The 57,671-nt window shown below is 34.4% G+C and carries 40 protein-coding genes (2 of these 40 cut by a window edge); 24 read left to right on the forward strand and 16 right to left on the reverse strand.

Annotation, left to right across the window (positions count from 1 at the left end):
* From IE051_RS15600 to IE051_RS15635, 8 genes are all read right to left on the reverse strand, one after another.
* A protein-coding gene (locus tag IE051_RS15600; RefSeq protein WP_189362339.1) for a patatin-like phospholipase family protein crosses the window boundary here: on the reverse strand, positions 1-2,013 show its 5' portion. It extends 303 nt beyond the left edge of the window; only the first 2,013 of its 2,316 coding nucleotides appear in the window; it begins with the start codon at positions 2,011-2,013; its stop codon lies beyond the left edge, outside the window.
* A 54-nt stretch (positions 2,014-2,067) separates the two neighbouring features.
* Positions 2,068-4,368, reverse strand: coding sequence for a TonB-dependent receptor (locus tag IE051_RS15605; RefSeq protein ID WP_189362340.1), 2,301 nt, complete (start codon positions 4,366-4,368; stop codon positions 2,068-2,070).
* A 395-nt stretch (positions 4,369-4,763) separates the two neighbouring features.
* Positions 4,764-5,066 carry a DUF6787 family protein gene (locus IE051_RS15610; protein ID WP_189362341.1) on the reverse strand — a complete coding sequence of 101 codons (303 nt, stop codon included), beginning with the start codon at positions 5,064-5,066 and terminating at the stop codon, positions 4,764-4,766.
* Positions 5,067-5,101: 35 nt separating this feature from the next.
* Positions 5,102-5,542 carry a DUF6146 family protein gene (locus IE051_RS15615; RefSeq protein ID WP_189362342.1) on the reverse strand — a complete coding sequence of 147 codons (441 nt, stop codon included), beginning with the start codon at positions 5,540-5,542 and terminating at the stop codon, positions 5,102-5,104.
* Positions 5,543-5,731: 189 nt separating this feature from the next.
* Positions 5,732-6,367, reverse strand: coding sequence for a DUF937 domain-containing protein (locus IE051_RS15620; protein WP_189362343.1), 636 nt, complete (start codon positions 6,365-6,367; stop codon positions 5,732-5,734).
* Positions 6,368-6,535: 168 nt separating this feature from the next.
* Entirely contained in the window at positions 6,536-7,486 is a 951-nt protein-coding gene (locus IE051_RS15625) for a D-2-hydroxyacid dehydrogenase (protein WP_189362344.1), read from the reverse strand.
* Between the two features lie 47 nt (positions 7,487-7,533).
* The gene (serC, locus tag IE051_RS15630; RefSeq protein WP_189362345.1) at positions 7,534-8,598 is read right to left on the reverse strand and encodes a 3-phosphoserine/phosphohydroxythreonine transaminase; all 1,065 of its coding nucleotides are present in this window, start codon (positions 8,596-8,598) and stop codon (positions 7,534-7,536) included.
* A 76-nt stretch (positions 8,599-8,674) separates the two neighbouring features.
* Entirely contained in the window at positions 8,675-9,733 is a 1,059-nt protein-coding gene (locus IE051_RS15635) for an acyl-CoA reductase (RefSeq protein ID WP_189362449.1), read from the reverse strand.
* A gap of 100 nt (positions 9,734-9,833) precedes the next feature.
* Between IE051_RS15635 and IE051_RS15640 the strand changes: the two genes are divergently transcribed.
* The 9 genes from IE051_RS15640 to IE051_RS15680 all read left to right on the forward strand — a co-directional run bounded on the left by IE051_RS15640 (position 9,834) and on the right by IE051_RS15680 (position 19,681).
* Positions 9,834-10,187, forward strand: coding sequence for a 4Fe-4S dicluster domain-containing protein (locus tag IE051_RS15640; RefSeq protein ID WP_189362346.1), 354 nt, complete (start codon positions 9,834-9,836; stop codon positions 10,185-10,187).
* A 147-nt stretch (positions 10,188-10,334) separates the two neighbouring features.
* A complete protein-coding gene (locus IE051_RS15645) occupies positions 10,335-10,940 on the forward strand; it encodes a thiamine diphosphokinase (RefSeq protein ID WP_189362347.1) in 606 nt (201 codons plus the stop codon).
* A 48-nt stretch (positions 10,941-10,988) separates the two neighbouring features.
* On the forward strand, positions 10,989-12,083 hold the full coding sequence (gene ychF, locus IE051_RS15650) for a redox-regulated ATPase YchF (protein WP_189362348.1): 1,095 nt from the start codon (positions 10,989-10,991) through the stop codon (positions 12,081-12,083).
* Between the two features lie 87 nt (positions 12,084-12,170).
* Positions 12,171-12,683 (forward strand): SRPBCC family protein, encoded by a 513-nt coding sequence (locus tag IE051_RS15655; RefSeq protein WP_189362349.1) that lies wholly within the window; start codon positions 12,171-12,173, stop codon positions 12,681-12,683.
* 123 nt (positions 12,684-12,806) lie between these two features.
* The gene (locus IE051_RS15660) at positions 12,807-13,712 is read left to right on the forward strand and encodes a DMT family transporter (protein ID WP_189362350.1); all 906 of its coding nucleotides are present in this window, start codon (positions 12,807-12,809) and stop codon (positions 13,710-13,712) included.
* A gap of 118 nt (positions 13,713-13,830) precedes the next feature.
* Entirely contained in the window at positions 13,831-15,681 is a 1,851-nt protein-coding gene (locus tag IE051_RS15665; RefSeq protein WP_189362351.1) for a DNA topoisomerase IV subunit B, read from the forward strand.
* 150 nt (positions 15,682-15,831) lie between these two features.
* On the forward strand, positions 15,832-15,972 hold the full coding sequence (locus IE051_RS15670; protein WP_189362352.1) for a hypothetical protein: 141 nt from the start codon (positions 15,832-15,834) through the stop codon (positions 15,970-15,972).
* A 3-nt stretch (positions 15,973-15,975) separates the two neighbouring features.
* On the forward strand, positions 15,976-18,624 hold the full coding sequence (locus tag IE051_RS15675; protein WP_189362353.1) for a DNA gyrase/topoisomerase IV subunit A: 2,649 nt from the start codon (positions 15,976-15,978) through the stop codon (positions 18,622-18,624).
* A 13-nt stretch (positions 18,625-18,637) separates the two neighbouring features.
* Complete coding sequence (locus IE051_RS15680) at positions 18,638-19,681, forward strand: endonuclease/exonuclease/phosphatase family protein (protein WP_189362354.1); 1,044 nt, start codon at positions 18,638-18,640, stop codon at positions 19,679-19,681.
* 110 nt (positions 19,682-19,791) lie between these two features.
* Here the strand turns inward: IE051_RS15680 and IE051_RS15685 are convergent, their stop codons facing one another.
* From IE051_RS15685 to IE051_RS15695, 3 genes are all read right to left on the reverse strand, one after another.
* Positions 19,792-21,054, reverse strand: a complete 1,263-nt coding sequence (locus tag IE051_RS15685) for a carboxypeptidase-like regulatory domain-containing protein (RefSeq protein ID WP_189362355.1) — start codon at positions 21,052-21,054, stop codon at positions 19,792-19,794.
* A gap of 87 nt (positions 21,055-21,141) precedes the next feature.
* A complete protein-coding gene (locus tag IE051_RS15690; protein WP_189362356.1) occupies positions 21,142-22,962 on the reverse strand; it encodes a cytochrome-c peroxidase in 1,821 nt (606 codons plus the stop codon).
* A gap of 84 nt (positions 22,963-23,046) precedes the next feature.
* Positions 23,047-24,687 (reverse strand): PhoX family protein, encoded by a 1,641-nt coding sequence (locus IE051_RS15695; RefSeq protein ID WP_189362357.1) that lies wholly within the window; start codon positions 24,685-24,687, stop codon positions 23,047-23,049.
* 269 nt (positions 24,688-24,956) lie between these two features.
* On the opposite strand from IE051_RS15695, the gene bshC reads away from it, so the two are divergent.
* From bshC to IE051_RS15720, 5 genes are all read left to right on the forward strand, one after another.
* Entirely contained in the window at positions 24,957-26,558 is a 1,602-nt protein-coding gene (gene bshC, locus IE051_RS15700; protein WP_189362358.1) for a bacillithiol biosynthesis cysteine-adding enzyme BshC, read from the forward strand.
* Between the two features lie 2 nt (positions 26,559-26,560).
* Positions 26,561-27,931, forward strand: coding sequence for a pyridoxal phosphate-dependent decarboxylase family protein (locus tag IE051_RS15705; protein WP_189362359.1), 1,371 nt, complete (start codon positions 26,561-26,563; stop codon positions 27,929-27,931).
* Between the two features lie 51 nt (positions 27,932-27,982).
* Complete coding sequence (gene guaA / locus IE051_RS15710; protein ID WP_189362360.1) at positions 27,983-29,518, forward strand: glutamine-hydrolyzing GMP synthase; 1,536 nt, start codon at positions 27,983-27,985, stop codon at positions 29,516-29,518.
* Positions 29,519-29,675: 157 nt separating this feature from the next.
* Complete coding sequence (locus tag IE051_RS15715; protein ID WP_189362361.1) at positions 29,676-31,607, forward strand: LysM peptidoglycan-binding domain-containing protein; 1,932 nt, start codon at positions 29,676-29,678, stop codon at positions 31,605-31,607.
* 230 nt (positions 31,608-31,837) lie between these two features.
* Positions 31,838-32,065: a DUF3820 family protein gene (locus IE051_RS15720; protein ID WP_189362450.1), complete on the forward strand. Its 228-nt coding sequence runs from the start codon at positions 31,838-31,840 to the stop codon at positions 32,063-32,065.
* Between the two features lie 148 nt (positions 32,066-32,213).
* On the opposite strand, the gene IE051_RS15725 is transcribed toward IE051_RS15720, so the two are convergent.
* Positions 32,214-32,450 carry a hypothetical protein gene (locus IE051_RS15725; RefSeq protein WP_189362362.1) on the reverse strand — a complete coding sequence of 79 codons (237 nt, stop codon included), beginning with the start codon at positions 32,448-32,450 and terminating at the stop codon, positions 32,214-32,216.
* Positions 32,451-32,609: 159 nt separating this feature from the next.
* Here IE051_RS15725 and IE051_RS15730 point away from each other — a divergent pair, with 159 nt between their 5' ends.
* From IE051_RS15730 to IE051_RS15770, 9 genes are all read left to right on the forward strand, one after another.
* The gene (locus tag IE051_RS15730; protein ID WP_189362363.1) at positions 32,610-34,559 is read left to right on the forward strand and encodes a peptidylprolyl isomerase; all 1,950 of its coding nucleotides are present in this window, start codon (positions 32,610-32,612) and stop codon (positions 34,557-34,559) included.
* 5 nt (positions 34,560-34,564) lie between these two features.
* Positions 34,565-35,416, forward strand: coding sequence for a peptidyl-prolyl cis-trans isomerase (locus IE051_RS15735; protein WP_189362364.1), 852 nt, complete (start codon positions 34,565-34,567; stop codon positions 35,414-35,416).
* Positions 35,379-36,836, forward strand: a complete 1,458-nt coding sequence (locus tag IE051_RS15740) for a peptidylprolyl isomerase (protein WP_189362365.1) — start codon at positions 35,379-35,381, stop codon at positions 36,834-36,836. The genes IE051_RS15735 and IE051_RS15740 overlap by 38 nt, the downstream gene beginning before the upstream one ends.
* A gap of 6 nt (positions 36,837-36,842) precedes the next feature.
* A complete protein-coding gene (locus tag IE051_RS15745; protein WP_189362366.1) occupies positions 36,843-37,796 on the forward strand; it encodes an AAA family ATPase in 954 nt (317 codons plus the stop codon).
* Positions 37,797-38,510: 714 nt separating this feature from the next.
* Complete coding sequence (locus tag IE051_RS15750; protein ID WP_189362367.1) at positions 38,511-41,288, forward strand: bifunctional aconitate hydratase 2/2-methylisocitrate dehydratase; 2,778 nt, start codon at positions 38,511-38,513, stop codon at positions 41,286-41,288.
* A 335-nt stretch (positions 41,289-41,623) separates the two neighbouring features.
* Positions 41,624-43,891 carry an aconitate hydratase gene (locus IE051_RS15755; RefSeq protein ID WP_189362368.1) on the forward strand — a complete coding sequence of 756 codons (2,268 nt, stop codon included), beginning with the start codon at positions 41,624-41,626 and terminating at the stop codon, positions 43,889-43,891.
* 315 nt (positions 43,892-44,206) lie between these two features.
* Positions 44,207-47,542, forward strand: coding sequence for a transglutaminase family protein (locus IE051_RS15760; RefSeq protein ID WP_189362369.1), 3,336 nt, complete (start codon positions 44,207-44,209; stop codon positions 47,540-47,542).
* A 10-nt stretch (positions 47,543-47,552) separates the two neighbouring features.
* Positions 47,553-50,111, forward strand: coding sequence for a circularly permuted type 2 ATP-grasp protein (locus tag IE051_RS15765; protein ID WP_189362370.1), 2,559 nt, complete (start codon positions 47,553-47,555; stop codon positions 50,109-50,111).
* Positions 50,112-50,119: 8 nt separating this feature from the next.
* A complete protein-coding gene (locus IE051_RS15770) occupies positions 50,120-51,043 on the forward strand; it encodes a transglutaminase family protein (RefSeq protein WP_189362371.1) in 924 nt (307 codons plus the stop codon).
* 174 nt (positions 51,044-51,217) lie between these two features.
* Here IE051_RS15770 and IE051_RS15775 read toward each other — a convergent pair whose 3' ends face one another.
* Both IE051_RS15775 and IE051_RS15780 read right to left on the reverse strand, forming a co-directional pair.
* On the reverse strand, positions 51,218-52,168 hold the full coding sequence (locus IE051_RS15775; protein WP_189362372.1) for an alpha-E domain-containing protein: 951 nt from the start codon (positions 52,166-52,168) through the stop codon (positions 51,218-51,220).
* A gap of 6 nt (positions 52,169-52,174) precedes the next feature.
* Positions 52,175-53,635 carry a circularly permuted type 2 ATP-grasp protein gene (locus IE051_RS15780; RefSeq protein ID WP_189362373.1) on the reverse strand — a complete coding sequence of 487 codons (1,461 nt, stop codon included), beginning with the start codon at positions 53,633-53,635 and terminating at the stop codon, positions 52,175-52,177.
* Positions 53,636-54,047: 412 nt separating this feature from the next.
* On the opposite strand from IE051_RS15780, the gene IE051_RS15785 reads away from it, so the two are divergent.
* Positions 54,048-56,480: a mechanosensitive ion channel family protein gene (locus tag IE051_RS15785; protein ID WP_189362374.1), complete on the forward strand. Its 2,433-nt coding sequence runs from the start codon at positions 54,048-54,050 to the stop codon at positions 56,478-56,480.
* A 195-nt stretch (positions 56,481-56,675) separates the two neighbouring features.
* On the opposite strand, the gene trmD is transcribed toward IE051_RS15785, so the two are convergent.
* Positions 56,676-57,353, reverse strand: coding sequence for a tRNA (guanosine(37)-N1)-methyltransferase TrmD (gene trmD, locus IE051_RS15790; RefSeq protein ID WP_189362375.1), 678 nt, complete (start codon positions 57,351-57,353; stop codon positions 56,676-56,678).
* A 169-nt stretch (positions 57,354-57,522) separates the two neighbouring features.
* A protein-coding gene (locus IE051_RS15795) for a long-chain-acyl-CoA synthetase (RefSeq protein WP_189362376.1) crosses the window boundary here: on the reverse strand, positions 57,523-57,671 show its 3' portion. 1,669 nt of this gene lie beyond the right edge of the window; the window shows 149 of its 1,818 coding nt (coding positions 1,670-1,818); its start codon lies beyond the right edge, outside the window; it ends in the stop codon at positions 57,523-57,525.

Consider the following 57,671-nt stretch of genomic DNA (forward strand, 5'->3'; position numbering starts at 1 on the left):
AACAATTAATTCAGAATCACCTAAACCACTAAAGGCATATGAATCCCGACGGTTTACTGGCAAATTACCACCCAGTGTATATTGCGCCCCTTTACCATTTTCTACAAATGAAATTTTACTGGATAGTTCTTTATCAATAAACGTTAAGCCCGTTGCGGCATTGATAATAAATGAAAACATGTTTTTAAAAGGTAGCCGTTTTTCAAATTCAAAACTAACTTTAGTAAAGCCATTGGTGGATCCAGCTTCATTATCGTTAATCGCTTCATCATATTGCACATTAATGTGGTGAATCACTGATCTTGCAATTCTGCCTTTAAAACGTGTCCCTTTTTCAGGGAAAAAGACTTTCTCCATACCATTATGTGCATAGTGAACCCCAATTTCGAGGTTGTCACTCGTATAGCGTCTTAAATCATAAATATTATTATTTACGCTCGGGTCTAGCTTGGGTTTTGTTTTATTATGTTCATAATTGATATCCACGCCAAAATATTGCAGTAAAGGATTGAAATCTCTATTAAATTGAATGTTCGATTTTAAAAAACTACTTTTTAATTCTTCCCCAATATTGCCATAAACATAATAGCTTTGCTTTGATTTCTGACCGTAAATTTGTCCGCGCCACCACCATTTTTTAGTTTCACCAATGTTCTGTTGGTATTCTATTCTAAATTTTGGCTGTTCAGCGATATCCATACCAATTAATAAACGTGAAGAATAACCTAAAATATTTCTGCCTGTATAATTAGCAATGAGACCAACACCTTGCCTGGTATCATAATGGAGTGCACCGTTAATTTGGTTTTTTGCCTTTTCAAAACATGTGAGAACAAGTTTAATTCTATCGCCTTGTACTACCGCTCCATAGGTGATTTGATTAAATATTTCTGTTCCCATGGCTCTATCAATAGATTGGGCCAGTTCTTTTGAAGTATAATAAGTATTTGGTTTTATGTTCATTCGTGCTTTAAGTAAGCTCATATTTTCTGGGCTTACATCTCTATATTCTATTTCATGAAATATAAACGCATCTTCAATTTTTGGCAATTCGTGTGGTTTCTTAGGGAATGCTTTAAGCGTTTCTGCTAAAGCGACCAGATCAGATAGTTTCTCTTGACTAGCAATTAATCCTTGCTGGTAAATTTCGGGCGATTTTACAAAGTCCTGGGTAGAATAGGTGAGGTTGGAATAATGGTCTATTAATATATTACAACGTTTTTGATTTTCAGGGTTTTTTAAATTACTGGTCATCATAGACGTTTGAAACAAAATGGTAGTAATTTCATTCAGTTTGTCAATTGGTTGCATGCCGCCGCCAACATCACTACCAATAATAATATCAGCCCCTAATTCTTTGGCAACGTCTGTTGGGAAATTATTAAGCACCCCGCCATCAACTAGAAGTGTGCCTTTGTAAGGCACAGGTTCAAAAACACTTGGTATTGACATACTTGCCCTTATGGCTAAGCTTAAAGAACCATCCTTAATGACAACCTCTTTACCGTTCACTAAATCTGTAGTAACAGACCGAAATGGAATGGGTAACTTATCAAAATCGTGAACATCATAAACCGGATATAAAAGGGAAGACAGTAATTCTCGTAGATTTTGATCCTTTAAAAGGGCTGGCTTTACCCTAGGTTTACCTTCAATAACATCTAAGTTTACGAGGTATCTATTAAATTCACTTTTTTCTTCAACCCCAACATCTCGCAATGAAATGGTTCCGCCAAGAACGTCATCCCAATTCACTTTCATGGTAAGGGCTTCTATCTCATCTCCAGAATAACCTGCCGCATAAAGTCCACCTATAACGCTACCCATACTGGTACCCACTACTAAATCGGGTACAATACCTAGACTGTCCAGTTTTTGTAAAACGGGGATATGCGCCACACCTTTAGCGCCACCACCACTTAAAACCAAGGCTACTTTAGGTTTTTTGTCTTGGGCATTAGAAAAACATGTTATTAATAACAATAGAGAAAGAAGTAGGGAGTGCCGTTTCATGAAATATTGATAAAAATGATATATTGAAATTTCAATATATCATTTTTATTTTAGTTAAAGTCTATAAGTAAGGCCAACATTAATATTTCTTCCCATATTGAAAATGTTATCAGCTCTTAACCTAGATAAATGGTTTATGTATTCTTGGTTAGCTAAGTTTGTTCCTGCAATGGTAAACGAAAGTTCTTTTTGAAATAAAGAAAAACGTCCTCCAAAACCAGCACTTAAAAGGTTATAAGCTCCTGTTGCAACCTCATAAGGACTCACATTGTTTTGCGCGAATGTAGATTGTAGTTTAATAAAGGCGTACCCTTTTTTAAACCAAGACTTCTCAAATTCAACTCTAATTGTATTGTTTAAATTATTAGCCGGAATTAATGGTAAATAATCATCATTATTTTGTTTTCCGGTCACCATTTCAAAACTACTTTCAAAATGCAACCAATCTAATGGGTGTGGGTGTAAATGGAGCCCGAATTCACCACCATAGAGATTCGCATCTTCTTGCAGATATGTAAATACAGGTTGACTATCTATAACATCACCAGTAGGAGAAATAAAGATGTAATCATTAACCATATTATAAAACCCGTTGGCGAAAACTTCAAAGTGTTCGTTTTTAAATTCTAAAGCTAAATCAGCTTGAAAACTTTGCTCGTTATTTAAATTGGGGTTACCAATTTCATAACGATTGGCACCATTATGATTCCCATCAGATAATAATTCAGAAAGGTTCGGTGCTCTAAATCCTGTTGCTAAATTTATTCTGGCAGTGATGTTTTGCGATATATTGGTTTTAACTCCTGCAGCACCGTTGAAGCTATTGAAGTCTCTATTTAACCCATCAGAAACATTGATGTTTCTATGATCAAAACGGATACCTAGTTGTACATCAGCTTTTTCAAAATGAATATGCGAGGTAGCTAAAACACCAAAATCATTGGTAATGGCATCTGGGATTAATTCTTCTTCACCATAATTAGTATTAACTTGATTCATACCTTGAACTCCAACTATGGTCTCAAATTTACCAAGATGCGGTAGGTGGTACTTAATATCATAATTTGCTGTTTTGAGCTTCATGTGCAGGGCAGCTTCTTGAAGTTCCTCATCATGATCTTCGTGCTCTTCATCATGGTCATCATGATCATCATCATGATCTTCTTCGTGCTCATCATCATCATCATCATCATGATCGTCGTCGTCATCGTGATGCTCTTCATCCTCATGATGATGGTGGTCTTCAAACTCTTTTCTGTCATTGTAAATATAACCTAAGCTTATATCTAATTTAGAGTTATTGAAAAACAAAGTTGATTTTGAACTGAACACATGATTAGTTAAATCTTGAAAAGGTAATAAGGGTGTTCTATTTGTGTTTTGTTCTCCAATTTCTTCCGGAATTCCAAGTTTAGATTGATTAACATTATACCTGAATTCTGTTTTGAATGTATTTATTTGGTAGCCTAATCCAGCTTTAAAATCTTGTTCTCTAAATCGTGTATTTGTCACTCTGTAATCAGGGGTGTCATAATCTGCATGTTCAGCCATGCTTCCTCTAAAAAGAAATTTAAAATGCTCACCTGAACTTTTAAAACCTAGGTTAGAATTATAACCTTGTGTATTGCTGTAATAATTTCCATTAATATCTCCGCTTGATGTGTTATTAGTAGCAAAGCGTTCAGGGTTTAAATATAAAACACCGCCAAGTGCATCACTACCATAGAGCAGGGAGGCAGGGCCTTTAATAACTTCAACACTTTCGATACCAGCGTCACTTATACCTAAGCCATGTTCAGCACCATATTGTTGGTTTTCTAAGCGAACTCCTTGTGTGTAAACTAAAACACGATTGGAGCTTAAACCTCTAATCACAGGCTTTCCAATACTCATTCCTGTTGTAACGCTTTCAACACCAGCTATGTTTGTTATGCCGTCAGAGAGGGTTACGGCACCACTAGCTTTTAAGTTTTCTATGGTTTCTTGCTCCACCATCATAACGTTATCCCGTTGTAATTTATGAAAAGGTGTAGAAATAATAATGCCTTCCATTTCAATAGCCGTAGGTTTTAATTTAACGGTGATTTCAGTAGAGTTAGGAATGCTGATTTTTATGGATTGTTTTTCATATCCAATCATAGAAAAAAGCATGGTGTAATTACCAGCAGGTAAATTTTCTATTTTGAAATGACCATGGTCGTCGGACGATGTTCCTTTTTCAAGATCGGATATATAAATATTTACTAATTGTAGAGGTTGGTTCGTGTTTGCATCGGTAACACTACCCTGTACTAGATTTTGAGCATTTAAGCTTGTTATTGCTAATAATAGCAATACATTTAAAATTGTTTTCATTATTATGAATTTGGATTAATAAAGAATCTAGCCGAAAAATTAATTTCAGCAATTTGTCTCATATTAAACCAATGACGGAGGACCGCGAAGCGAAAAATGTAAGCGCTGGTATTTGCTTAAGAATGAATACTGAGATAATATCTTTGAAGTTCCTTTTTTAATTTGAAACAGTTCAAATACAGCAAGGGATATATTAAAATTAGTATTGAATTGAAATTTTTGGAATTCACAATCTAAGTCTACTTTATGGATATGTGTAGAACTTTCTCCTGAACAAATTTCATGTTTATGATGTTCAAAAATATGAGCGAATTTAAAGGCTATAGGGAATGATAAAGTGAGCACCAAACCTAGGGTTAATACTTTAAATATAATATGCGTCCTATTAATTTTCACTAATCCACAAAGCGCTTTAAACCAATTCTACGAAGCATTTTCTTTTCAAAATTCCAAAAGAATTTGTATTGACCAAATACCCATCCAAAAAAGACAAGCATAAATTGATAAACAATAAACAATAACAATATTCTAATTACCCAATATCCAAAACTTCCAAAGTTTTCGGTAGTTATATTAAGGACGTTTAAAATGGGTTTCCCTATATAGGAAGCTGTTGAACCTGTAATGGCAAAAACGATGAAGATTACTACAATCTGCCAATTATGTTCAATGCCCCAACGTTGTTTTAATTTATTCAAAATACATATTTGATGCAAAAATAGATAAAACTTAATTAAATACGAGGCTTAAAAGGACCTAATCTTTGATTATAAGTTAACTGAAAATAAATAAAATAATTATAAAGTACGTAATTTACTTCATACCCATAGTCTATATTTTGTTGATAATTAATCTGCATTTCATAGAGGCTTGGGTTATATTGAGAAGGATTTAGGACGCGTTGATTCCATTCAATAACCATAATTCTATTTCTGCTTTCCATAAAAAATTGTGAATAGTATCCTCTTTGTCTTGCTCTACTGGCTAGCCAGAAATTAAATCCAGGTTCGATAATAATAATTTCATATTCTAATTTATCGTTGGCTATCACCACGGTATCATTGGCCTTTAAAGCTTCTAGTTTTTCATCTGCGGGGGGAGCTGTTTTGGCTTTTGGCGCTTTACAAGCTAAGGCAAAACAAATAATCAATAAGAGATAAAATGCGTTTTTCATAATAATACTTTTAAGTTATTATACAAATTTATAACGGCTATAGAAGCTAAAAAAAGGACATTGAGTAAACTCGCAATATCATTGAGTATAATTAAAATATGGTCTTATTTAATTATAGTTGGAATGGTATTTAGTAATACACGCCAAACCGTAGTGGTTTAGCGCGTATTCTAATAATGTATTTCTATATTATTTTCCTCCAAAAAGACCGCCTAACAAACCACCTAAACTGTCTTGTTTTTTGTCACCACCTAATAACATACCCGCAACATCATCAAGAGCACTTCCGTCGCCATCAGCATCTAAGAAGGATTCTAGAAGATTTTGCTCTTGGCCATTACTTCCTCCTAAAAGACCGCCTAAAAGATCTTCCATACCTCCAGAGGTGTTCACATTTTGATCCCTTGTTTGTTTACCCAGCATTCCCATTAAAAGCGGTGCGGCTATTTTAAGAATTTGAGCAACAGAACTAGCATCCATGCCTGTTTTTGCTCCTAAACTACTTTCTATAGTTTGTTGCTTAGTGCCCAAAACATGATCTAAAATTTTACCGCCATCATTGATAACACTGTCATCTACACCGCCGCCAAACAAATCATCAATATTGTCTAATATGCTCCCGTCATGTTGACCACTCAAGGCTGTCATTAAGCCTTCTGCACCTTGCGGTGTTGCTGCATTACGTTTCATCGCTGCCATTAAAACAGGGAGTCCCATGGCCAATACATCCTGCGTTTTGTTTTGCGGTTGATTGGTTTGCCCCGAAACACCGTTGATAATTGATTTTCCTAAATCACTGTTTAATAAATCTATAATTCCTGTCATAATTTTTTTAATACGTTAAATATTGATGGTTTAAGTTACAAAAATTATGGAGATAAATTGGGGTGCCAAGACTTATAATTAAATCAATTTTGGTCAAAAAAAAATAAAACTCCAACACATTGTGTTGGAGTTTTATTTACGTTATTATTTAAAAAATAAAGGGGCTCTTTATCCTAAAATTGCAATGATTTGTGATGCTAATTCTGTACCAATTCTATCTTGTGCTTCATTGGTAGCAGCACCTGTATGCGGTGTTAAAGATAAAGCAGGGTTCATTAACAATTGCATTTCTGGCTTAGGTTCTTTCTCAAAAACATCTAATGCAGCTCTAGCAACTTTACCGCTTTCAATAGCTTTTACTAGTGCAACTTCATTAAGTACACCTCCACGAGCAGCGTTGGCAATTATAACACCATCTTTCATCATATTAAACTCAGCTTCATCAATAACATAATCCTTTTGAGCAGGAACGTGCAATGTAATGAAATCCGCTTGTTTTAATACTTCTTCCTTAGAAACCGTTTTAATATCAAAATTTACAGTTTGACCATCAAAAAAATCTAATTCTAAATTAGCATTTTCAAGAAACGGATCAAAAGCAACTACTTTCATTCCAGCGCCTAATGCTACTTTTGCAGTGGCTTGACCTATTCGTCCAAAACCTAAAACGCCTAAAGTTTTACCTTTAAGTTCTGTTCCTTTTGCATAGGCTTTCTTTAAACCTTTAAAGTTGCTATCGCCTTCAAGAGGCATTTCTCTGTTGGCATTGTGTAAAAAACGAGCCAAACCATATAGATGTCCAAAAACTAATTCAGCAACAGAATGCGAAGATGCGGCAGGTGTATTAATAACGCTGCGTCCTTGCTCTCTGGCATAGTCTACATCAATATTATCCATACCAACACCACCACGACCAATTATTTGTAATCCCGGACAGGCATCAATTAAATCTTTGCGCACTGTTGTCGCACTGCGCACTAATAAAACTGTAATGTCTTTTTCATTAATGTAGTTTATTAATTGCTCTTGTGCTACGGTTGTTGTACTTACTTCATAACCTGCTTTTTCAAGAGCATCAATTCCGCTTTGTGAAATACCGTCGTTTGCTAATACTTTCATTTTATCGTTTTTTATTTCCGCAGTAGCGAAAATATTAATTATTTAAATTATGCTTTACTCTCTAATTCACTCATAACTTCTACCAATACTTTTACACTATCAAGAGGTAATGCATTGTACATAGAAGCTCTATAACCACCAACACTTCTATGGCCGTTTACTGCGCTAATTCCAGCTTCTTTAAGCATGGTTTCAAAGGTGTCTTTTAGATTGTCATTTTCTAAAGTGAATGTAGCATTCATTAATGAGCGATCTTCCTTTGCAGCAAACCCTTTAAATAATGGGTTTAGGTCAATCTCAGAATACATTAAAGTGGCTTTCTTTTCATTTTCTTTTTCAATAGCAGCAATACCACCAAGGCCTTTTAACCATTCTAAGGTTAACATTGAAGTGTAAATAGGGAATACCGGCGGTGTGTTAAACATACTGCCTTTATCGATATGTACTTTATAGTCCATCATTGATGGGATTTTTCTTGACACTGCTCCTAAAACATCCTCTTTAATGACTACAAGAGTAGTACCTGAAGGCCCCATGTTCTTTTGAGCACCAGCATAAATGATATCAAATTTTGTAAAATCTAGAGTACGTGAAAATATATCACTACTCATATCACATACCATAGGAATTGGAGAATTTGGAAACGCTTTCATTTGCGTACCAAAAATGGTATTGTTTGATGTACAATGGAAGTAATCATAGTCTGTAGGAATATCATAACCCTTTGGAATATAATTATAATTCGCATCTTTTGAAGAAGCTACTTCATATATATCATCATAAATTTTAGCTTCTTTAATCGCTTTAGCTGCCCAAGAACCAGAATTTAAATACCCAGCTCTTTTCTCTAAAAGGTTAAGTGCAACCATAAGAAATTGTGTGCTTGCACCACCTTGTAAAAATAAGGCTTTGTAGCCTTTACCTTCTAAACCTAGTAATTCTAAAGCCAAGGCTCTAGCGTTTTCCATGATGTCAACAAAATCTTTACTTCTATGAGAGATTTCGATTAAAGATAATCCACTATTGTTGTAATCAATTACCGCTTCAGAAGCTTTTAATAAAACTTCCTGTGGTAAAATACTAGGACCTGCACTAAAGTTATGTTTTTTCATTTTATGTGGTAAAAATTAAGATGCAAATATCCTAATAAATTACATGTTTAGCGTTAAAAAATCAATAATTTTTTTGTCAAATTGCTAATAAAAATTCAATAGAATCTACATCATCCGCATAATCCCAAAGTTGAGGTTTTTGGGTGGCTCCAAATGCAATTTCATTTTCATTAAATCCTTTGGAAACGATACATTGAATTTGTTCTTTTTTAGTCTCTAGAATAACCTTTAGTTGATCTAGGTTTTCGTAATACTCATAAAATAAGGTAGCGATAGGAGAAGCAAAGCTTTGGTCTTCTTTTATCATGAAAAAACCGTTTTCTAGCATATCAAATTCGCTCATTAAATAGACGGCTTTGTTATAGTCATAATTATTGGCATACTTCGCTTTATTAATGATAGGATTCCAATGATAAATGGACTCAAAAAAGCTGTCAAACTTATAGCCTTTTGGAACAAATATTTTGGACACGTTTCTACACCCTAAACCATAATATCTAAAGATGTCTTCAGAAAGGTTTTTTAAATCATCAGTGGTCTCATTCCCTGAAAGTATAGCTACCGAATTTCTATTGTTTCTTATTATAGAGGGTTTTCCTTTAAAATAATATTCAAAATAGCGCGCGGTATTATCACTGCCAGTGGCTATTACAGCATCAAAGCCTTCTAGCTTTTCTTCAGTAAAGACAATATGTCCTTTAAATTTAGGTGCTACGTATTCCAAATATTTCGCTAAAAAGGGTAGTAGATGTTTATCGTTTGAGGATTGTTTAACAAGTACACGATGTCCTATTATTAGTACAGATAAAAAATCATGAAATCCAACCAAAGGTATATTGCCAGCCATAATAATAGCCACTTGTTTTGGGGGTGTTTCCTCAATGTTGTACGGCTTGACCCACTTGTTAAGGTTTTCCAGGGTTAAAGCGTCACTCCAGGATTTTAAGGCAAATTGAATGTTTTCTAGAGTGAACCAGCCATTGTGTTCTTGAGCTATTTTTAGTAGGTGTTTAAACCCATCAAAGAATATATCGTTGAATTCGATATTCTCAGCTTTAGAGATATCTTGGTTAGAAAATTGCCTTAAAAAATCTCCTAATTTTACAAAAGCATTAATTCTTTCTTGTAATTGCATTCTGAATTTGGTTATGACGGGTTTTGGCTTTATTTTTGCATCTGCAAATTTAAGGAAACTCATATAGAGTTCTTGAATTTTAAAAGATAAAAAAATTACTATGGCTATTATAATAACAGACGAATGTATAAATTGTGGGGCTTGTGAACCAGAATGCCCAAATACTGCAATTTATGAAGGTGCCGATGATTGGCGCTATAAAGATGGTACAAGTTTAGAAGGTACTGTTGTTTTAACAAATGGAAATGAGGTAGATGCTGATGAAGCTCAGGAACCTGTTAGCGATGAATTGTACTATATTGTGCCTGATAAATGTACAGAGTGTAAAGGGTTTCATGACGAGCCGCAATGTGCTGCAGTATGTCCTGTGGACTGTTGTGTTCCTGATGAGGATGTGGTAGAAACGGAAGAAGAATTATTGGCGAAACAGAAGTTTATGCACCCGGATGGATAGGTGTAATGATATATTTTAAAATAAAAAATCCTGGACGTTTAGTCCGGGATTTTTTTTGCCATTTAATGCTCGAAAAACATGATTTAGTTTTTAGCTTTACATGCTAGTATTGTCAATGTCAATTTTAGGTTTTATATTTTTGTTTACATGAATAATAAAAAAGTATTGCTTCTTTTAAATGGTGAGGCACCAAATTCATTGCCGGATGTTAGTGATTATGAGGTAGTCTGTGGGACTGATGGCGCTTACGAGCTATTTAGGAATTATAATGTCACACCCCAATTTATAAGTGGCGATTTTGATTCATTAGACCAATTTCCAGAAGATGTAGAGTGTATTCCTACTCCAAATCAAGATTTTACAGATTTTGATAAAATATTAAAGATTCTGTTTGACAGAGGTTATTATCATATTCATGTTTTTGGAGCAAGTGGTAAGGAACAGGATCATTTTATGGGAAATCTGCATACCGCTTTACAATGGGAGGATAGATTGAATCTTACATTTTTTGATAATTACGGTTATTATTTTTTAGCCAAACCAAACCAAGTCATTACCGGATGTTTTCAAAAGCACGTATCTCTTGTGCCTATGCCAAAAGTTGAGGGGGTTATTACTAAAGGGTTAAAATATAGTTTAAATAATGAACCATTGGTTTTTGGAACGCGCATAGGTACTAGAAATGTAGCCCTAGTTGACAAAGTTGAGATAACTTTTTTAAAGGGAAATTTGTTTGTCTTTATTAATGATTAAAATAAAGCGGAATTAATTACATTTGCACTCGCAAAAATCTTCGTAATTATGAAAGCAGGAATTGTAGGATTACCAAATGTAGGAAAGTCAACCTTATTTAATTGTTTATCAAATGCCAAGGCGCAAAGTGCAAACTTTCCGTTTTGTACTATTGAACCTAATATTGGGGTTGTAAATGTTCCAGATCCACGATTAGAAAAATTAGAATCATTAGTTAATCCTGAGCGCGTTATACCTGCAACGGTTGAAATTGTTGATATTGCTGGATTAGTAAAAGGAGCTAGTAAGGGCGAAGGTTTAGGTAATCAGTTTTTAGCTAATATTAGAGAAACAGATGCTATTTTGCATGTATTGCGTTGTTTTGACAATGATAATATTGTTCATGTTGATGGTAACGTGAATCCAATTAGGGATAAAGAAACAATTGATATGGAGCTTCAACTTAAAGATTTGGAGACTGTAGAGAAGAAATTGGATAAAGTAAAGCGTGCTGCAAAAACTGGTAATAAAGAGGCACAAAAAGAGGAAGCAGTTTTATTAAGAATAAAAGACGCTTTGGAGTCTGGCATTTCTGTGAGAGCAATTGAATTTAGTGAAGAAGATGATATTGATTATGTGAAACCTTCACACTTTATTACAGATAAGCCTGTAATGTATGTTTGTAATGTTGATGAGGGAGCTGCTGTTTCTGGTAATAGCTATGTTGATCAAGTTAAGGAAGCTGTAAAAGATGAGGATGCCGAGGTTATTGTTTTAGCAGTGGGTACAGAAGCAGATATTAATGAATTGGATGATTATGAAGAGCGTCAAATGTTTCTTCAAGATATAGGTCTGGAAGAAGCCGGGTCGGCCAAATTAATTAGAGGCGCTTATAAATTATTAAACCAACAGACATATTTTACAGCAGGAGTGAAAGAGGTTCGTGCTTGGACTGTTAATATTGGTGCTACTGGTCCACAAGCCGCTGGTGTAATTCATACTGATTTTGAAAAGGGTTTTATTCGTGCCGAAGTAATTGCATATGATGATTATGTACAGTATGGTAGTGAATCTAAAGTAAAAGAAGCTGGAAAAATGCGTGTTGAGGGAAAAAATTACATAGTTAAAGATGGCGATGTAATGCACTTTTTATTCAATGTTTAAATGTTTTTAATAACTTTTGAAAGTTAATGCTTCTTGTTTAGTAAGAATTTAGCTATATTTGAAATGATAATAGTTTAATCTTACCTCATGCCCCAACTTGAAGTTAAAACTGTAATTCATTCCGATTTAAAAACCTGCTTCGATTTATCAAGGAATATCGATTTCCGTAAAGAGACTTTAATGCATAAAGGCGAAATGCCAATTGATGGTATAACTTCTGGCTATCTACATAAAGGTGATTGGGTGAGTTGGGAAGCAATTCATTTTGGCTTTGTACAACATATTACATCAAAAATCACAGATTATAATAGACCCTGTTATTTATTAGATGAAATGGTTTCTGGTCCATTAAAATCCTACCGCTATGAACATGTGTTTAAGGAAGAGGGGCCTGTTACCGTCATGACTTGCAAGTTCTATTTTGAGTCACCCTATGGTATTATAGGAAAATTGGCTAATGTTTTAATACTAAAAAAGTATATAAAAAGATTACTGCTAACGAGAGCTGAAGACTTAAAAAAATATGCGGAGAAGAAAACGGCAAACAAGTTAAAGGAAAAAAGAAAGTGGGCCAAAAAACCAATTTTTCAAGAACTATAGCTTACTTAAAAAAAAGATTATTGGCCTATTTTGATTCTGTATTTTGTTTTATCAGCTTACTGAACATCGTATTTTTATTTATTAAGGAGTTTGCATAAGAATTGACACCTTTATTTTCGTTGTATGCAAAATACAAAACGATTTTGGTATGGTGTGGCTATTGGCGTTTTAGGCGTAGTCCTTTTTTCTTCTAAAGCAGTCTTGGTTAAGCTTGCTTATCGTCATCATGTAGATCCCATTAGCATGCTTTTATTGCGCATGCTTTTTGCGTTTCCTTTTTATGTGGTTATTGCCTATGTATATAGGAACCAAAACAAGCATGTTAAATTGACTTCAAAAGATTATTCTTGGTTAATATTTTTTGGTTTTATTGGGTATTACTTATCAAGTTATTTTGATTTTGTTGGACTAACATATATTAAAGCAGGTTTAGAGCGAATAATTTTGTTTTTGTATCCAACTATAGTCATTTTGTTTAACAGATTGTTTTTAAAACAAAAGATTACTAAAGTACAAGCGGGAGCCATTGTAATGACTTATTTGGGAATTGTTATTGCATTTTCAAATGAAGTTGTTTTAACAGGAACAGGAGCATACTTAGGCGGTATTTATATCTTGTTGAGTGCCTTGATGTACGCCTCCTATTTGGTTGGTAGTGGATGGTTAATTCCAAAATTTGGTGTTATGAGATTTACAGCTTATGCTATGATGATCTCATGCCTGTGTGTTTTTGTTCATTATAGAATGACAAGTGACATGGATTTGTTTAGTTTTTCTTGGGAAGTATATTTGCTTGGGTTTTTAATAGCAGTTTTTGCAACGGTAATTCCATCCTTTTTAGTGTCAGCATCCATTAAAATGATCAGTTCGTCTAATTTTGCTATTGTATCCGGTACTGGTCCTATTTCTACCATAGTATTGGCTGCTTTATTCTTAAATGAAAGGTTGACATGGATTCAACTATTTGGTGCTTTGGTGGTTATCATCGGAATCTTATTGGTGTCCATGAGTAAAGGCGAAAAGGCTTAAATGATGTTCTCAACAATATTCTTTTTTTATTGTTAATTACTTTGTCTCTTGCCTGTTTTATTTTTTAATCTGTTGTGCTATATTAGCCTTCTATCTTGAAAATATTACCACAATTTTAATGGCAGAACAATCTAATTATACCGAAGATAATATACGTTCACTTGATTGGAAAGAGCATATCCGTATGCGGCCAGGAATGTATATTGGGAAGCTTGGTGATGGTAGTTCTCCAGATGATGGTATTTATATACTGTTAAAAGAGGTTCTTGACAACTCCATTGATGAGTTTGTTATGGGGGCAGGGAAAACCATTGAGATTTCCATTCAAGGAACCAAGGTAACGGTTAGAGATTATGGGCGAGGTATTCCTTTAGGTAAGGTTGTTGATGTAGTTTCCAAGATGAATACTGGTGGTAAGTATGACTCCAAAGCTTTCAAGAAATCTGTTGGTTTAAACGGTGTTGGTACAAAAGCAGTAAATGCTCTGTCGTCATATTTTAGGGTAGAATCTACACGTGACAATAAAAGCGCTTCTGCAGAATTTGAACAAGGAACCTTAACTAATCAAGAATTACTTGAGGAGACCTCGAGGCGAAAAGGAACTAAAGTGTCCTTTATTCCTGACGATACTATTTTTAAGCATTACAAGTTTAGAAGTGAGTACATTGTGAAAATGCTTAAAAACTATGTGTATTTAAACCCAGGGTTAACCATAGTTTATAATGGGGAAAAATACTTTAGTGAAAACGGACTTAAAGATTTATTGGCTGAAAAGATTAATGAATCAGATTTATTATATCCTATTATTCATTTACGGGGAGACGATATTGAGGTTGCTTTAACCCACAGTAAGACGCAATATAGTGAAGAATATAATAGTTTTGTTAATGGTCAAAATACGACACAAGGCGGGACGCATTTAAATGCTTTTAGAGAGTCTTTGGTGCGAACTATAAGAGAGTTTTATGGTAAAAATTACGATGCCTCGGATATTAGAAAATCTATTGTTAGTGCCATAGCCATAAAAGTGATGGAACCGGTTTTTGAGAGTCAAACAAAAACTAAATTGGGTTCTACTGATATGGGAGGGGATTTACCCACTGTACGTACCTATATAAATGATTTTCTTAAAAGGTATTTAGATAATTATTTACATAAAAATCCTGATACAGCTGAAAAAATTCAGCGGAAAATTTTACAGGCTGAACGCGAGCGTAAAGAACTTTCAGGTATAAGGAAACTTGCTAAGGATAGAGCTAAAAAGGCCAGTCTTCATAATAAAAAACTACGCGATTGTCGCGTGCATTTTGGAGACACAAAAAATGAGCGAAACCTTGAAACAACATTGTTTATTACAGAGGGAGACTCGGCTTCAGGAAGTATTACTAAGTCGAGAGATGTGAATACTCAAGCTGTTTTTAGTTTAAAAGGAAAGCCATTAAATTGTTATGGGTTGTCTAAGAAAATTGTTTATGAGAATGAGGAGTTCAATTTGCTTCAGGCAGCTTTGAATATAGAGGAGTCTTTAGAAGATTTGCGTTATAATAATGTTGTTATTGCTACTGATGCTGATGTAGACGGCATGCACATACGTTTGCTGCTTATTACCTTTTTTCTGCAATTTTTCCCGGAAGTGATAAAGAATGGTCATTTGTACATCCTTCAGACGCCATTATTTAGAGTGCGGAACAAAAAAGAAACCATCTACTGTTATTCTGAAGATGAGCGTAAAAATGCTATAGAAAAGTTAAAGCCAAAGCCTGAAATAACCCGATTTAAAGGTTTGGGTGAAATATCACCAGATGAATTTCAGCATTTCATTGGAGATGATATTCGTTTAGACCCTATTATGTTAGATGAAAATATGTCCATTGAGGAATTATTGGCATTTTATATGGGTAAAAATACACCATCAAGACAAGAATTTATTATCGATAACTTGAAAGTGGAATTGGATATCGTAGAATAGCTTTTACTTGTCAAAATGATTAATTTCAATTTAAATATTCGTTAAAATACCGCTGATGAAATTTCATAAGTATTAAATTTGTTAGAACGATTTAAGATTGCTAAATTTAATAAGAACATTCTACGTTGGTAGAAAATAAACTATACTAAGATGTTATACACAAAAGGGAAAGAGACTGTAAAAAGACGGTCCTACGATTATTTGCATGTTCATGCAAGTAGTGAGCAAGTTCATAGACTTCAAAAAGTTGGTAGAGTAATGCTTAATGGTAGGCCTAAAAAATTAAAGTAGTTAATGATTGAAGAAGGTGACGATTTAATTGACGAACAAGACGAACCTAAAGAAACTATTACCCGTGTTACGGGTATGTACAAAGATTGGTTTTTAGATTACGCCTCGTACGTTATTTTAGAGCGTGCTGTTCCTGCTATTGAAGACGGGTTTAAACCTGTACAGCGTCGTATCATGCATTCTATGAAAGATTTAGATGATGGGCGGTATAATAAAGTGGCAAATATTGTTGGACACACCATGCAGTACCATCCGCATGGTGATGCTAGTATAGCAGATGCCATGGTGCAAATTGGTCAGAAAGATTTGTTAATTGATACTCAAGGAAACTGGGGTAATATTTTAACAGGTGACCGTGCAGCCGCATCTCGTTATATTGAAGCGCGTATATCTAAGTTTGGTTTAGACGTTGTATTTAATCCTAAAATTACAGAATGGCAAGCTAGTTATGATGGCCGTCGTAAGGAGCCTATAAACCTGCCAGTCATGTTTCCTCTTTTGCTAGCTCAGGGAGGGGAAGGTATTGCAGTAGGACTATCCACAAAAATATTACCACATAATTTTATAGAACTAATAGACGCTTCTATAAAACATCTTCAAGGTAAACGTTTTACCATTTTACCAGATTTTCCAACCGCTGGAATAGCAGATTTTTCAAATTATAATGACGGGCTTCGAGGAGGTAAAGTCAGGGTTCGTGCGAGGATTTCACAACATGATAAAAATACATTAGTTATTTCTGAGTTGCCTTTTGGAACCACAACATCATCATTGATAGATTCTATTCTAAAAGCCAATGACAAGGGGAAAATAAGAGTAAAAAAGATAGAGGATAATACCGCTGCTGAAGTAGAAATTTTAGTTCATTTACCATCAGGTTTGTCACCAGACAAGACCATAGACGCATTGTATGCGTTTACAAATTGCGAATCTTCTATTTCGCCTTTAGGCTGTGTTATTGAGGATAATAAGCCGCTATTTGTTGGTGTAACAGAAATGTTACGCCGTAGTACTGACAATACCGTTCAGCTTTTAAAGCAAGAACTTGAGATAAAATTAGGAGAATTTGAAGATCAATGGCATTTTGCTTCCTTAGAGCGTATTTTTATAGAAAATAGAATTTACCGAGATATTGAAGAAGAAGAAACGTGGGAAGGTGTTATAGGAGCCATAGATAAAGGACTTAAGCCTCATATAGCACATTTAAAACGTCCTATTACTACTGAGGATATTACCCGTTTAACAGAGATAAGAATAAAGCGTATTTCTAAATTTGATATTGATAAGGCGCAACAAAAAATAGATGCCTTAGAAGATCAAATTGCCGAAATTAAACATCATTTAGCGCATTTAATTGATTATGCTATTGCCTATTTTACTAGATTGAAAAAGGATTATGGTGAAGGCCGAGAACGTAAAACAGAAATAAGAATCTTTGATGATGTCGATGCAACCAAAGTGGTTATTAGAAATACAAAACTTTATGTGAATAGAGAAGAAGGTTTTGTTGGTACCTCTTTAAAGCGAGATGAATACGTTGCTGATTGTAGTGATATTGATGATATTATTGTATTTACCAAAGAAGGTAAAATGATGGTTACAAAAGTAGATGCTAAAACTTTTATTGGCAAAGGAATCATTCACGTTGCTGTTTTTAAGAAGAAGGATAAACGTACCATTTACAATATGATTTATAGAGATGGTAGAAGTGGACCTTCATATATAAAGCGTTTTGCTGTAACAAGTATTACTAGAGATAGAGAATATGATTTAACCAATGGGAATAAAGGTTCAGTAAGCTTATATTTTTCTGCAAATCCCAATGGTGAAGCAGAGGTTGTTAGTATCAATTTAAGGCAAGCGGGTAGTATTAAAAAGTTAAAATGGGAGGTCGATTTTGCTGATATTCTGATAAAAGGCCGGGTGTCTAAAGGAAATTTAGTGACTAAATACCCTATAAAACGCGTCGAACTTAAGGAGAAAGGTATTTCTACTTTAAAGCCTAGAAAAATTTGGTTTGATGAAACTGTACAGCGCCTAAATGTCGATGGAAGGGGAGATTTAATTGGAGAATTTAGAGGAGAGGATAAGCTTTTAATTATTAATCAATCCGGTACGGTAAAGACTGTTACTCCAGAAGTTACTATGCATTTTGACAGCAGTATGATTGTTATGGAAAAATGGGTGCCTAAAAAACCTATTTCTGTGGTTTACTTTAATGGAGAAAAGGAAATGTATTACGTTAAGCGATTTTTGATTGAACAAGAAGGCAGAGAGGAATCTTTTATTCCGGATCACCCTAATTCTCAATTGGAAATAGTGTCTACAGATTGGAAGCCTGTGGCTGAAGTTGTTTTTGCTAAAGTGCGGGGTAAAGATAGAAAAGAGAATGTAAAAATAAATTTAGAAGAATTTATAGCCTTGAAGGGTATAAGTGCTTTAGGAAATCAATTGACACGGGATAAAGTTAATCAAGTGAATTTATTGGATCCCTTACCTTTTTTAGCACCCGAAGAAGTTCATGCTGATGAGTTAGAAGTTGTTGATGAAACAGAGGTGTCATCATCTAATGCGGAGGATGGCGGTGCGTCCAAAACTAATGGTAATTTAGACAAGGATGATGAAGGGCAAATTAAACTGTTTGAGAACTAATACAGTATCATTTTTGAAAAGATTTAGAATTCAATCTTTTAAGATAGATGTTCTTTTAACTGTAGTTACCAGTGCTTTAATAGTACTAGGTTGTCTTTTTATTTTTTTAGCGGATAATATTATATCATTTGGATTTTCACTTATAATGCCAATACTTCTGGTCTTAAATCTTTTTTTTAGTGTTTATTGGTTAGTTAAAAAGAACAAGATTTTTTTGCTTTCTTTTTTTTGTGTTGTTGTTTATTTTTTGTGTTTTGATTTTTTTATACAGTTTAGTTCGTATAACTCATCAGGTCTAATTAGAACTACATCAAAATCAGACACTCTATCTGTGTTATCTTACAATGCACAAGGGTTTAGGCATCAAAATAATGAGGGTAGGGTTGAAACACATCAGCCAATTGTATCTTTTTTAAACGATAAAAGTCCAAATATTTTTTGTATTCAAGAGTTTTCTTCTACTCATTATAAGTATTTTACCGAATATCCCTATTTCTTTAAAACTAATATAATTGCAGGGAAAGGTAAATCAGTAATGGCTATATTTTCAAAATTCCCCATTTTAGATAAAGGTTATATAAGTTTTCCAAATACCCGGAATGGAGCTATGTTTATTGATATAATTTTGAATAAAAACAAAATTAGAATTTATAATGTGCATCTGGAGTCTTACAGTGCACGCTTGGTATACCGTAAAAATAGGCATAACAATTATTTTGCATTAGCAAAAAGAATCAACAAAGCTGAAAAAACGAGAAAAGAACAAGTTCATATATTAAAAAGGCATATGGATAAATTTAAAGGGACCGTAGTGTTATGTGGTGATTTTAACAGTACACAATTTTCATCAGCATACAACCTCCTAAAAGGCAATCTAAAAGATACCTATATTGAAGCAGGCAATGGTTTTGGTGCAACCTATGAGCTTTTTAAATATCCCTTTCGATTAGATTATATACTTGTTGATGATAATATAGAAGTCTTGTCTCATAAAAATTTTAAATTAAAATTTTCTGATCATGAACCTATACTTGCAAAGCTAGTTGTGAAAAATTAGTTTAGTCATATAAGTTGATTGCATTTTTTATAGGAAACCTGATAATAAAAAATGCGTAACAACCAGATCAAGGTGTTACGCATTACTATTAGTTGTAAAATTAATTAATTTTATGTGCGTTTCAATTGTTTTTGGATCTTTTTTATAGCAGATTCAATTGATTTTTCTGGTTCAATAATATTGTAGGCTCCCCAAAATCTTGGGTCTGAAAAACCAGAAGCTCTTTCGCTTAAAATGGTAGAGGGTCGAATAAGCTGACTTCTTGTTTTTGCTAATTTCTTGTCTTGTATTTCCCAATCTGTGATAGCCATTTCGCTATTTAGTGTATATGTATTGTTAAATAGTTTGCCCTTCCAGTTAACCTTGAACGTTAAGGCAATATTGCTATAGGCATAATGCCATTTACCATCTTTAGTTCTATAATTTACGCGATAACTTGCTTCAGTAGGATAGACGTCAACTTTCCTAGGTTTCTTGCGGACATACATTTGACTAGAAAGGGATTTGTTGGATACATCTAAACTGTAAACAGCACTAGTTAAGGCTTTTGTTTCAGAGTCAATATATAATTTACCGTAATATAGAGGGGTGTTATAATTTTCTTTTTGCTTAAATGAAACAACATAAATAACGCGATTATTAATTTTTGTTGAGTTTTCAAAATTAAACTGATACAGGGGTAAATCATCTTCAGTGAAAATATACTCAGGATACTTAATCATATCTGTATATAAATTACTAAAAGGACCACCTTGTAATTTTAATGCTAAGGTGTCTAATCTACTGTAATCTGTATTTTTTCTGGCCTTAATTAATTCAATATTATCATTCCTATAATTAGAATAAGGCTGTTTATGAATTTTTACAACGGCCTCTGATAATGACGCATTTTTTCTTTTCTTTTTTATGGTTTCCCTGTAAAAGGCCGTCATTAAAGTGCCTTGGTCTGTGTAAACATCACTTTTCTTCGCAAGGGTTTCTAGAACTAACGCTCTTGCATCTATATTATTTGCCATGATGCTTACTTCAGATAATTGTGTTATAGCGGAAGAAAGCATTATTTTTTCATGATTTTCAATGGATGAAATTTTGATTTTTCGCTTCTCAAAACCTAAGTGGGTAATCGTAATGGATTCTCCTAAAAGGCTCTCAGGAACTTTAAGGACAAACTCACCTTCAGTGTTTGTTACCGTACTAATGTTTGAATTTTCTATTGCTATATCCGCAAATATTAAGGGGGTTTTATTGTTTTCATCAACAACCTTTCCTTCAATTTCTTTGAATAACTCCGCAGTCTGAGCCAAGCTTGAACTTGGAATTTGCATAATCAATATAAATGCGCAGAACATTTTAAAGAGGGCTATATTTTTCATGGCTTATGTTTTATAAATTAGGTCTTAAGTTACAAAAAATCAGCGTAATAAACTAATGGTCAGATGTTTTGAAGCGTTAAAAAAGTCTTAATATTCCTGATCGGTTAATGTTTTCATAAAAGCTATAATGGCATCGATTTCTATTTTTTCTAAGTTTAATGGATCTGACGGAAGCGTTTGATAAGGGACATCAAGGCCGAGCCCCTGACCGCCACCAGAATTATAAAATTCTAATACCTCCTCTAACGTTTCGAACGCACCATTGTGCATATAGGGTGCAGTCAAAGCAATATTTCTAATTGTGGCAGTTTTAAAAAAATGCCGTCGTTCTTCTACCTCAAACGGATAGTATAAGCCAGGGTCTTCGTCTATGACGGCATGGTTAAAATCCACGGTTCTTGTAATACCGATATTTTCAAATTCAGTTTCATCAAATTTTGGAGGTACAGTTCCATAAAAGGTTGGGGGAAAATGGCAAGTTGCACATGCAGCTTTTCCCATAAATAGATTAAAGCCTAAAATCTCTTCTTTAGAGAGGGTTTTTTCTAGATTTTGCATGTTTCGATCAAATTTGGAGTCAAAAGGGGTTAAACTTCGAATGTAGGTGGCAATGGCGTTCCGTACATTTAAATGGTTAATCTGCCCGTTGTAAACTGAATCAAACAGCCTTTGGTATTTTGGGTTTTCTTCAATTCTTTTGCTGATAGTATTTAAATCAATATGGAATTCATTTTCGTTATTGGCGACATTAACTATCTGTCCCTCCAGTTCGCTTGCTCTACCATCGTAAAAAAAGGTTTTTTGATACATAGCATATACTAGTGTAGGTGAATTCCGTTGCAGTGGTGTGCCGTCTAACCCTATGGCTAGCTTATGGCCATCTGTAAAAGCTTTTTCCTTAACATGGCAGGTTGCGCAACTTATAGTTCCGGAAATTGATAATGCCTTATCGTTAAATAGAGTTTTACCAAGATTTACCCTTTCTTCAGTTGTTTCTGGTGTATGAGGCATTGAAAACATTTTTTTATTGAAAAATGTTTCCGAAAAAATATTTGTGCTTGTTGGATTTAAAGCTCTTGATTGACTTAATTGGATGTTCCAATCTGTGGCTGTGTTATTAATCAATTCAAGTTGCCTGTTTGTATGGTGCTTTATAAATGAATAACGATCGAATTCATCAAAATCACTTGATTTTAGAAAACTAATTGCATTATCAATTTCTGTTATCCATTGGGTAAATAGGCTATGGTTTTTAAAAGTGTTTTTGTAGATGTATATGATTTTTTTGATGGTTTCATAATTGTATACAGCGTCAGTTAATGAGTTGGCAAGTATTGGAGAGTCAAAACCAGTTATGCCTTTCGTCGCTATATTAACAATGCCATCTCTTATCATTTTTAAATGATGCCTATCTCGTTGTTTTATTATGATATGATTCCTACGCACAAAAGGTATTCTAACCTGCAGATAATAATACACTCTATATAATTCTCTATTTGAAATCGTTTCATCGCCAAATAGATATTCTTCAAGTACTTGATAGCTTTTTGGTTTTATTTTTTTTATTTCAGTTGCATCTTCCATTTCAACTTTTAAGAGGTTGGGGGCATTCATGGATAAATAATTTTCATAGTCGTATGCAATTAATAGAGGTTCAGCATACTTATACCATTTTCTGCTTTCTAAAAAGTTACTCCTATTTTCTTCAATAGATTTTAGGGTGTCTATTCTTTTCATATAATGGGCAGTACTATCTAAAGTTTGAAAATAGTATTGCCTTATTTCATCATTAAACATAGAATCGTTATTTACAGAAACGACTTTATTGGACTGTTTTATTTCTTTTTTACATGATGAAAAGAGTATAAAAACAAAAGAAATTTTGAATAGAACTTTGATGATTTTCATTTTAGCATGGATATTTTAATGCAACTGTGTTTTAGCAAAAAAAGTTCCCGCACAACGGGAACTTTTAAAAATGGTAATTTGTAGTTATCTTGGAAGACCTGTGATTTTAAATAGCACTGAGCCTTCGTAACCACCACCTGTGCCATCTTGAGAATAATCTACTGCCGTTGGATCACTAAATAAGTGTCCATCAGCTCTTCTTGCAGTCTCAGGGTTGTTCTCAGGTCTCCAGCCATGTACTTGCGCACCTCCAATAAAAGTAGACTCAGTGGCGCCAATAACGTCAGTAACATCAATTAAACCCGTGATTTCCCACATACTATCAACGTTGCCAATATCCATGTTAGAAGCAGCTACTTGCGCACACTCCATTACTTCTGTAAATGATTTGTTTGCTATATCGTATTGCCAAAGTTTAGCATAGCCTTGAATTTGAGGGTTTTGATCAGCATACCCATTTGGGTCCTCTTGAATGTAGGCATAATTTTCGGTAACTAAGATATTATCTGGAGAGTGCATTCCATCACCAATACCTCCTTCTTTATCTCCATCAATTACACAAGTTATTGTTGCTTTTAAATAGTTGGCAGATGCAGTATCTAGCATATCTTCAGGTAATTCTACTTTGTATACTCTACCAAAAGTGGTGCCTCTATTCGCTAAATCGGGATTGTCAGATCTATATCTTCCAGTGGCATTAAAGAAAACGGTTCTATTATTTTCTTCAGAACCTTTTTGCCAGTCAATGTCTTCAATTCTCTGGAAACCTATGGCTAGTGCATCAATAGCTTCTTGATTTAATTCAGCAATAGTACGTTCATTAACTTTTACCCATTCTGCTTCATATGCGACACCCTCTGCCATCCCCATTTCAAATAATTGACCACCCGCACCTGGAGCCGACTCAATAGGATTCATACCTTTTAAAACATAAAGATCACCACTGTTTAAATCTCCTAAACCTCCGGCATACATTGCGAAATGAGCTTCTGGGTACGCGTTGTTACTATCATCATCACCCATAAAAACAACAGTTTTTCCTGGGAATGCGTTTTTACCTATTACCACTGCATTTTCTGTAGACCATTCCCCTAAAGCAGGAAGTCTATCAACTTCAACTCTGTCGTATGTAGAACGGAAAGGGTTTACTTTATAAACGCCCTTAGCATTTCCGCCCCATTCTCCACCAGAAAGGTATAAGGGGCCAAAACCATGTTCTTCTACCGTTATAGAAGAACCAGAACACTGTGCAGTGAAAGCCGTTGCCGTTGCGTTTACAATATAGCTACCTTCTAATGGTTGTAATTCAGAATTTAAACGAATTCTTGCTATAGAATAATCTCTTTCTAAATTGTTAATAAAAGCATATGTGCCACTACCATCATTGTAAGGGTAGAGTGCCGCACCATCCATATAAGATCCATAAACAAAGGTAGAATCTGTAGGTAAAATATCTGCAGAAGACATAATCATAGTTAAGTCTGCAGAACCCGTAAAGGCACCTTTCAGTTCAAACAAAGTGTTAGGAGTTATAGAACTTGTTAGCGGTTTCATTTCCTTAACTGTTAAGTCTTCACCATCAACTCCGTCTTCACCATCAACACCATCCTTGCCGTTAGTTCCATTAATTCCGTTGATACCGTCTTTTCCGTCTTCACAACTAATAAAAGTTGTTCCACTTGTTATTACTGAAATTAGTAATAAAGTTTTAAGTAAATTTTTCATAATCTAAATAGAATATTGTTTTGGTTATTATTTGTTCAAAACTATAACCAGGAACCTTGAACTTTGTTAAGTCATTAATGTGATTCTATTAATTTAGGGTTAGATAAAAGTTAATAAGGTTACCCTATAATTAAGTGGAGTACTCGATATAGTACTCTATATTATCTCGGTATTATTATTCTGTTATTTGCGTTGTAAAACTCTTAACTTATTTTTTGGATTTCTAAAAATAGAATAGCTGTATATTTACATGATTTTAAAAAAGAAATATGAATATAAGCCACATTCCTTTTGAAAAAACGGGTTATTTTTCACCGCTGATTTGTGATTATTTAAAAAAGAAACCAGAATTATCCCCGCTTTATAATAATTTCCCAGAATTAGAAAATTTTAAGATCCAAGTTGAAGAAAAGAAAAAAACATTCAATTCATCATCGAGAGGCGTTTTAGTGTCAGTTTTAGAGGCACAATATGCATCTACAGATACTTCAGATTTAACGCGGTCAAATATTGAAAGCTTGAAGGAGGAAAATACTTTTACTATTACCACTGGACATCAACTTAATTTATTTACTGGTCCTTTATACTTTCTTTATAAAATAATTTCAGCCATAAATTTGTCGAAAGAATTAAAAGGCGAATACCCGGAATACAACTTTGTACCAGTCTATTGGATGGCTACAGAAGATCACGATTTTGAAGAAATAAACTATTTTAATTTTAAAGGGAAGAAGGTACAGTGGAATAGAAATGCTACTGGAGCAGTAGGTGCTTTGTCAACCGAAGGACTAAAGGATGTTTTTGAGGTGTTTGGTGATGAATTAGGTCAGACTAAAAATGCAGAGATTTTAAAAGAATTATTTAAAAAGGCATATTTAGGGAATGATAATTTGGCGGATGCTACGCGGTTTTTAGCGAATGAGCTGTTTAAAGATTATGGACTAGTTATTATAGATGCCAATAATATAGATTTAAAAAGGGAGTTTATTCCCTATATGGAAACTGAATTATTTGATAATGTAGCATACAATCAAGTTTTAAATACTAATAGAAGTATTGAAGAGTTAGCAGAACAATATAAAATTCAAGTTAATCCACGAGAAATCAATTTGTTCTATTTGGTAAATGGAATACGTGAACGTATTGTTTTTGAAGATGGCGTGTACAAAGCGCTGAATACAGAAGTCCTATGGAATAAGAGCGAGATTAAAACAGAATTGCAAGAACATCCCGAACGGTTTTCACCAAACGTGATTATGCGCCCGTTATATCAAGAAGTAATTTTGCCTAATTTGTGTTATATTGGAGGTGGCGGTGAATTAGCTTATTGGTTTCAGCTAAAGTCGTTTTTCAATAAGGTAGAAGTTCCATTTCCTATATTATTGTTGCGTAATTCGGTTCTAATTGAGTCAGAAAGCCAGTATAAAAAGCTAGGAAATCTAGATGTAAGTATAGAAGATGTTTTCCTAAAAAGACACAACTTTATTAATAAAAAAGTGCGGGAGATATCAAATATTGAAATTGATTTTTCTTCTCAAAAATCAGTTTTAAAAGCGCAATTTGAAAAGCTAAATGAATTGGCAGTACAAACTGATAAATCATTTCTAGGAGCTGTAAAGGCGCAGGAGAAAAAACAATTAAAAGGACTTGATGTTCTTGAAAAACGATTGCTAAAAGCTCAAAAAAGAAAGTTGTCTGATCAAGTGATGCGTATGACTGAGCTTCAAACAGAGTTATTTCCAGGCCAAAGTCTACAAGAAAGAAATGCCAATTTTTCTGAATTTTATTTGGAATATGGAAATCAACTGATCCCTGATCTCATTGATCATTTAGAACCGTTAAAAGGAGAGTTTATCATTTTAGTTTTATAAATATGCATAAAATAGATATGGATTTGGTGGAAATGACATTAGATGTCATGAAATACGCCATTGATAGAATATCATCATCAAAAATAAAAATTGGCAAGCCTAAAAAGGCCGAAGAGTTGAAGGCACTGGTGGGAGAAACCATAACAGATAAGGGTGTTGGAGGGGAATATGCTTTTGATTTATGGAAGAAATATTTGTCAAAAACCAACGTGCCTGTTGATCATCCTAGAAATTTAGCCTTTGTTCCTGCAGCACCAACAAGAGCAGCAGTTATGTTTGATTTGGTAACATCAGCTTCAAGTATTCATGGCGCGTATTGGATGGAAGGTGCAGGTGGTATATTCTGTGAAAATGAGGCCATGCAGTGGATTGTTTCTTTAACAGGATTACCAAAAGGTGCTTTTGGAGTATTTACCAGTGGCGGAACGGCTGCAAACCTTTCAGCTATGGTTACGGCTAGGGAGCATTGGAGAGAAAATGATATTTTCAAGCGTGAAAAGGGATTAATAATAACCTCTATTGGTGCTCATTCTTCAATAAAAGCTATGGCGAAAGTTATTGATGTTGATGTATTATTAGTAGATACGGAAGATGTACTGCATGGGGCAGAATTGAAACAAACGATAGAAGGATTAACAGATCATGAGCGCAAGCGTTTATTTGCTGTTGTAGCAACAGGAGGAACTACCAATGCAGGAATTATTGATGATTTGAACACCATCGGGACTATTTGTACACAGGAAAATTTATGGTTTCATGTTGATGCAGCATATGGGGGAGGAGCCCTTGCTGCCAATTCTGTGAGGCATTTATTTAAAGGTATTGAAAAAGCAGATAGTATAACCATTGATCCACATAAATGGATGTTTTCACCATATGATTGTGGTGCTGTTATTTATAGGAATCCTGAATTGGCTAAAAAAGCCCATTCACAAGAAGGATCCTATTTAGATATTTTTAAGGATGAAGGTGCTCACGGATTCAATCCAACCGATTACCAAATTCAGTTAACCCGAAGAGTTAGAGGATTGCCACTTTGGTTTTCACTAGCAGCAAATGGTACAGATAAATATAAGGAAGCCATCGAGCGTGGTTTAGAATTAGCACAGATAGCAGGACGATTGATAGAAGAAAATCCTATTGTTGAGTTAGTTAGAGAACCTAGTCTCTCATGTGTGTTGTATAGAAGAATAGGTTGGGAGCCAGAAGATTATACACATTGGACATATAAGAATCATAAAAAAGGTTTTGCATTAGTGGCTCCAACAAAATGGAGGACTGGAAACACATTTGAAACAGTATCACGGTTTTGTTTTATCAACCCAGATACGACCGAAGATGATATTAATGCTATTTTAAAATCTATGGAGTAAAAAAAATGGATTCCTAATTCGTCAATAAAAAATCAATTGTTATTTTTGCGCATGCAACATGACAAGGTATTAATTTTAGACTTCGGATCGCAATACACACAGCTTATTGCCCGTAGAGTTAGAGAACTCAACATTTACTCCGAAATACATCCATTTAACAAAATTCCAACCCACTTAGAAGATTACAAGGCTGTAATTCTCTCAGGAAGCCCAAACTCGGTAAGAGGAGAAGATGCTTTACACCCAGATTTAAAAGGTATTAGGGGTGTTAAGCCTGTGCTAGCCGTGTGTTACGGTGCGCAATATTTGGCTCATTTTTCAGGTGGGGAAGTAGCCCCATCTAACACTAGAGAGTATGGTCGTGCTAATTTATCTTTTATAAAAGGCAATGAGCCGTTTTTTGCCCATATTCATACAGGAAGCCAAGTTTGGATGAGTCATAGTGATACCATTAAGAAGTTGCCAGAGCATGGTGTCTTAATAGCGAGCACGCATGACGTTGAAAACGCGGCCTATAGGATAAATGGTGAAGAAACGTATGCCATTCAATTTCACCCAGAAGTTTATCATTCAACAGATGGGAAACAATTATTAGAAAACTTTTTGGTAAGTATTGCAGGTATTCATCAAGATTGGACACCGGATTCTTTTGTAGAAGAAACAGTTGAGGCCATTAAAGAAAAGGTGGGGACTGATAAAGTGGTTCTAGGTTTATCAGGAGGCGTTGATTCTACGGTAGCAGCAGTTTTATTAAACAAAGCCATAGGTAGAAATTTGTACTGTATTTTTGTTAACAATGGTTTACTTCGTAAAAATGAGTTTGAAAGTGTTTTAAACCAATATGAAGGAATGGGATTAAACGTTAAAGGCGTGGATGCTTCAGGTAGGTTTTTAGACGCTTTAGCTGGAATAGAAGATCCAGAGAAGAAACGAAAAGCCATTGGAAATGCTTTTATAGAAGTTTTTGATGATGAAGCGCATAAATTAGAAGATGTAAAATGGCTTGCTCAAGGTACCATATATCCAGATGTAATTGAAAGTGTATCTGCAACTGGAGGACCTTCAGCGACCATAAAAAGTCATCATAATGTTGGAGGCTTGCCGGATTTCATGAAACTGAAAATTGTAGAGCCATTAAGAGCTATTTTTAAAGATGAGGTAAGACGAGTTGGTGCCACGTTAGGTATTGATCCGGAATTATTAGGGCGTCACCCATTTCCAGGGCCAGGATTAGGGATTCGTATTTTGGGTGATATTACAGCGGAAAAGGTTAGAATGCTCCAAGAAGTTGATGCTATTTTTATAAACGGACTTAAAGAGTCTGGCTTGTATGATAGAGTTTGGCAGGCAGGCGCCATGCTACTTCCTGTAAACAGTGTTGGCGTTATGGGTGATGAGCGTACCTATGAGAAATGTGTGGCACTTAGAGCTGTTGAAAGTACCGATGGTATGACCGCAGATTGGGTTAACTTACCATATGAGTTTCTACAAAAAGTATCAAATGATATAATAAATAAAGTAAAGGGCGTTAATAGAGTAGTTTATGATATTAGCTCTAAACCACCAGCGACTATTGAATGGGAATAAACCTATAAGAAGTACCCTCTATATTTTGTATAGAAAGTAGTGTTTTGGCATACTATATGATAATTATTTAGTGATACAGTTGTCCTAAAAAGAAAAAGGACGCGTATATAAATTAATTTCATTGTATTATTTTTATATCCAGTAGATAAACCATTATATGAATCGAATTTTAGTAATATTGGCCGTAATGCTTGTATGCAATTTTAATGCTTTACAAGCTCAAAATTTTAGTTCTCACCAAGTAAAAAAAGGAGAGACTATTGAAGAGATTTCTAAGCGCTATTACTTGACACCATTAGATATTTATGAGTATAATCCAGATGCCAAACAAGGGTTAAAGCCTAATACGGTATTAATTATTCCCATTTCTAAGGCCGTTAAACCAAAAGTTACTGTTACAAAAGATTTAAAAGGTTTTATACCGCATAGAACTAAAAAGAAACAAACGCTTTATAGTTTGGCAAAGCTTTATGATGTTACCGAAGAGGATATAAAGAAGTACAATACATTTTTGTATTCTAATCCTCTGAAAAAAGGAGATAAATTACAAATTCCAGTTTTTGAAATTACAGAGGTCGTTGAAGAAGTGAAATCTACCACTGAATATACAGTGCAACCTAAAGAAGGTAAGTGGCGTATTGCCTATAAATATGGGATAACCATAGAAGAACTTGAAGTGTTAAATCCTGAGATTGCAGATGTTTTGAAAGAAGGTGAAGTCTTAAATGTGCCTAACCTTAATGCGGAGGAACTTAAGACAGTTGACGATGAATATAGTTATTATACTGTGTTGCCCAAGGAAGGGTTTTATAGGTTAAAGTTGAAGTTGGGTTTAGAACAAGCGGAGATTGAGGCTTTAAATCCAGGTTTGGAGGAAACTGGATTGAAATCAGGAATGATTTTAAAAGTACCATTCAACGAAAGTTTACCAGGATCCTCTAGCGAGGCGTTGGTAAAAGTGAATTTGGTGGATAGCATATCTGATATGAATACAAAGCACATTGCAATCATGTTGCCTTTTAGGTTGAATCGTGTAGACTTTGATTCTATTGTAGATATAAAAAGAAGCATTAAGGGTGATCCTTACTTAAGCGCATCTTTAGATTTTTATACCGGAGTTCTAGTGGCAATTGACTCCTTAAAAAAGATGGGTGTTTCATTAAAGGTTGATGTTTACGATACCAAGCGTGAAGTAGGAGAAGTTTCTAAAATATTAAGAGCGCATAGCTTCCAAGATGTTGACGCTGTCATAGGTCCGCTAACAACTAAATGTTTTGAAAAAGTAGCTTCGGAATTAAGATCCTACAATACACCGGTTATATCTCCAATAGGAACCAAATTAAATCTTTATGGTAATGTTTTTCAGTCTAGGCCCTCAGACGACATGTTAAAAAAGAAAATGCTGTTATTTATAAAGAAGGATTCCGTTAGTAATATTCTCATTGTTTCAGATACTAAGAATGAAGCGGTCTCAAATGAAATTAAAAAAGAATTTAACAGAGTGGGGCAAGTGCAATCTAGAAAAAACAAAGACGGTGAAGATGAGTTTTTTGTAACAAAAGATGATATTGAAGGTGTTCTAAAATCAGGTAAAAATATTGTTTTTCTTGAAACCAATAATGAAGGGTTTGCTTCTAATGTCACTAGTATTTTGGCTTCTTTAATACGTCAGGAGGATAAAGAATTAGAACAAGAAGCCATTGATATTGTTTTAGTAACCACACGCATAAATGGGGCATTTCAAGGCGATCAAATCAATAACACCCACCTGGCAAAATTGAACTTTCACTTTGCTTCAACATCTAAAGAATATGGTGAACAGGATCATAATACTTTTGTTAAGAATTTCACCAGTATTTATAATATAACACCGAATAAAAGAGCTGTAAAAGGTTTTGACTTAACAATGGATTCGGTATTACGCTTAGTATCTTCCCAAGGCATTTATTCGTCTGTTAATAACGCACCACTTACTGAATATGTTGAGAATAAATTTGCTTATAAGAAAAAGCAAACTGGGGGCTATTATAATAATTCAGTTTACTTATTAAAATATGAAGGCTTAAATGTCGTGGAAGTAGAGGAATAAGTCGGAGAATGCATCGCTTTTCAAGGATACATTTTCTGTGATTTATACCTCTTGTTCTTCTGGGTATAGCTTTGATAGATTGATTCTAATGTAAACCGCTTATTCAACTTGTTCTTGGAGGAGAGCATTTTCATTTTTACATTTAAAAAGAGATATTAAAAGGTTAGAGAGCTTATTAAAACATGTAGAATAATGAATCTGGATTTTTAGTAGATTATCCCTAAACTATGATGCAACCTGACAAACAGTTTTTAATTGATTTGGCCCATACTAAAATGCCCTTTGGTAAATATAAGGATCGATATCTAATAGATCTGCCAGAATATTATGTGGTTTGGTATCACAGTAAAGGGTTTCCGAAAGGAAAACTTGGAAAAATGTTAGAACAGGTTTATGAGTTAAAGCTTAATGGCTTGGAGGACTTAATTAGAAACATAAAAAGACAATACCCAAAATAACACATTAGAAAATCCCTATCGGTAGGCTTTAAAATCCAAATGCTTTTATAAACTTCTTGGTGATGAATTCATGCGCGCTTTTTGATGAAATCAATTTTTGTTTAAGGGAAGTCAAAGTTCTAAAAAGAACATTTCGTGTTTCTCGGTATTAAGTGGTATAAACTTGTCCTCTATGGGGTTTTAAGGCATCTCTTATGGGTTTCATGTCCTGCTCATCAACCACTAAAAACGCAATGGCATGCATATCGCTTATTTTTTGAATCCCAGTTATGGTAATGTCTAATTTTTCAAGTTGAATATACTCTTTCAAATGTATCTCATGATGTTCAGCAGTTTTACTGGAGTTTGGTCCATGAAAATCCCAAATAAGTTTTAATTTTCGCATGTTTGATGGGCTAATATTTTAGAAGATTTTAAGTTCGTTGAGTTAAAATTAATTATTATTAAAATAGCGTAATATTTAGTTTCTTTAATCGTTTGTAAAACAACTTGCAATATAGGTTTATATTTCTATTTTTGTACCTATTCAAAATTTTTAGAATTCATGAAATTAAAACATTTTTTTAGTTTAATTATTACTTTGTTTGTGCTAACTATGAATGGACAAACTGATGATGATGACGTATTATTTACAGTGGCAAATGAGCCGGTTTATGCTTCAGAATTTATAAGAGTTTATAAAAAGAACCTTGATTTAGTTCAAGATGATTCTCAAAAAGATGTAGACGAATATTTAAAGCTTTTTAAAAGTTATAAATTGAAGTTGAAAGAGGCTGTTAGTTTGGGCTATAATGAAGAAGAAGCTTATCTAAAAGAATTGGAAGAATACAAGAAGGAATTAGCAAAAAATTATATTTCAGATCCGCAGGTGACAGATGATTTAGTTGCTGAAGCCTACGAGAGGACTTTAAATGAAGTCAATGCAAATCATATTTTGGTGAAGGTGTCTGCAGTGGCAAGCCCTGAAGATACTTTAGTTGCATATAACAAAATAGTAAGATTAAGAGAGCGCGCTTTAAAGGATGGTTTTGAAACGGTAAGAGAAGAAGTGCACAATGGAAAAACTGTTTTTGGTGAAAAGTTAGGGTTTTTCAATGGCTTTAAAATGGTTTATAAATTTGAAAGTGTGGCCTACAATACTGAGGTTGGCGAAATTTCAATGCCTTTTAGAACACAATTTGGATATCATATCTTGAATGTCATCGATAAACGCAAATCTGAGGGGCAAGTTGATATAGCGCATATTATGACTGTAAAGAATGAAAAGGATACACTTGCAGAAAAGCCTGAGGTAAGAATTCAAGATATTTATAAAAAACTTTTGCAAGGGGAGAATTTTGAAGCCTTGGCTAAGCAATTTTCTGATGATAAAAATTCAGCGCCAAAAGGAGGTAAATTAGGTTTGTTAAGCCGCGGTCAAGTGAGTGTGAAAGAGTTTGAAGACGCTGCTTTTAGTCTAGACAGTGTTGGAGATGTGTCTGAACCTTTTCAAACGAAGTTTGGATGGCATATTATAAAATTGCTTGAAAAAAAACCAGTTGGAGACTTTGAGAGCTTGAAACCAGAGTTAGTCAAAAAGGTAAAGCGAGATAGCAGATCTAAATTAATTGATGAGGCTCTTGTTATTGAACTCAAGAAAAAATACGATGTGTCAGACATTCGTCCGGACCTGACCTATTTTGAATCTATATTGAATGATGGCTATTTTGATAATTCATGGAAGTTACCTAATGATTTTACAGGAGATAAGACATTATTGTTAATAGGGAACAGTGAGGTGCTTTTTCAAGATTTTGGAGACTATCTGTTTCGTACGATGCGTAATTCAAGAGAAAAGGAACCTTATAACATGTTATTGGCCAAGAAGTATGATGCATTTATAGGGAAACATCTTATTGCTTATCAAGAAGATAATCTGGAATATGAGAATGAGGAATTTGCCAGTATCTTAGCTGAATATAGAGACGGCTTATTACTGTTTGAACTTATGGAAAATACAATTTGGAATTCAGCGAATAAAGATTCTTTAGGTATTCAAAATTACTATGAAGCGCATAAATTAGATTATATTAATCCGGAGACGATTGATGCTGTTGTGGCAACTTCATCGAAACAAAAAACGTTAAAGAAGGTTACAAAGCTGTTGGACAAAGGGCTTGGGCTAGATGAAATCAAATCTTTAATCAACAGTAATGAGAAGGTAGAGGTCATATTTACTTCAGATGTTATGGATGCTACACACCAAGCACTTCCAAAGGATTTGGTGTTTAAAGAGGGAATTTCAAAAATTTACAAGCATAACGAAGCTTATGTTATAGTTCAAATTAAGGAAGTTTTCCCGAGTTCTCAGAAAACATTAGAAGAGGCAAAAGGGTCTGTAATAAGTGATTATCAAACAGATAAAGAAGAAAAATGGCTTATTGAATTGGAAGCCAAATATAAAGTTGAAATTAATGAACCCGTTTTTAATAAAGTAAAATCAGAACTTAAATAAATATCGTGCAAAGTAGAGCTGTTTTATTGGTGTTAGTTTTAGTGGTTTATTCATGTGATTATTTAAAAAAATCGGATGATGAAGCACCTGTCGCACGCGTAAATGAAACCTATTTATATCAAGACGATATTATGGATTTGGTGCCTTTTAATGCTTCGCCGGCAGATAGTGCTTTAATCGTTCAAAATTTTATCAATAAATGGGCTACTCAGCAGCTTTTAGTTGATGGTGCAGCGCTTAATTTAGGTGAACAGAAGCAACAAGCTTTTAATAATTTAGTAGATCAATACAAGAAGGATTTATATACTAAAGCCTATTTAGAAGAACTTGTAAAGCGAAGTATTGATACGGCTTTAACATTAAAAGAGGCAGAAGTATATTATGAAAATAACAAAGAGGTTTTTAAACTAAATGAAGAATTGCTTAAGTTTAGATATATCCATGTTGATGAAAATATTATCAATTATAAAAATGTAAAGGAGCGGTTTCAGCGTTTTGATAACGAGGATAAAAAAATTCTAGATTCTATATCCATTCAATTCAAATCCTATTCTTTTAATGACTCTATTTGGATAAAGTTAAGTCACGTTATTAAGAAAATTTCAGTAGTAACTCCTGAAAACAAAAAACAACTGTTAAAAAAATCTAATTTTGTACAACTCAAAGATTCATTAGGAGTATATTTGATGCAAATAAATGATGTCCTTTTTAGAAATGAGACTGCGCCATTAGAGTATGTTAAACCAACTATTCGTCAAATAGTTATTAACAAACGAAAACTTGAACTTATAAAGAAAATAGAAAAAGATATCACTAAAGATGCCATTAAAAACAAACAATTTGAGATATATAATTAACCTAACTAAAGTGTTGGGTCTAAGTTTTGTTTTGCTTTTTGTAAATCTGGGTTATGCTCAAGAAATTATAGAAGACACAGCAGAGGTTGAAGAAGCTAATAAGAAAGTTGATACTACAAAAACAAAAAATGCGAAAAAAGTTGATGGAGTTGCCGCGGTTGTAGGTGATTACATTGTTTTAGATTCCGATATAGATAAAACATTTCTTCAGCTTAAAGCACAAGGTGTTAACACAGATGAAATTGAATCTTGTCAATTATTTGGGAAATTACTTGAAGATAAATTGTATGCTCACCATGCTATTCAAGATAGTATCTTAATTCCTGATTCTGAAATTAGGAGAAATGTTGATTATCAAATACAGCAATTTTTACAACAAACTAATGGCTCAATGGAAAAACTCCTAGCAGTATATAATAAGGAGGATGAGGCAAGTTTTAGAGAAGAAATGTTTGAAATCAATAAGGCAAACATGTTGGCGCAAAGAATGCAAGCAAAAATTGTTGAAGAAATAGAAATAACGCCAGAAGAAGTAAGAACATTTTTTAAAAAAATACCAGAGGAAGAGCGACCAACTTTTGGTACAGAACTTAAGGTAGCACAAATAGTTGCCGAGCCAAAAATATCAGAAGAAGAAAGACAAAAAGTTATAGACCGTTTAAAACAATTTAAAGCTGATATTTTGGAAAATGGAGCAAGCTTTAGGTCTAAAGCTGTTTTGTATTCTGAAGATCCGGGTTCAGCAAGTCGAGGAGGAAAGTATACACTAAACCGAAAAAAACCACAAATGGTTAAGGAGTTTAGAGAAGTGGCTTTTTCTCTGCAGGAAGGAGAGATATCAGAACCTTTTAAAAGTGACTTTGGATACCACATCATAATGCTTGAAAAAATAAGAGGACAAGAGTATGACGTGGCTCATATATTATTATCACCAAAAGTATCTAGCGCAGCCGTAAAAGAGGCCAAAGAAAGACTGGAGGGGGTAAGAAAAAAAATTACAGATAGTATTATTTCTTTTTCTGATGCAGCAAAAGAAGTTAGTGATGAAAAAGAGACTAGAAATGATGGCGGTCAATTAATTAATCCTACAACTCAGGATTATAATTTTGAATTGACCAGGATGGATCCTGAATTGTATGCACAAATACAAAATTTGAAAGATGGGGAAATCAGTTTAGTACTGCGAGAAGAGGATAGAACCGGTAAGGTAAAGTTTAAGTTACTAAGAGTCACCGATAGAATTGATGAACACACAGCCGATTATGCGCGAGATTATTTAAAAATTAAGCAATTGGCCTTAGAAGAGAAAAAGATTAAAGCGATAGAAGATTGGCAAGAATCGCATATTGTTGATACATATATAAAAATAAGTGGCGACTATAGGGATTGTGATTTTACAGGTAATTGGTTAAAGAAGTAAACATATATGTCTGACGTAGCTGCCATTGAAAAATTTGTAAAGCAATTTCAAAGTTTAAAAGATGAAATTGCCAAGGTTATAATTGGTCAAGACCAAGTTGTTAACGAGATTTTGATTTCAATTTTTTCTGGCGGTCATTCCTTATTAATAGGCGTGCCCGGTTTAGCAAAAACATTAATGGTGAATACTATTGCTCAAGCATTAGGTCTTGACTTCAAACGTATTCAGTTTACGCCAGATTTAATGCCAAGTGATATTTTGGGTAGTGAAATATTAGATGAGGATCGTCATTTTAAGTTTATAAAAGGCCCCATTTTTTCTAATATTATATTAGCCGATGAAATAAATAGAACACCGCCTAAAACGCAGGCAGCCTTATTAGAAGCTATGCAAGAGCGGGCTGTAACGGTTGCGGGTCATCATTATAAATTAAGCTTACCTTATTTTGTTTTAGCCACTCAAAACCCTATTGAGCAGGAAGGGACTTACCCATTACCTGAAGCTCAATTAGACCGGTTTATGTTTGCTATAAATTTAGACTATCCTACGTTTAAGGAGGAAGTTGAAGTGGTTAAAGCAACTACCAATGATGCTCCAGCGAAAGTGTCCGCCTTATTTTCGGCACAAGAAATTGTGGATATTCAACATTTAATTAGACGCATTCCCGTAGCCGATAATGTCATTGAATATGCTGTAGCAATGGTTGGCAAAACAAGACCAAATACAAAGGCAGCAGCCGATTTAGTAAAAACTTATGTAGATTGGGGCGCAGGTCCTAGGGCTTCGCAAAATCTCATACTTGCAGCAAAAACGCACGCGGCAATTCAAGGGAAATTTTCTCCAGATATTGAAGATGTGCAAGCGGTGGCACAAGGTATTTTACTTCATAGAATTATTAAGAACTACAAAGCTGAGGCCGAAGGTATTTCGGAAGAACAAATTATTAAAAGCCTATTTTAATAAGCGCTAAATGTCTATTGTTTGTTGAAGTAATACATGTTAAGGTCTAGTTTGTTCTTTTTGATCTAAACCCATCCTTTAAATTTTCGCTACGCCATTCTGGAATATAGTTATAGTAGGTGTTAAATAGTCTATCTGTTTTTTATTCACACAAGGTAAATTACCGTTCCCTGTAGTCCAGAAAAACACATTTTCTTCTGGTGAGTAAAACTTAAAGCCATCAATATTATATTCTGTAAATGACGTGATTGTTTTGGTGTTTTTTTCTGGAATAATAATAGTTCTTATGGAGAATACGCATATGCTATTAGCAAAAGAATTTTTGATTGTATTACTTTTAATAATAAATAAAAAGATTTAGATTTCTCGAAATGCAACGAAAAAGAAATCCGAAATTTAAGCTGGAAAAAAAATATAAATCCAACTAATGAGAATCAAAAGCATTCCAATAGGCTTGAAATACAAACATAAAGATTAATATTTGATAACATTATTGTTAATTCGTCAATTTTTACGAATAATTGGTGAAAAAAATCGAATCATATTTATTTTTAATGCTACTATAATAATTAAGTATAAATTGAATTCTTATTGGCTTTAGAATTATTAGAACTTTGTATAAATTTTGTAATTTGCAAAACTGAAAAATAAATGCATTAATTACTGCATTTAAACTTTACATTAAGTATTAAAAAGAATTCTATTATAAATTTTATGAACATTTACAACGACTACATTAAGGAGATCGAAGAACGAAAAGCTCTAGGACTTCATCCAAAGCCAATTGATGGTGCTGAATTACTTAGCAAGATCATTGAGCAAATTAAAGATTTAGATAATGAGTATAGGGAAGATTCTCTTAACTTTTTTATTTACAATGTATTACCTGGAACTACGAGCGCTGCTGGTGTAAAAGCGAAGTTTTTAAAAGAGATTATTTTAGGAGAAACAGTTGTTAAAGAGATTACGCCAACGTTTGCTTTTGAGCAGTTATCACACATGAAAGGTGGTCCATCTGTAGAAGTGTTGTTAGATTTAGCATTGGGAGATAATATTGAAATCGCTAAGGAAGCTGCCGCGGTTTTAAAGACGCAAGTTTTCTTATATGAAGCTGATACAACACGTTTAGAAGAGGCATTAAAAAATGGAAGCGAAATAGCAAAAGATATTATTGAAAGTTACGCAAAAGCTGAATTCTTCACAAAGCTTCCTGAGATTGATGAAGAGATTCAAGTAGTGACTTATATTGCTGGTATTGGAGATATTTCTACAGATTTATTGTCTCCAGGTGGTGATGCCCATTCTAGGTCAGATCGTGAATTACACGGGCAATGTTTATTTGAGCATAATAAAGACATGCAAAATGAGTTGTTGGCTTTAAAAGAAAAGCACCCGGATAAGCGTGTGATGCTAATTGCTGAAAAAGGAACCATGGGTGTGGGATCTTCAAGAATGTCAGGTGTGAACAATGTGGCGTTATGGACCGGGATTGAGTCTAGTCCTTATGTACCGTTTATTAATATAGCGCCGGTAATTGCAGGAACAAATGGTATATCTCCTATTTTCTTAACTACTGTTGGTGTAACGGGAGGAATTGGTTTAGATCTTAAAAACTGGGTAAAGCAAAAGGATGCCGACGGGAATACTATTGTAGATGAAGATGGTGAACCTATTTTGAAGGAAACTTATTCTGTTAAAACAGGAACAGTTCTTACCATTAATACTAAAGAAAAGAAGCTTTATAACGGAGATGAGGAATTAAAAGATATTTCTGCAGCATTCACGCCTCAGAAAATGGAGTTTATGAAAGCAGGTGGGTCTTACGCAGTTGTTTTCGGTAAGAAGTTACAAACGTTTGCTGCTAAAACTTTAGGAATTGAAGTACCTCAAGTTTATGCGCCTTCAAAAGAAATTACAGTTGAAGGTCAAGGACTAACGGCAGTAGAAAAAATATTTAATAAAAATGCGGTTGGTACTACACCAGGTAAAACATTACATGCAGGTTCTGATGTGCGTGTAGAGGTTAACATTGTAGGGTCTCAAGATACCACAGGGTTAATGACATCTCAAGAATTAGAAATGATGGCTGCAACCGTTATCTCCCCAATTGTTGATGGTGCCTACCAATCTGGGTGTCATACTGCTTCAGTATGGGATGATAAATCAAAAGCGAATATCCCAAGATTGATGCAGTTTATGAACGATTTTGGTTTGATTACAGGTCGTGATCCTAAAGGAAAATATTTTCCTATGACCGATGTTATCCACAAAGTATTGAATGATATTACAGTTGGTGATTGGGATATTATAATCGGAGGAGATTCGCACACACGTATGTCCAAAGGTGTTGCTTTTGGAGCAGATTCAGGAACGGTAGCGTTAGCATTAGCCACAGGAGAGGCAACTATGCCAATTCCAGAATCAGTAAAAGTAACCTTTAAAGGTGAAATGAAACCTTATATGGATTTCCGTGATGTTGTGCACGCCACGCAGCAACAAATGTTAAAGCAGTTTGGTGGTGAAAATGTATTCCAAGGTAGAATTATTGAGGTTCACATAGGGACATTAACGGCAGATCAAGCCTTTACTTTTACAGATTGGACAGCAGAAATGAAAGCTAAAGCTTCTATCTGTATTTCTGAAGATGAGACCTTAATTGAGTCTTTAGAGATTGCAAAAGGACGTATCCAGATCATGATTGAAAAGGGTATGGATAACAAAAAGCAAGTGCTTCAAGGCTTGGTTGATAAGGCTAATACCCGTATAACAGAGCTTAAAACTGGAATAAAGCCATCGTTAAGACCAGATGCAAATGCGAAATATCATGCTGAAGTTATTATTGATTTAGATGAAATTGTTGAACCAATGATTGCTGATCCAGATGTAAATAACGAAGACGTTTCTAAACGTTATACTCACGATACCATTAGACCATTATCATATTATGGAGGTACCAAAAAAGTAGATTTAGGATTTGTAGGATCTTGTATGGTTCATAAGGGTGATATGAAAATATTAGCTCAAATGTTAAAGAATATTGAGGCTCAAAAGGGTAAAGTAGAATTTAATGCACCTTTGGTTGTTGCTCCTCCAACATATAATATTGTTGATGAGTTAAAAGAAGAAGGCGATTGGGAAGTTTTACAGAAGTACTCAGGATTTGAATTTGATGATAGTGCACCTAAAGGTTTAGCACGTACTAAATATGAAAATATGCTTTATTTAGAGCGTCCGGGATGTAATCTTTGTATGGGTAACCAAGAAAAAGCGGAGCCTGGAGATACAGTTATGGCAACTTCTACACGTTTATTCCAAGGAAGAGTTGTTAAAGATTCTGGTGAGAAAAAAGGGGAATCTCTATTGTCATCAACGCCTGTTGTTGTACTTTCTACAGTTTTAGGTAGAACACCTACCTTAGAAGAGTATGAGGCTGCTGTTGAGGGTATTGTGTTAACTAAGTTTAAACCATCTCAAAAGCAATTAGTGAGATAGTATTTAGAAGATAAAATAGTAGTGTAAAAGTCCGAGTCTTATGATTCGGACTTTTTTTATCTTAATTTAAATTAATTTTAGTTCTAGACCTGAACTTATTTCTCAACCTAATGAGGCTTTCTTTACTCAATTCCGGCGTTATCTTTCCGGATAAAACCATAACAAACCTGAACTCTTCCTTATTAGTTCCATTAAGATTTAAATAGGTAAAGCCCTAGTTCTTTTTTTAACTTTTTAATAAGCTAGAAGATGACAGGTTCTGTTTTTCAATCATTTACATATTTTGTATCTTAGGGAGCATTTAAAAAGGAAAACAATAAAAATATAATAGACGTATGGCATTTGATATAGAAATGATAAGAGGTGTTTACACCAAAATGAGTGATACTATTAATAAGGCGCGTGAAGTGGTTGGAAAGCCTTTAACACTTTCGGAAAAGATCCTTTATAATCATTTATGGGATGGCGCGGCAACAAGGGCGTTTCAAAGAGGGAAAGATTATGTTGATTTTGCTCCAGACAGAATAGCTTGTCAAGATGCCACGGCACAAATGGCCTTATTGCAATTTATGCAAGCAGGTAAAAGTAAAGTGGCCGTACCAACAACGGTGCATTGTGATCACCTCATACAAGCAAAAGAGGGCGCTGCTAAAGATTTAAAACATGCCAATAGCGTAAGCAGTGAGGTGTTTAATTTTTTAGAATCAGTATCCAATAAATACGGTATTGGATTCTGGAAACCAGGAGCCGGTATTATACATCAAGTGGTTCTAGAGAATTATGCATTTCCAGGAGGCATGATGATTGGTACAGATTCACATACTGTAAATGCGGGTGGTTTAGGAATGGTTGCTATTGGTGTCGGTGGAGCAGATGCTGTTGACGTCATGGCAGGTATGGCTTGGGAATTAAAATTCCCTAAATTGATTGGCGTGAAATTAACAGGGAAACTGTCAGGTTGGACAGCGCCAAAAGATGTGATTCTTAAGGTTGCTGAAATCCTTACTGTTAAAGGTGGAACAGGGGCTATTGTAGAATACTTTGGACCCGGAGCTATAGCCATGTCATGTACAGGAAAAGGAACCATTTGTAATATGGGGGCAGAAATAGGAGCGACTACATCTACTTTTGGTTATGATGATTCCATGGATCGGTATTTAAGAGCTACAGATAGAGCAGACGTTGCTGATGCCGCAAACAAGGTTAAAGCTCATTTAACAGCAGACCCCGAGGTATATGCAAATCCGGAAGATTATTTTGATCAAGTTATAGAAATCAACTTATCAGAACTAGGCCCTTTATTAAACGGACCATTTACTCCAGATTTGTCTACGGAAGTGGGTGCAGATATGACTAAAAAAGCAAATGAAAATGATTGGCCTATTAAAGTGGAATGGGGACTCATAGGCTCATGTACCAATTCGTCTTATGAAGATTTATCAAGAGCATCTTCTATTGCACAACAGGCATTAGATAAAGGTTTGAAAATGAAGGCAGAATTGGGAATAAATCCAGGTTCAGAACAAGTACGTTACACTGCTGAACGCGACGGTATTCTTGGGATTTTCGAAAACCTTGACGCTAAAATATTTACGAATGCGTGCGGACCCTGTATTGGGCAATGGGCAAGATATTCGGATCCTAAGAATGCACCAAAAAATAGCATAGTACATTCATTTAATAGAAATTTTGCTAAACGTGCCGATGGGAACCCGAATACACATGCCTTTGTGGCTTCTCCAGAATTAACAGCTGCAATAGCTGTTGCTGGACGTTTGGATTTTAATCCATTAAAGGATAAGTTAATAAATGAAGATGGACAAGAAGTGATGTTCGATGAGCCAACTGGATGGGAGTTGCCGCCAAAGGGTTTCGCTGTAGATGATAACGGCTATTTGGCGCCAGAAGCCGATGGGAGGCATGTTAAAGTTTCAGTTAAAGAGGATTCTGAACGCTTGCAATTATTAACGCCATTTCAACCACTAGGAAGTACAATTACAGGTGCTAAATTATTAATTAAAGCCTTTGGAAAGTGCACCACCGATCACATTTCAATGGCGGGTCCATGGTTGCGTTTTAGAGGGCATTTAGACAATATTGCCAATAATACCTTAATAGGGGCGGTGAATGCATTCAACCAGAAAACAAACTTTGTTAAAAATCAATTAACAGGGGATTACGGGGGTGTTCCGGATACGGCTAGGGCTTATAAAGCTGCAGGCGTAAAGTCTATAGTAGTAGGAGATCATAACTATGGCGAAGGTTCTTCTAGAGAACATGCTGCCATGCAACCACGTCATTTAGGAGTGGCGGCGGTTATCGTAAAATCGTTTGCACGTATCCATGAAACCAATCTGAAAAAGCAAGGCATGTTAGGCTTAACATTTGCCAATGAAAGTGATTATGATTTAATTCAAGAAGACGATACCTTCAACTTTTTAGATTTAAATGAATTTGCACCAGATAAACAATTAACACTTGAAATTGTGCATAGTGATGCTAGTAAGGATGTGATTAAGCTAAACCATACCTATAACGATGCACAAATTGCTTGGTATAAAGAGGGCTCAGCACTTAACCTAATAAAGAAGCAGAACGCTTAAAAAAAACGAATATGTTTATTGAAAATCAAGCCCTAATAAGCTGAGTTTTTACATATAACTAATTTTATAAATTTTTGATAATTCGTTAGGAATGAGTAAAATTGACTTGGCATTTTATGCTCACTTAATATCATTTAAATAACATATTCGGGTTTTTTTTAAGGATACTTTATTTTAAGGACGGTTATAAAAGGATATGTAATATCTTATTGCAGAGATGTGTTTTTCGAGGATTTATCTTCTGAAATAATAGTTTTTTTGGAAATAAAAAAATAACTTTATTCCAAAGAAAAGCGTATTTATTAAAATATTTTTATGGCCTTAAAAGTTGTTGTTTCGCATAAAACCTCATATAAGTTTGATAAGAAAGTTAGTCTATCTCCACATATATTCAGACTTAGACCGGCGCCTCATAGCAGGACACCTATTGAGTCTTACTCATTAAAAATTACTCCAGAAGATCATTTTTTTAATTGGCAGCAAGATCCATTTGGTAATTATCAAGCACGTGTGGTTTTTCCTGAAAAAACTGATGAATTATCTATTGATGTAGAAATTATTGCCGATTTAAAGACTATAAACCCGTTTGATTTTTTTGTTGAAGAAAGTGCTGAAGAATATCCTTTTCAGTACGCTGATGGTGTAAAAAAGGAATTAACGCCATACTTGGAAATAAATGATAAAGGTAAACTTATTGAAGACTTTTTAAAAACTATAGATTATACACCGCGAAAGACCATATATTTTTTAATTCATCTTAATCAAAAAATTTATGAGTTTTTATCTTACAACATTAGACTTGAACCTGGTGTGCAAACGCCAGAAGAGACATTGTCTTGCAAAACGGGGTCTTGTAGAGATTATGCATGGTTGTTTGTTGAAGTATTGAGGCATTTAGGGTTTGGTGCTAGATTTGTTTCAGGTTATATTGTTCAGCTAAAATCTGATGAGCCTTCATTAGATGGTCCTTCTGGTCCGGCTGATGATTTTACCGATTTGCATGCCTGGACAGAAGTCTATTTACCTGGCGCCGGTTGGGTAGGTTTTGATTCAACTTCAGGGCTATTGGCTGGCGAAGGGCATATTCCTTTAGCTTGTACGCCACACTATGATAGTGCTGCCCCAGTCACGGGTATGACAGATCCATGTGAAACAGAATTTTCTTTTAGTAATTCGGTTACCCGAATATTAGAATCCCCAAGAGTCACGAAACCTTATACTGATGAACAGTGGAAGGCTATTAATAGATTAGGGCATAAAGTAGAACGTGATTTACAAAAGGGCGATGTGCGATTAACCATCGGCGGGGAGCCTACTTTTGTATCTATTGATGATATGGAAGCTCCGGAATGGAATACAGATGCTGATGGTCCACACAAAAGAGCACTGGCTAATAACTTAACAAAACGGTTATTAGACAAAATGGGGAATGGTGGTATGTTACACCACGCCCAAGGCAAATGGTATCCTGGCGAGCCTTTGCCACGATGGGAGATTCAAATATATTGGAGAAAAGACGGTAAAGTTATTTGGAATAATCCAGAACTACTTTCATGCTTTGCTCCGAATACAAAAGTGCCTGAGGGCAGTGATAAGTTGTTTTTAGATACCTTATGCGATTATTTAAGTGTATCAACTAACAGCGTTATGCCTGCCTATGAAGATGCCTTTTATTCATTATGGGAAGAAGGTAATATGCCAATTGATATTGATATAAATGATGAAAAGAGCGAAGATCTTATTAGGAAACGCATAGCGGAAATACTGGAAAGAGGAATAGATAAGGCCGCAGGATATATTTTACCTTTAAATAAATCTAAAGAGCAATGGTTTAGTTCAGAATGGGATTTTAGAAGAAAGCATTTATTTTTAACACCAGGAACTTCACCTATTGGACTAAGATTACCTTTGAGCTCTTTGATAATAAAGCCTGAATATACTGATTTTCCAAATTACGAACCAGATTTGTTTAAAAAACGGAAAAAACTGCCAAGCTTTAAACGGTTAGTGAATTTAAGGTACAAGAATTTTTGCGAAAATGGTATAGAATCTGATAAACCTAAATATTTTGTTAGAACGGCCATTTGCTCAGAAATAAGAGAAGATAAATTATACTTGTTTTTACCACCTCTTAACTCTATTGACGCTTTTCTTGATCTTATAGCTTCCATTGAAGCTGTTGCGAAGAAATTAAATATACCGGTGATTTTAGAAGGTTATAATCCACCACATGACAATAGGGTGGAGTCTATGAAGATTACTCCAGATCCTGGTGTTATTGAAGTTAATGTTCACCCCATTCACAATTGGGGAGACTTAGTAGATAATACATTGATGCTTTATGGTGAGGCGAAAAAAGCACGATTAGGTACAGAGAAGTTTATGTTAGATGGTAAACATACTGGTACTGGAGGAGGAAATCATGTAACTCTTGGTGGTATAACCCCTGCAGATAGTCCATTATTGCGTAAACCTAGTTTGTTGAGAAGTTTACTAACCTTTTGGCAACATCACCCAGGCTTATCTTATTTATTTTCAGGAGCATTTGTTGGGGCTACTAGTCAAGCACCTCGAATAGACGAGGCCAGAATGGAGAATCTATATGAACTAGAAATTGCGTTTAGTCAAATACCCAAGGATGGTGAGGTGCCGTTTTGGCTAACAGATAGGTTGTTTAGACATTTGCTTACAGATTTAACAGGTAATACGCACAGAGCGGAATTTTGTATCGACAAATTATATTCTCCAGATTCATCATCAGGGCGGTTGGGAATATTAGAACTCCGTGGGTTTGATATGCCACCGCATCCTAAAATGAGCCTAGTACAAATGCTTCTTGTTAGAGCATTGGTGGCTTGGTTCTGGAAAAAACCGTACGAACATGACCTAGTGCGCTGGGGAACCGAATTACATGATAAGTTTTTAATAGAACATCATGTAAGGGAAGATATTAAAGATGTGGTTAAACAGCTTAACAGGGCAGGGTATAAATTCCAAGAAGACTGGTTTGACCCTTTCTTTGAATTTAGATTTCCATTACATGGGATGGTAGATATTAATAATATTCATTTAGAATTGCGAGCCGCTATTGAACCTTGGAATGTTTTAGGTGAGGAAATGACGGGAGGAGGTACGGCGAGATACGTTGATTCTTCCTTAGAACGTTTACAGGTAAAAGTTACAAACTTTACTACCGAAAGATATGTGTTAACTTGTAATGGTGTAAAAGTACAGTTGCAACCAACTAGCGTAAAGGGCGAATATGTAGCTGGGGTTAAATATAAAGCTTGGGATCCTTATTCTGCGTTGCATCCTACTATTGGAGTAGATACACCTTTAGCCTTTGATATTGTAGATACATGGAATAGAAAATCTGTTGGTGGATGTAAATATTTTGTATCGCATCCAGGTGGAAGGTCTTATGATACTTTTCCTATAAACAGTTTTGAAGCAGAGTCAAGAAGAATTAATCGCTTCTGGGATATAGGAGAAACTCAAACCGAAGTTGATATTATAGAAGAGATAACGGCTAGTGACGTTTCAGCGCCTTTAAGAACAGTAGAAGAACAGGGGAGCCAAAGAAAATTCAGATATAAAACCCTTCCTGTTGACCCAGAATTTCCAAATACCTTAGATTTGCGTAAAAAATAATTAAGTTTTAATGAAGGTGGATGTTGAGTCATTAATTGAAAACTATTTTGAAGGGGTGTCCTATGACGAAATGTTTCAAGATAATAGGGGCGTTAAAGACACTTGGAAGAATTTATATGAAACGTTAAAATCATTAGGTACTGAAGAATTAATTTCAAGACAAAAAGAAATTGATTGGAATTTAGCAGAAAATGGTATTACTTATAATGTTTATAATGATCCCAATGGTCTAAATCGTCCATGGAGCTTGAATTTGGTGCCATTCATAATGCATAAAAATGAATGGAATAAAGTTGAAAAGGGCTTACAACAAAGAGCTACTTTACTTGATTTAGTAGTAAAGGATATTTATGGGGATAGGCAGTTACTTAAAAAAGGTATTATACCCCATGAAGTTGTTTTTGGTCACAGAGGATTTTTACGTCAATGTGATGGGATAGAAATAAATACACATAAGTATTTATCAGTCTACGCAGCCGATTTGTCTAGGGGGCCAGACGGTAGAATGTGGGTGGTTAATGATAGAGCCCAAGCGCCTTCAGGTATGGGTTATTCCCTTGAGAACAGAACCATTGCAGGACGTGTGTTACCCAATATATATAGAAATATTCATGTCAACGGGCAAGATCAGTTTTTTAATGATTTTAATAAGCTCTTAGTGAATGCGGCACCTGCCAACAAGACTAATCCAACCGTGGTTGTACTCACTCCAGGACCGCATAATGAAACTTATTTTGAACATGCCTATTTAGCATCTTATTATGGTTTTCCTTTAGTTCGTGGTAGCGATTTAGTGGTGCGTGATGGAAAACTTTGGATGAAATCACTTAAAGCATTAAAACAAGTGGATGTTGTTTACAGAAGGGTAGATGATGTTTTTGTAGATCCGTTGGAACTTCGTGAAGATTCGTACCTAGGCGTTGCAGGTCTGTTAGATGTTGTCCGCAGAAAAAATGTAAGCATTTTAAACCCTATTGGCGTTGGGATTATTGAAAACTCAGGGCTGATTCCATTTATGCCTGCTATTGCTAAATACTTTTTGGGAGAGAAATTAATTTTACCGCAAATTGCCACATGGTGGTGTGGACAAAAAAAGGAGTTAGATCATGTATTGTCTGATATTTCCAAGCTAGTTATCAAACGTATAGATAAATCGAATAGGGAAAGTATTGTTTTTACTGAATTTTTAAATGAAAAAGAGCTAGAAGCATTAAAGGATAAAATAAAAAGTAGACCACATTTATACGTAGCTCAAGAGAAAATAAAGTTTTCAACAGTACCTAATTTAGTTAAAGGTAAACTTGAACCAAGAAATATGGTTTGCAGAGCATTTACAATAGCTAAAGATAAAGGTTATACTGTGATGTCTGGTGGTTTGGTAAGGGTGTCATCTACTAAAGAAAATGTGAGGGTTAGTAATCAGCGTGGAGGAACAAGTAAAGACTTTTGTATCATAGATGAAAGCTCTATAAAAGGAAAGGTTCCAAGGGTTGGTAATACTAATACTACAGTGGTTGCTGCTGGTTTGAATGACTTACCTAGTCTAACTGCAGAAAATTTGTATTGGGCTGGACGTTATATTGGAAGAGCTTTAGTGACAAGTAGGCATTTAAGAATGGTACTCAATCAAATGGTAAACAATGAAGAGGTTATTAATCTTGACCAAAACACCAAATTGAGTATATTATTGCGTTCTGTGACACAATTAACCAATACCTATCCAGGATTTGTTGGCGACGAAAAAGAACCTGCAGTAAGTAATCTTAAGGATGAGTTAATTTCTGTTATTGTAGATCAGGATAAAGTAGGGAGTTTAGCCCATACCTTGTCCATGTTTAGTAATTCGTATTATTCTATTAGGAACTTATGGTCAACCGATATGTGGCGCGTTTTTGATAGTATTCATCAAATATGGGACCCTATTATTAATGAAGATATCAAATTGTTATCTTACAAAAAACTGATAAAAGTATTAGATAAATTAATCACTAGGCTAATAGCATTTATGGGATTAATTGAAGAAAGTATTTTGGTTGATCAAGGATTGCTTCTGTATTTTATCGGACTAAATCTAGAGCGTGTCATTTTGAATGTGTCTAATTTTCAGAGTATGCTAACAGTTGTAACGGAGGATTATATTGAATATGAGATTTTAGAGGCCATGTTACATAGTCATGAAAGCTTAAATATTTACAGATACAGTTACCGCTCCTATATTAATATAAATAGCGTCATTTCTTTAATCCTTTTGGATACTAAATATGCCCGTTCATTGACGTATTTGGTAAGAAGGTTGAAAAAGGATATTGCACATTTACCGCATTCAAAGGTTAAAGGTGCTTTACAAGATTATGAAAAACCTATTTTTGAGGCATTCTCTAAATTGAGGTTAGCTTCGGTAACTGATTTGGTGGATGTTTCAGAAGAGAATAGGTACTTACGTTATAAGTTAAATAAATTATTGACTGAATTGAATGTCTTGCTTTATGCTACTTCAAAGGCCATTTCAGATACTTACTTTAATCATGTTGACGATCAAAGTCAGCTTTCAAGACAAAAGTTTAGTTAATTAACGCTATGGATTTTTTAATCACACATATTACAGAATATAGTTATAGTGAAGAAGTTGTGTTTTGTCATAATATTGCTACTATTAAGCCGAGACAATCACCAGGTCAAGAGCTTTTGGAATATCACGTCGAAATAGACCCAACACCTACGGAATTTTCAGAGCGAAAGGATTTTTTTGGTAACAACCTGACCAGATTTTCTATTCAAAAGGCGCATAAGAAATTAGCGGTTACCTCGACTTGCAAAATTTCTAGAGACTACACAGCCATTAAAAACAGCTTTAATTCAGAAAAATGTACTAAAGTTACATTGGTTTCAGCTCTAGATAGTTTAAATGGAAATACAAAGGACAACTTTGAACCCAAGCAATTTATTCTGGATTCTATTTTAATAAAGAATAATAAAGCTAATATTAAGGAATATGCTTTAGAATCGTTTAAGCCCAATCGTTCTGTTTTTGAGGCGACCAAAGAACTAATGCAACGCATTTTTATTGATTTTAATTTTGTTTCTGGTTTTACAAATGTATCAACACCATTAGATGTTGTAATGGAAGAGAAGAAAGGGGTATGTCAAGACTTTGCTCAAATAGGTATTGCTTGTTTGAGGAGCGTTGGGCTGCCAGCCAGATATATTAGTGGTTATATAGAAACTTTACCGCCGCCTGGAAAACCTAAACTTATTGGAGCTGATGCCTCTCATGCCTGGTTTGCTGTTTATATTCCTGGGTTTGGATGGGTAGATTTTGACCCGACAAACAATAAAATCCCAGAAAACCAGCATATCGTAGTGGGCTGGGGTAGGGATTATTATGATGTGCCACCATTAAAAGGGGTAGTTTATAGTTCTGGGTCTAGTAAACTTAGTGTTTCTGTTGATATTAAATCATTGAACACAACAACAAATCAAGTACAATCTCAATCTCAATAATTTACCTGCTATATAAATTATTGTTGTTGCTGTTGCTGTTGATTTATTAATTCTTCATTAGCATCAGTAACACATATAGATTGCATTCGCGATTCATTCATGCCATGAAATTAACAAATAACTTGGAAATATCAAATATTTTAACATGCCTTGAATTTACAAAAGCACTAATGTTTAATGATAGAAGAATTCTTCTTCCATTTTTTTACTAATTTCTACTAATTTTTCAAGAATAGTTTCAATAAACGTTCTAAAGTCAACTTCAATTTCTTCAATATATTTGTATTGATATTCAGCGTATAATTTATTGACTAAAAATGCCGTAGAACCTTTTTTAGGTTTGTTGTCATCCGATAATTGTTGTACATGTTGCGAAACATTTAAAAGGCTATTGATAACAGATTTTGGGCATTGATGATTTAGTATTAAAAAATCTAAAGTATTGATGCTGTTAGGACTCGATTTTGTAAAACGTCTCATCATATCATAAGACTCTACGCAACGTAATAAAGTATCCCATTCTAAAGTAGGAGCCACCAAGACACCTTCTTCTTTTTTAAGTTCTATAATCTGTATATCGTTGTATTTAGAATTTATTATTCTAATAACTTGAGTTGCCCTTTCCATATTGAGTCCCAGTTTAATAATGGCATAGACTTCATCATATAGCAAAGTACTTCTAATTTTTGCTTTTAATATAGCGGTAAACTCTATGATATGTGTGGCAAAATCATATAAACCTTTTGTAACCAAATACTCTGTAGAATAGTTTAGGACAAAATGGTAAAATTTATTTATGGCCTCATATAATTCTGTAGATAATAAATCACGCGAACTATTGGCGTTCTCACGAGCTAGTTTTACGCAGTTTATTATTGAATATGTCTTTTTGGGGTTTAGACAGATATTGTATAAGACTTCTGTTTCTTCAACATGACTGTCGTCTTTTACCGGGTGGCCCACCATAAAAAGTAGAGACCGCAATACAAATTGTCTAGATTGGGATATCTCATTTGGAGCATCTAGGGATGAGAAATAATTGACTCTTAAATATCGTGCTATATGTTCTGAGCGTTCTATATATCTGCTCATCCAAAATAAATTATCGGCTACTCTTGCTAACATAAATTTCTATTTTTTTAAAACCCAGGTGTCTTTTGATCCACCTCCTTGTGATGAATTAACAACTAAGTTGCCTCTTTTTAATGCTACTCTAGTTAAACCACTTTTTAAGACATAGCTTTTGTCTTTTCCCAGTAAAGTAAAAGTTCTTAAATCTACATGTCTAGGTTCAAAAGATTTCTCAGCCTCTATATAAGTAGAATGGACTGAAAGGGACATAATAGGTTGGGCAATATACTTTCTTGGTGTTTTTAAAATAATGGCTTTAACTTCTTCTATTTCTTTTTTAGATAATTTGTTTCCTATATGAATACCATAACCCCCAGCTTCATCAACAGGCTTTATGACCAGATTATGAACGTTATTTAGTACATAGTCTAAATCTTCTTTTCTACTGCAATGATAGGTGTGTACATTTTTAAGTATAGGTTCTTCATTTAAATAATACTTTATTATTGCTGGCATGTAGGTGTAAATAGCTTTGTCATCGGCTACACCAGTACCGGGGGCATTGGCAAGACATACATTACCTGCTTTATAAGCTTTAAATAAACCGGGTACACCTAAAACAGAATCAGGATTAAATACCTCAGGATCAATAAATGCATCGTCAATTCTTCTGTAGATAACATCCACTTTTTTAGGCCCATTGATGGTCTTCATGTATACAAAGTTGTCTTCTACAAAAAGATCTCTACCTTCAACAAGTTCAACCCCCATTCCTTTTGCTAAATACGAGTGCTCATAATATGCAGAATTAAAAACACCTGGCGTAAGAACCACGCAATTGGGTTTATCAACACCTTTTGGTTTTACGGTTTCTAATATTTCAAGAAGGTTTTGGGAGTAATCGTTAACCGTATGAATTTTATACTTATCAAAAACGCCGAATAAAGCACGTTTTAATGCTGTTCTATTACATATAACATAACTTACGCCAGAGGGACATCTAATATTATCTTCTAAAACATAATAATTGCCATCGGCATGTTTTATTAAATCCGTTCCTGAAATATGATTATAAATGCCTCCAGGAGGGTTGAAGCCTTTCATCTCTTTCAAATAGTTGGCAGAAGATTCAATGAGTGATTTGGGTACTATGCCTTCTTTAATGATATTTTGATCATGATATAAATCCTCCAAAAACAAATTGAGCGCTTTGCTGCGTTGTAAAACGCCTTGCTCTATATGTTCCCATTCTTTGTGATCAATTATTCTAGGGAATAGGTCAAATGGAAATATTTTTTCTTTGGTTTCGTTATTTCCGTATACCTGAAATGTGATGCCTTGATTAAAAAAAGATGTTTTTGCATAGTCGTTTAAAGTTTCAAAATCTACAATACTATGTTCTTTGTATAGGTCAAATATGGTTTTGTAAACTTCTCTAATGGAACCTTTAGAATCAAAGACTTCATCTAGTAATTTAGTATTACAAGAATATGTCGCAAATAGAGGTGTATTTTTATTCATAATACATGGATAATTAGTAGTTCTAAATTTATTAATAAAAACCCTAATTTCCTGTCGTAAATTGATAAAAATACCTACTTATTATAGTGATGTTATAATATTAGAAGGTTTTTTTTGTCAGTTTAAAAAAAAAGCGCACGAATAATCTTTTTGAATGGTGTTTTTTCATGTTCTGTAGTTACTTAAAAAAGTATTTTGTTGGTTAACTATTTCTAAAATATATTTAGAATTTAAGCGTTTCGAGATTCTTTTTATTTATTCTACAATTACCCAATGGATAATAGTATTACAATAATTATGGTAATGTAATAGGTTTTTTTTAGTACGTGGGTCAACATTCTTTACAATCCATGTTGTACATATATATTTAAATCAAATAAATAAGTATATTGTTTCGTGAAAATTAACCCCTATGATAGATAAGTTCTATAGCTCTAATTATTTTTTATTATTCATTTTATTTTTTTCATTCGCCGGTATAGCCCAAGAGCAAGAGGTTGTAAGTGATAGTACTTCTGTTTCTAAGGAATCTATTGCCATCGGAGATATTTCGGAAGAATCTGAAAAACTGGGTCAGGAATTATTGAAGCTTAAAAGTGCTCTAGATAAAAATGAAAGAGTCCTAGAGATTGATTCAATTATTACCTTAAAAACTCCGGAAATTCTTAAATTGGTAGATACCGTATTTTTAAAAAGGGAAGATGTAACCTTACGTGATCTCAAAGTTAGGAAGGTAGAATGGACCAATTATAAAGCCGTTTTAAGCGAACATCAAAGCACGATAAAAGATCGATCAGAAGAGATTAGTAAAATTATCAATGATGTGTTTTCTGATTTAAATAAATGGGAACTCACAAAAAAGGAATTGGCCGATAGAAGTGAGTCTAAGGATATGGAGGAGAGTTTTGATCGCGCTATTTCTTCTTTGGAAGAAATTTTGAAGGCTGCCCATTTGCGCTTAGACGATGTGTTTTCTACTCAGAAAAAAATTACCGAATTGGTTCTGGTTATTGATTCTGAGATTTCTAATATTGAATTCGCTGAGAATCAAAGACGTAAGGATTATTTTGTTTTTGATAAGAAACCTATTTGGGAAAAAGGTGAAAAACTTATGCTTGGTGATAGTATTTCTGTGAATTCACTCTCTTCCTATCAATTACTGAAGGAAGGTATAAAGGAAAACAAAAAGCAATTTTTAGAGTTTTTTCATTTAAATATAAAAACAGCGATCCTTCAAATTATTTTCCTTGTTCTATTTCTCGCTTTTCTTATTACGGCTAATATTAAATGGAATAAAGAAGAGATTTTGTCCTTAAAGAATCCCATAGAAATTCAAGCTAAAACCATACTAGTAAACCCTATCTTAACTACATTATCAGTAGGATTTTTGGTTACGGCTTTCTTTTATGACTCCATGGTTCCAGCCTATGCTGAATTTCATGTATTTGTCATTTTGTTTACAACAGTTTTGTTATTGCCAAAATTAACGGGTAAAGGCATAAGAAATTTTTTATGGCTACTTTTTGTTATATATACTATCACCATTTTTGAAGCCTTTATTGGTGTTAAGGCTAATTTAGTGAGAAATCTATCTTTATTTACAAGTTTATTATTGCTAGTGTCTTTATATATGGGACGTAAAACGGTAAGTCAATATCCGGAGAATTTTTCTCAAATTTTACGACCTTTTAAGTTGATTTCCGTGTTATATATGGCATTGCTTGTACTTTCCATCATTGCTAATATTATAGGCATGTTCGGCCTGTCTGCTTATTTAACAAAGGCAGTTATGGTTTCGGCAATTTTTGCTTTTGTGGTATACCTGTCAACAAAAGTTTTTATAAGTATTTTTATTTTAATTTTTAAGTTCCGAACGACAACAAATATTCAGACCTTAACTACGCTGATAAACGCTACACATCATAGAATAAGGCCACTGTTTAATTTTATGGGATTTGTTGTTTGGCTATTATTTACTTTAAGAGGTTTTGAAATATATGATTATATAATAAATAGTTATAATGAAATTATAGCTTTAGAATGGCAAATTGGAGAAATGACTATCTCTTTAGGGGGCATGCTTGCTTTTGCTGGAATTTTTATTATTACTTTAATCTTGTCTAAGTTGGCGGCAGCGATTTTTCAAGATGAGTGGATGGTAAATGTCTTGCCAAGAGGGATTGCTCCAGCCATTTCATTAGTTCTTAGGATTGTAATGATTGTCATAGGACTTTATGCTGGATTTACGGCTGCAGGGGTTGATTTAAGTAAACTTGGGTTTATTCTTGGAGCTCTTGGTGTTGGTATTGGTTTTGGTCTGCAAAATGTAGTACTCAACTTTGTTTCAGGTTTAATTTTGGCTTTTGAACGTCCTATTAATATTGGAGATACTATCGAGGTTGATATGGAAATGGGCGTGGTAACAAATATTGGTGTGCGTTCAAGTAATATTCGTGCGTATTCTGGGGCTGAAGTCATTATTCCTAACGGCGATTTGATTTCCAAAAAAGTTGTGAATTGGACGTTATCTAATAGAAATAGACGGAGCAATGTGGCTATGAAAACATCTCCTGATGCCGATCCAGAACGTGTCATTGCACTATTCAATGAAATAGCATTAAATCATCCAAGAACGAGTGCTATCCCTGAACCTCAAACATATTTTCATGGCTATGGGCCTGATGGGAATTTAAATTTCTCACTTATGTATTGGACTACATTTTCAGATACATTGAATACCGATAATGATATCGCTTTGCAAATATTTAAAAAACTAAAAGAAGAAGATATTGATGCGCCAGCTCCAGTAAGACGTATTGTTACGGAGGAACGTAAGAAGGGGTGATTTAATTGAAGGGAATTAACAAGGATAAAATTTTATTCATTTTGTTCTAAATTCCAATAAGCTGAGCAAACCAAAATGACTATTTATAAAATGCTTTTAGGTTTGGTAGGAGTGTAACTTAGCTTGGTATTAACTTGAAATCATGTCTGAAGGAAAGCATAATTTATAAAGACTACGTAGAATTTATAGTAGTAGTTAGTCGTCCAACAGATCAGGACGCCGTTCTTTAGTCCTCAGATAAGCCTGTTCTTCACGCCATTTTTCAATTTCAGGCAGGTTTCCGCTAAACAACAGCTTTGGCACCTTCCATCCTTTGTATTCTCTCGGTTTGGTATAAATTGGTGGCGCTAATAGATTGTCTTGAAACGAGTCCGTTAGTGCCGAAGTTTCATTACCTAATACTCCTGGTATCAACCTAATTACTGCATCACACAACACTGCAGCACCTAATTCACCTCCAGATAGTACATAATCGCCAATAGAAATTTCACGTGTTATAAATTGGTCGCGCACACGTTGGTCAACACCCTTGTAGTGTCCGCATAAAATAATTATATTTTCCTGTAATGACAATTGGTTTGCAATACCTTGATTTAACGTATTTCCATCAGGGGTCATATAAATAACTTCATCATAATCACGTTCTGCTTTCAATGCAGAAATACATTTGTCAATGGGCTCTACCATCATCACCATACCGGCACCGCCACCAAATTGCGTATCGTCAATAGATTTATATCTATCCGACGTATAATCCCGTAAATTATGAAAATGAACTTCAACTAAGTCAGCTTCTATGGCTCGTTTTAATATAGATGCTTCGAAAGGACTTTTAAGTAATTCTGGTAAAACAGTGATGATATCTATACGCATGCTTCTTTTTTAGTGCTGCAAAGATAAATGAATTGTTTGGGATGTATTAATAGTAATTATGAAGTGTTTAATAAAGGTTGAAAATTAAGGTCTAATTTTTTATGTTTTTAAGAGCTAAGAATCCTAATTATAAATTGAATGCTCTGAAATGCCCTTGTATTATAATGTCCTAAAAGGTATAATGTCCGGAATTTATATCTTTTAGTAGTTTTTCATCAAGAATGGCGTATTCATTGTTTTTTGGAAGCATCACATAAATTGTGTCAGCGCAATTAAAGCCCTCCTTTTTTAAGTCAAATTTTTTGATTTTAAGTGTAT

Origin of the sequence: Algibacter mikhailovii (assembly GCF_014651495.1) — a bacterium.
Classification (GTDB): Bacteria; Bacteroidota; Bacteroidia; order Flavobacteriales; family Flavobacteriaceae; genus Algibacter_E; species Algibacter_E mikhailovii.

What these genes read in the sequence shown, in the direction of transcription:
- IE051_RS15605 (WP_189362340.1), bottom strand. Translation starts at nt 4,368, where the DNA reads ATGAAAACAATTTTAAATGTATTGCTATTATTAGCAATAACAAGCTTA.
- IE051_RS15615 (WP_189362342.1), bottom strand. Translation starts at nt 5,542, where the DNA reads ATGAAAAACGCATTTTATCTCTTATTGATTATTTGTTTTGCCTTAGCT.
- IE051_RS15620 (WP_189362343.1), bottom strand. Translation starts at nt 6,367, where the DNA reads ATGACAGGAATTATAGATTTATTAAACAGTGATTTAGGAAAATCAATT.
- IE051_RS15625 (WP_189362344.1), bottom strand. Translation starts at nt 7,486, where the DNA reads ATGAAAGTATTAGCAAACGACGGTATTTCACAAAGCGGAATTGATGCT.
- serC (WP_189362345.1), bottom strand. Translation starts at nt 8,598, where the DNA reads ATGAAAAAACATAACTTTAGTGCAGGTCCTAGTATTTTACCACAGGAA.
- IE051_RS15635 (WP_189362449.1), bottom strand. Translation starts at nt 9,733, where the DNA reads ATGCAATTACAAGAAAGAATTAATGCTTTTGTAAAATTAGGAGATTTT.
- IE051_RS15640 (WP_189362346.1), top strand. Translation starts at nt 9,834, where the DNA reads ATGGCTATTATAATAACAGACGAATGTATAAATTGTGGGGCTTGTGAA.
- IE051_RS15645 (WP_189362347.1), top strand. Translation starts at nt 10,335, where the DNA reads ATGAATAATAAAAAAGTATTGCTTCTTTTAAATGGTGAGGCACCAAAT.
- ychF (WP_189362348.1), top strand. Translation starts at nt 10,989, where the DNA reads ATGAAAGCAGGAATTGTAGGATTACCAAATGTAGGAAAGTCAACCTTA.
- IE051_RS15655 (WP_189362349.1), top strand. Translation starts at nt 12,171, where the DNA reads ATGCCCCAACTTGAAGTTAAAACTGTAATTCATTCCGATTTAAAAACC.
- IE051_RS15660 (WP_189362350.1), top strand. Translation starts at nt 12,807, where the DNA reads ATGCAAAATACAAAACGATTTTGGTATGGTGTGGCTATTGGCGTTTTA.
- IE051_RS15665 (WP_189362351.1), top strand. Translation starts at nt 13,831, where the DNA reads ATGGCAGAACAATCTAATTATACCGAAGATAATATACGTTCACTTGAT.
- IE051_RS15670 (WP_189362352.1), top strand. Translation starts at nt 15,832, where the DNA reads ATGTTATACACAAAAGGGAAAGAGACTGTAAAAAGACGGTCCTACGAT.
- IE051_RS15675 (WP_189362353.1), top strand. Translation starts at nt 15,976, where the DNA reads ATGATTGAAGAAGGTGACGATTTAATTGACGAACAAGACGAACCTAAA.
- IE051_RS15685 (WP_189362355.1), bottom strand. Translation starts at nt 21,054, where the DNA reads ATGAAAAATATAGCCCTCTTTAAAATGTTCTGCGCATTTATATTGATT.
- IE051_RS15690 (WP_189362356.1), bottom strand. Translation starts at nt 22,962, where the DNA reads ATGAAAATCATCAAAGTTCTATTCAAAATTTCTTTTGTTTTTATACTC.
- IE051_RS15695 (WP_189362357.1), bottom strand. Translation starts at nt 24,687, where the DNA reads ATGAAAAATTTACTTAAAACTTTATTACTAATTTCAGTAATAACAAGT.
- bshC (WP_189362358.1), top strand. Translation starts at nt 24,957, where the DNA reads ATGAATATAAGCCACATTCCTTTTGAAAAAACGGGTTATTTTTCACCG.
- IE051_RS15705 (WP_189362359.1), top strand. Translation starts at nt 26,561, where the DNA reads ATGCATAAAATAGATATGGATTTGGTGGAAATGACATTAGATGTCATG.
- guaA (WP_189362360.1), top strand. Translation starts at nt 27,983, where the DNA reads ATGCAACATGACAAGGTATTAATTTTAGACTTCGGATCGCAATACACA.
- IE051_RS15715 (WP_189362361.1), top strand. Translation starts at nt 29,676, where the DNA reads ATGAATCGAATTTTAGTAATATTGGCCGTAATGCTTGTATGCAATTTT.
- IE051_RS15720 (WP_189362450.1), top strand. Translation starts at nt 31,838, where the DNA reads ATGCAACCTGACAAACAGTTTTTAATTGATTTGGCCCATACTAAAATG.
- IE051_RS15725 (WP_189362362.1), bottom strand. Translation starts at nt 32,450, where the DNA reads ATGCGAAAATTAAAACTTATTTGGGATTTTCATGGACCAAACTCCAGT.
- IE051_RS15730 (WP_189362363.1), top strand. Translation starts at nt 32,610, where the DNA reads ATGAAATTAAAACATTTTTTTAGTTTAATTATTACTTTGTTTGTGCTA.
- IE051_RS15740 (WP_189362365.1), top strand. Translation starts at nt 35,379, where the DNA reads ATGCCATTAAAAACAAACAATTTGAGATATATAATTAACCTAACTAAA.
- IE051_RS15745 (WP_189362366.1), top strand. Translation starts at nt 36,843, where the DNA reads ATGTCTGACGTAGCTGCCATTGAAAAATTTGTAAAGCAATTTCAAAGT.
- IE051_RS15750 (WP_189362367.1), top strand. Translation starts at nt 38,511, where the DNA reads ATGAACATTTACAACGACTACATTAAGGAGATCGAAGAACGAAAAGCT.
- IE051_RS15755 (WP_189362368.1), top strand. Translation starts at nt 41,624, where the DNA reads ATGGCATTTGATATAGAAATGATAAGAGGTGTTTACACCAAAATGAGT.
- IE051_RS15760 (WP_189362369.1), top strand. Translation starts at nt 44,207, where the DNA reads ATGGCCTTAAAAGTTGTTGTTTCGCATAAAACCTCATATAAGTTTGAT.
- IE051_RS15765 (WP_189362370.1), top strand. Translation starts at nt 47,553, where the DNA reads ATGAAGGTGGATGTTGAGTCATTAATTGAAAACTATTTTGAAGGGGTG.
- IE051_RS15770 (WP_189362371.1), top strand. Translation starts at nt 50,120, where the DNA reads ATGGATTTTTTAATCACACATATTACAGAATATAGTTATAGTGAAGAA.
- IE051_RS15775 (WP_189362372.1), bottom strand. Translation starts at nt 52,168, where the DNA reads ATGTTAGCAAGAGTAGCCGATAATTTATTTTGGATGAGCAGATATATA.
- IE051_RS15780 (WP_189362373.1), bottom strand. Translation starts at nt 53,635, where the DNA reads ATGAATAAAAATACACCTCTATTTGCGACATATTCTTGTAATACTAAA.
- IE051_RS15785 (WP_189362374.1), top strand. Translation starts at nt 54,048, where the DNA reads ATGATAGATAAGTTCTATAGCTCTAATTATTTTTTATTATTCATTTTA.
- trmD (WP_189362375.1), bottom strand. Translation starts at nt 57,353, where the DNA reads ATGCGTATAGATATCATCACTGTTTTACCAGAATTACTTAAAAGTCCT.